General features: G+C 62.9%; 45 protein-coding genes, 1 tRNA gene and 1 other RNA gene (2 of these 47 only partly in view). 12 read left to right on the top strand and 35 right to left on the bottom strand.

Annotated features, from left to right (window positions below):
• Positions 1 to 722, top strand: the final stretch of a protein-coding gene (locus CK501_RS05305) for a LuxR C-terminal-related transcriptional regulator (RefSeq protein WP_095616709.1). 1,987 nt of this gene lie to the left of the window's left edge; the window shows 722 of its 2,709 coding nt (coding positions 1,988-2,709); its start codon lies beyond the left edge, outside the window; its stop codon occupies positions 720 to 722.
• 300 nt (positions 723 to 1,022) lie between these two features.
• A complete protein-coding gene (locus CK501_RS05300; protein ID WP_095616708.1) occupies positions 1,023 to 2,612 on the top strand; it encodes a BCCT family transporter in 1,590 nt (529 codons plus the stop codon).
• Positions 2,613 to 2,619: 7 nt separating this feature from the next.
• Here CK501_RS05300 and dinG read toward each other — a convergent pair whose 3' ends face one another.
• The 3 genes from dinG to CK501_RS05285 form a co-directional block, all read right to left on the bottom strand.
• A complete protein-coding gene (gene dinG, locus CK501_RS05295; RefSeq protein WP_095616707.1) occupies positions 2,620 to 4,776 on the bottom strand; it encodes an ATP-dependent DNA helicase DinG in 2,157 nt (718 codons plus the stop codon).
• A gap of 67 nt (positions 4,777 to 4,843) precedes the next feature.
• On the bottom strand, positions 4,844 to 6,307 hold the full coding sequence (locus CK501_RS05290) for a DUF3336 domain-containing protein (RefSeq protein WP_233128849.1): 1,464 nt from the start codon (positions 6,305 to 6,307) through the stop codon (positions 4,844 to 4,846).
• A 53-nt stretch (positions 6,308 to 6,360) separates the two neighbouring features.
• Positions 6,361 to 7,152 carry an MlaA family lipoprotein gene (locus CK501_RS05285; RefSeq protein WP_095616705.1) on the bottom strand — a complete coding sequence of 264 codons (792 nt, stop codon included), beginning with the start codon at positions 7,150 to 7,152 and terminating at the stop codon, positions 6,361 to 6,363.
• Between the two features lie 83 nt (positions 7,153 to 7,235).
• Here CK501_RS05285 and CK501_RS05280 point away from each other — a divergent pair, with 83 nt between their 5' ends.
• Positions 7,236 to 7,661 carry an acyl-CoA thioesterase gene (locus CK501_RS05280; protein ID WP_095616704.1) on the top strand — a complete coding sequence of 142 codons (426 nt, stop codon included), beginning with the start codon at positions 7,236 to 7,238 and terminating at the stop codon, positions 7,659 to 7,661.
• Positions 7,662 to 7,669: 8 nt separating this feature from the next.
• On the opposite strand, the gene CK501_RS05275 is transcribed toward CK501_RS05280, so the two are convergent.
• The 13 genes from CK501_RS05275 to ffs all read right to left on the bottom strand — a co-directional run bounded on the left by CK501_RS05275 (position 7,670) and on the right by ffs (position 24,235).
• Positions 7,670 to 8,791, bottom strand: a complete 1,122-nt coding sequence (locus tag CK501_RS05275) for a beta-ketoacyl-ACP synthase III (RefSeq protein ID WP_095616703.1) — start codon at positions 8,789 to 8,791, stop codon at positions 7,670 to 7,672.
• Positions 8,792 to 8,886: 95 nt separating this feature from the next.
• On the bottom strand, positions 8,887 to 12,780 hold the full coding sequence (hrpA, locus tag CK501_RS05270) for an ATP-dependent RNA helicase HrpA (protein WP_198949408.1): 3,894 nt from the start codon (positions 12,778 to 12,780) through the stop codon (positions 8,887 to 8,889).
• Between the two features lie 249 nt (positions 12,781 to 13,029).
• The gene (locus tag CK501_RS05265; RefSeq protein WP_198949407.1) at positions 13,030 to 14,688 is read right to left on the bottom strand and encodes an AMP-binding protein; all 1,659 of its coding nucleotides are present in this window, start codon (positions 14,686 to 14,688) and stop codon (positions 13,030 to 13,032) included.
• A 102-nt stretch (positions 14,689 to 14,790) separates the two neighbouring features.
• On the bottom strand, positions 14,791 to 15,969 hold the full coding sequence (locus CK501_RS05260) for a vWA domain-containing protein (RefSeq protein ID WP_095616701.1): 1,179 nt from the start codon (positions 15,967 to 15,969) through the stop codon (positions 14,791 to 14,793).
• 41 nt (positions 15,970 to 16,010) lie between these two features.
• On the bottom strand, positions 16,011 to 16,853 hold the full coding sequence (locus CK501_RS05255) for an AAA family ATPase (RefSeq protein WP_077531241.1): 843 nt from the start codon (positions 16,851 to 16,853) through the stop codon (positions 16,011 to 16,013).
• A gap of 159 nt (positions 16,854 to 17,012) precedes the next feature.
• On the bottom strand, positions 17,013 to 19,502 hold the full coding sequence (locus CK501_RS05250) for a VWA domain-containing protein (protein ID WP_143421387.1): 2,490 nt from the start codon (positions 19,500 to 19,502) through the stop codon (positions 17,013 to 17,015).
• A gap of 79 nt (positions 19,503 to 19,581) precedes the next feature.
• Positions 19,582 to 19,920, bottom strand: coding sequence for a hypothetical protein (locus CK501_RS05245; protein WP_143421386.1), 339 nt, complete (start codon positions 19,918 to 19,920; stop codon positions 19,582 to 19,584).
• Positions 19,921 to 19,930: 10 nt separating this feature from the next.
• The gene (locus tag CK501_RS05240; protein ID WP_095616698.1) at positions 19,931 to 20,191 is read right to left on the bottom strand and encodes a YcgL domain-containing protein; all 261 of its coding nucleotides are present in this window, start codon (positions 20,189 to 20,191) and stop codon (positions 19,931 to 19,933) included.
• A complete protein-coding gene (locus CK501_RS05235) occupies positions 20,184 to 21,320 on the bottom strand; it encodes a ribonuclease D (RefSeq protein WP_095616697.1) in 1,137 nt (378 codons plus the stop codon). The genes CK501_RS05240 and CK501_RS05235 overlap by 8 nt, the downstream gene beginning before the upstream one ends.
• 11 nt (positions 21,321 to 21,331) lie before the next feature.
• Positions 21,332 to 21,934, bottom strand: a complete 603-nt coding sequence (gene recR / locus CK501_RS05230) for a recombination mediator RecR (protein WP_095616696.1) — start codon at positions 21,932 to 21,934, stop codon at positions 21,332 to 21,334.
• A 12-nt stretch (positions 21,935 to 21,946) separates the two neighbouring features.
• Positions 21,947 to 22,270 carry a YbaB/EbfC family nucleoid-associated protein gene (locus tag CK501_RS05225; RefSeq protein ID WP_095616695.1) on the bottom strand — a complete coding sequence of 108 codons (324 nt, stop codon included), beginning with the start codon at positions 22,268 to 22,270 and terminating at the stop codon, positions 21,947 to 21,949.
• Positions 22,267 to 24,030 carry a DNA polymerase III subunit gamma/tau gene (gene dnaX, locus CK501_RS05220; RefSeq protein ID WP_095616694.1) on the bottom strand — a complete coding sequence of 588 codons (1,764 nt, stop codon included), beginning with the start codon at positions 24,028 to 24,030 and terminating at the stop codon, positions 22,267 to 22,269. The genes CK501_RS05225 and dnaX overlap by 4 nt, the downstream gene beginning before the upstream one ends.
• A 108-nt stretch (positions 24,031 to 24,138) precedes the next feature.
• Positions 24,139 to 24,235: signal recognition particle sRNA small type (ffs, locus tag CK501_RS05215), an RNA gene on the bottom strand.
• Between the two features lie 163 nt (positions 24,236 to 24,398).
• Here ffs and CK501_RS05210 point away from each other — a divergent pair.
• Genes CK501_RS05210 through CK501_RS05200 form a run of 3 tightly spaced genes read left to right on the top strand, consistent with a single transcriptional unit; the run spans position 24,399 to position 27,687 of the window.
• Positions 24,399 to 25,214 carry an ATP-dependent zinc protease family protein gene (locus CK501_RS05210; RefSeq protein WP_158223050.1) on the top strand — a complete coding sequence of 272 codons (816 nt, stop codon included), beginning with the start codon at positions 24,399 to 24,401 and terminating at the stop codon, positions 25,212 to 25,214.
• Complete coding sequence (locus CK501_RS05205; RefSeq protein WP_095616692.1) at positions 25,211 to 26,734, top strand: inactive transglutaminase family protein; 1,524 nt, start codon at positions 25,211 to 25,213, stop codon at positions 26,732 to 26,734. The genes CK501_RS05210 and CK501_RS05205 overlap by 4 nt, the downstream gene beginning before the upstream one ends.
• Positions 26,734 to 27,687, top strand: coding sequence for an alpha-L-glutamate ligase-like protein (locus tag CK501_RS05200; protein WP_095616691.1), 954 nt, complete (start codon positions 26,734 to 26,736; stop codon positions 27,685 to 27,687). Before CK501_RS05205 ends, CK501_RS05200 begins: the two co-directional genes overlap by 1 nt.
• 29 nt (positions 27,688 to 27,716) lie before the next feature.
• On the opposite strand, the gene CK501_RS05195 is transcribed toward CK501_RS05200, so the two are convergent.
• The 3 genes from CK501_RS05195 to CK501_RS05185 form a co-directional block, all read right to left on the bottom strand.
• Positions 27,717 to 27,805, bottom strand: a tRNA-Ser gene (locus CK501_RS05195).
• 82 nt (positions 27,806 to 27,887) lie between these two features.
• The gene (locus CK501_RS05190; protein WP_095616690.1) at positions 27,888 to 28,718 is read right to left on the bottom strand and encodes a CheR family methyltransferase; all 831 of its coding nucleotides are present in this window, start codon (positions 28,716 to 28,718) and stop codon (positions 27,888 to 27,890) included.
• Positions 28,719 to 28,735: 17 nt separating this feature from the next.
• Positions 28,736 to 29,677 (bottom strand): chemotaxis protein CheV, encoded by a 942-nt coding sequence (locus tag CK501_RS05185; protein WP_095616689.1) that lies wholly within the window; start codon positions 29,675 to 29,677, stop codon positions 28,736 to 28,738.
• Positions 29,678 to 29,842: 165 nt separating this feature from the next.
• Here CK501_RS05185 and flgA point away from each other — a divergent pair, with 165 nt between their 5' ends.
• The 3 genes from flgA (at position 29,843) to CK501_RS05170 (ending at position 31,532) form a co-directional block, all read left to right on the top strand.
• Positions 29,843 to 30,574 carry a flagellar basal body P-ring formation chaperone FlgA gene (gene flgA, locus CK501_RS05180; protein WP_233128862.1) on the top strand — a complete coding sequence of 244 codons (732 nt, stop codon included), beginning with the start codon at positions 29,843 to 29,845 and terminating at the stop codon, positions 30,572 to 30,574.
• Positions 30,575 to 30,710: 136 nt separating this feature from the next.
• Positions 30,711 to 31,034: a flagellar biosynthesis anti-sigma factor FlgM gene (flgM, locus tag CK501_RS05175; RefSeq protein ID WP_095617149.1), complete on the top strand. Its 324-nt coding sequence runs from the start codon at positions 30,711 to 30,713 to the stop codon at positions 31,032 to 31,034.
• Positions 31,035 to 31,040: 6 nt separating this feature from the next.
• Positions 31,041 to 31,532 carry a flagella synthesis protein FlgN gene (locus CK501_RS05170; protein ID WP_095616687.1) on the top strand — a complete coding sequence of 164 codons (492 nt, stop codon included), beginning with the start codon at positions 31,041 to 31,043 and terminating at the stop codon, positions 31,530 to 31,532.
• 13 nt (positions 31,533 to 31,545) lie between these two features.
• On the opposite strand, the gene CK501_RS05165 is transcribed toward CK501_RS05170, so the two are convergent.
• Positions 31,546 to 32,286 (bottom strand): pilus assembly protein PilB, encoded by a 741-nt coding sequence (locus tag CK501_RS05165; RefSeq protein ID WP_095616686.1) that lies wholly within the window; start codon positions 32,284 to 32,286, stop codon positions 31,546 to 31,548.
• 105 nt (positions 32,287 to 32,391) lie between these two features.
• Between CK501_RS05165 and mnmC the strand changes: the two genes are divergently transcribed.
• Together mnmC and CK501_RS05155 are read left to right on the top strand one after the other, a co-directional pair.
• Positions 32,392 to 33,507, top strand: coding sequence for an FAD-dependent 5-carboxymethylaminomethyl-2-thiouridine(34) oxidoreductase MnmC (gene mnmC / locus CK501_RS05160; protein WP_095616685.1), 1,116 nt, complete (start codon positions 32,392 to 32,394; stop codon positions 33,505 to 33,507).
• Between the two features lie 69 nt (positions 33,508 to 33,576).
• Positions 33,577 to 34,203, top strand: a complete 627-nt coding sequence (locus tag CK501_RS05155; protein WP_095616684.1) for a CBS domain-containing protein — start codon at positions 33,577 to 33,579, stop codon at positions 34,201 to 34,203.
• Between the two features lie 12 nt (positions 34,204 to 34,215).
• Here the strand turns inward: CK501_RS05155 and CK501_RS05150 are convergent, their stop codons facing one another.
• From CK501_RS05150 to CK501_RS05130, 5 genes are all read right to left on the bottom strand, one after another.
• Positions 34,216 to 36,930 (bottom strand): hypothetical protein, encoded by a 2,715-nt coding sequence (locus CK501_RS05150; protein WP_143421385.1) that lies wholly within the window; start codon positions 36,928 to 36,930, stop codon positions 34,216 to 34,218.
• Between the two features lie 126 nt (positions 36,931 to 37,056).
• Positions 37,057 to 39,078, bottom strand: coding sequence for an NAD-dependent DNA ligase LigA (gene ligA, locus CK501_RS05145; protein ID WP_095616682.1), 2,022 nt, complete (start codon positions 39,076 to 39,078; stop codon positions 37,057 to 37,059).
• Positions 39,079 to 39,092: 14 nt separating this feature from the next.
• Entirely contained in the window at positions 39,093 to 40,181 is a 1,089-nt protein-coding gene (zipA, locus tag CK501_RS05140; RefSeq protein WP_095616681.1) for a cell division protein ZipA, read from the bottom strand.
• Between the two features lie 117 nt (positions 40,182 to 40,298).
• Positions 40,299 to 43,796: a chromosome segregation protein SMC gene (gene smc / locus CK501_RS05135; RefSeq protein ID WP_095616680.1), complete on the bottom strand. Its 3,498-nt coding sequence runs from the start codon at positions 43,794 to 43,796 to the stop codon at positions 40,299 to 40,301.
• Between the two features lie 11 nt (positions 43,797 to 43,807).
• The gene (locus CK501_RS05130; protein WP_095616679.1) at positions 43,808 to 44,497 is read right to left on the bottom strand and encodes a GntR family transcriptional regulator; all 690 of its coding nucleotides are present in this window, start codon (positions 44,495 to 44,497) and stop codon (positions 43,808 to 43,810) included.
• A gap of 226 nt (positions 44,498 to 44,723) precedes the next feature.
• On the opposite strand from CK501_RS05130, the gene CK501_RS05125 reads away from it, so the two are divergent.
• On the top strand, positions 44,724 to 45,683 hold the full coding sequence (locus tag CK501_RS05125; protein WP_095616678.1) for a GGDEF domain-containing protein: 960 nt from the start codon (positions 44,724 to 44,726) through the stop codon (positions 45,681 to 45,683).
• On the opposite strand, the gene rluB is transcribed toward CK501_RS05125, so the two are convergent.
• The 10 genes from rluB to CK501_RS05075 form a co-directional block, all read right to left on the bottom strand.
• On the bottom strand, positions 45,673 to 46,602 hold the full coding sequence (rluB, locus tag CK501_RS05120; protein WP_095616677.1) for a 23S rRNA pseudouridine(2605) synthase RluB: 930 nt from the start codon (positions 46,600 to 46,602) through the stop codon (positions 45,673 to 45,675). The two genes, CK501_RS05125 and rluB, sit on opposite strands and share 11 nt — an antisense overlap.
• Entirely contained in the window at positions 46,599 to 47,231 is a 633-nt protein-coding gene (gene scpB, locus CK501_RS05115) for an SMC-Scp complex subunit ScpB (protein ID WP_095616676.1), read from the bottom strand. Before scpB ends, rluB begins: the two co-directional genes overlap by 4 nt.
• Positions 47,231 to 48,058: a segregation and condensation protein A gene (locus tag CK501_RS05110; protein ID WP_095616675.1), complete on the bottom strand. Its 828-nt coding sequence runs from the start codon at positions 48,056 to 48,058 to the stop codon at positions 47,231 to 47,233. The genes scpB and CK501_RS05110 overlap by 1 nt, the downstream gene beginning before the upstream one ends.
• Entirely contained in the window at positions 48,055 to 49,272 is a 1,218-nt protein-coding gene (locus CK501_RS05105; RefSeq protein WP_095616674.1) for a tryptophan--tRNA ligase, read from the bottom strand. The genes CK501_RS05110 and CK501_RS05105 overlap by 4 nt, the downstream gene beginning before the upstream one ends.
• A 119-nt stretch (positions 49,273 to 49,391) precedes the next feature.
• Positions 49,392 to 50,264: a succinate--CoA ligase subunit alpha gene (sucD, locus tag CK501_RS05100; RefSeq protein WP_095616673.1), complete on the bottom strand. Its 873-nt coding sequence runs from the start codon at positions 50,262 to 50,264 to the stop codon at positions 49,392 to 49,394.
• Entirely contained in the window at positions 50,261 to 51,430 is a 1,170-nt protein-coding gene (sucC, locus tag CK501_RS05095; RefSeq protein WP_095616672.1) for an ADP-forming succinate--CoA ligase subunit beta, read from the bottom strand. The genes sucD and sucC overlap by 4 nt, the downstream gene beginning before the upstream one ends.
• A 34-nt stretch (positions 51,431 to 51,464) precedes the next feature.
• Positions 51,465 to 52,907 carry a dihydrolipoyl dehydrogenase gene (gene lpdA, locus CK501_RS05090; RefSeq protein WP_095616671.1) on the bottom strand — a complete coding sequence of 481 codons (1,443 nt, stop codon included), beginning with the start codon at positions 52,905 to 52,907 and terminating at the stop codon, positions 51,465 to 51,467.
• A 29-nt stretch (positions 52,908 to 52,936) separates the two neighbouring features.
• Entirely contained in the window at positions 52,937 to 54,229 is a 1,293-nt protein-coding gene (gene odhB / locus CK501_RS05085; protein WP_095616670.1) for a 2-oxoglutarate dehydrogenase complex dihydrolipoyllysine-residue succinyltransferase, read from the bottom strand.
• A 26-nt stretch (positions 54,230 to 54,255) separates the two neighbouring features.
• Positions 54,256 to 57,093 (bottom strand): 2-oxoglutarate dehydrogenase E1 component, encoded by a 2,838-nt coding sequence (locus tag CK501_RS05080; RefSeq protein WP_095616669.1) that lies wholly within the window; start codon positions 57,091 to 57,093, stop codon positions 54,256 to 54,258.
• Between the two features lie 167 nt (positions 57,094 to 57,260).
• Positions 57,261 to 57,671: the 3' portion of a succinate dehydrogenase iron-sulfur subunit gene (locus tag CK501_RS05075; protein WP_095616668.1), read on the bottom strand. 294 nt of this gene lie beyond the right edge of the window; the window shows 411 of its 705 coding nt (coding positions 295-705); the start codon falls outside the window, past its right edge — the gene reads right to left on this strand; it ends in the stop codon at positions 57,261 to 57,263.

Here is a 57,671-nt window from a genome sequence, read left to right as displayed (position 1 = left end):
TCGAGCCCCCGTGCCTGGAAGCACTGCATGTGCGCTGCCACCTGGCGCTGGGCGACCGCACCGGCGCACAGGCCTGGCGGGAGCGGCTTGAGAATCACAACTACCGCAACCCCATCAACCGGGAGCAGGCCCGCATCGGGCTGGCGCGGTTGCTGCTCGCGGACGGTCAGGCCGAGGAGGCGATCAACATCCTGGCGCCACTGCGGCTGTCCACAGAGAAAGGGCGCCACATCAAGCACCTGATTGAACTGCTCGCGGTATACGCGGTCTGCCTGGATCACCTCGACCGCGGGGAACAGGCCGCCGTCATGCTGCACCGCGCACTGGAGCTGGCCTCCCGGGAACGTTTCCTGCGACTCTTTGTCGAGGAAGGACCGGCGCTGGCCGCGCTGTACCGGCGTATGCCCCACCATGGCCTGCCGCTGGCTTTCCTGCGCGAACTGGACCCACTGCTGGAAGCGGAATCCGCGCCCGCCCGGACAGAATCAGAACCAGCACCGGCCACGGGAAGCACCGACGCACTCCTGGAGCCCCTGAGCCAACGCGAGATCGAGGTCCTGACACTGATCCATGCCGGTCATGCCAACAAGGAGATCGCCCAGCGCATGTCCGTGGCGCAGACCACGGTCAAGGCCCATATCCGCAATCTGTACGGCAAACTGGGGGCAAGCAGCCGGACCGGGGCACTGGCCCGTGCCCGGGAACTTGGGCTGGTCGATTAGCCAGGCCCCCAAAAATGTGATTCAATTCACACTTTGAGCGCCTTACGCCCTTTTTCCTCCCCTTTTACGCCCTTTGGACGATCCCTCTACGCCCCCTTACGCCCTACATTGGGCACCGTGAGAAGAGTCAACAGGAATTCGATTTCAGGCCTTTCGGATTTCTCCTCACGTAACTCCTTGTTCAGCCACCAGCGGTTTTCCCTGGTGGCTTTTTTCTGCCCATCCAGACAGTCAACCATTGATTTCCTGTAACAAGCTGTCATCATCGCGCGCTTCACTTTTTATGGCCGTGAGGCTCCCATGACTCCATCCGAACAGACTCCGGGCACATCGCCCAGCGATCACCGACGGCTTGGTGATCCCGTGGTTCTCGGCCTCAGCGCCGGGTTCATTGTTCTCTTCATCCTTTTCTCCCTGTACGACATCGGGCTCGTCTCCGACAGCATCGGTGAATGGTTCACCGCGACAGCGGCGGGCCTGGGCTCGTACTTCCAGCTGCTGCTGCTGGCAACCTTCTTCATTGCCCTGGGTGTGGCCATTTCGCCCGCCGCCGGCGCCCTTGTGGGGAACCGTACCACCCCGGAAATCAGCACCTTCCGCTGGCTTTCCATGATCATGTGCACCCTGCTGGCCGGCGGCGGCGTGTTCTTTGCCGCCGGTGAACCGGTCTATCACTTCGTGGTCACCCCTCCCGCGTTCAACACCGAGGCAGGCACCCCCGAAGCCGTCGCCGGCGCCCTGGCCCAATCCTTCATGCACTGGGGCTTTCTGGCCTGGGCCATCCTCGGCTCACTGACCGCGATCATCCTGGCGCACAACCACTATGATCTCGGGCACCCGCTGCGGCCCCGCACCCTGCTCTATCCGGTCTTCGGCCAGCGCCTGATGAGCGGCTGGATCGGCGGCGTGGTGGACGCCTGCTGCGTGGTGGCCGTGGTCGCCGGCACCGTGGGCCCCATCGGCTTCCTTGCCACCCAGGTCAGCTATGGCTTCGAAGTGCTTTTCGGCATTCAGGACCGCTATTCCACCCAGCTGATGATCGTCATCGCGCTGGGCGCGGTCTATGTGACCTCGGCGGTCACCGGCATCCACAAGGGCATCCAGCTGCTGAGCCGGTTCAATGTGATGCTGGCGCTGGCCATCGCGGCGGTCATCTTCATCTTTGGCCCCACGCTTTTCCTCACCAACGCCTACACACAGGGCTTCGGTGAATACATCTCCTCGTTCTTCCGCATGGGTACCATGACCTCGGAAACCGCCCCCGCGTGGTGGATGAAATGGTGGACGGTGTTCTTCTTTGCCTGGTTCATCGGCTATGGGCCGCTGATGGCGATCTTCGTGGCCCGCATCTCCCGTGGCCGCACCATCCGCGAGATGATCCTGGCAGTCGCCGTTATGGCGCCGGTCGCCACCACCGTCTGGTTTACCCTGCTGGGCGGCTCCGGCATCTTCTACCAGATGCAGGAGGTGATCGACCTGGCCGAGCCGCTTCAGAACTTCCAGTTCGATGTGGCCACCCTGACCGTTGCCCAGGCGCTGCCGGGCGGCATGCTGATGGCACTGGCGATCCTGCTGCTGACCACCATCTTTGTGGCGACCACCGGGGATTCCATGAGCTACGCGATCTCCGTGGTGGGCACCGGCCATGACGAGCCGAACCGTGCGGTACGTGTCTTCTGGGGCGTGGCCATGGCACTGATGGCGGCAATCCTGCTGTACATGGGCGAGGGCCAGATCAGTGCGCTGCAACAGTTCATCGTGATCACCGCGATTCCGGTATCACTCATCCTGTTGCCATCACTCTGGACGGGTCCCAAGGCGGCCTACGCCATGGCCCGCCAGCAGGGCCTGATCAGCCACGAGCCGCACCCCGCCCGCCAGAAGGACTGAGGGCGGCTCAGGCGGCAATCACACGGCGGAACGGCGGCAGCGCATCCAACAGCATGCTGCCGTAACGCCGGGAGACGATGCGACGGTCCAGGATCGTCACACGACCGGTGTCGGACTCACTGCGCAGCAGCCGCCCGGCGGCCTGCACCAGCCTTATCGAGGCGTCCGGCACGCTGATCTCCATGAAGGGGTTGCCGCCCCTTTCCTCAATCCATTCAGCCAGACTGGCCTCAATCGGATCATCCGGCACCGAGAACGGCAGTCGCGTGATGACCACGTGCTCCAGATAGGTTCCCGGCAGATCAATCCCTTCCGCGAAACTCGCAACCCCGAAGAGGATTGAGGTCTGGCCGTTGTCCACACGCTGGCGATGGCGGTCCAGGACCTCCGCCCGGGTGTGGTCATCCTGTGTGATGACGCAGTCCCGCCAGGTCTCCGGCAGCATGTCACGCACCCTCTGCATGTCCCGACGCGCGGTGAACAGGACCAGCGCCGCCGTGTCCCCTTCAAGCACCCCGGGCAGACGATCAACCAGCCGCTCCGCGTAGCTGGCCGGATCGCCGGGTTCCATGCTTGAGGCCGGCACCTCGACGGTGGCGTTCTCCTGATAACGGAAGTTCGAGGGAATCACCAGGCAGCGGCTGTCCGCCGGCAAGCCGGCACGCATGCTGAGGCGGTCGAAGCGGCCAAGCGCCGTGAGAGTGGCGGAGGTCAGGATGGCACCGAAACACCGGCTCCAGAGCCGGCTGAACAGGACATTATCCGCCAGCACCGGGCTGCTGTAGAGCGTGATGTCGCCATTCTCGCCACCTCGACGGTTGAGCCACCGCGCCGGCGCGGGCGTACGCGTGCTGTCCTCGCCCTCCTCGGCTTCCGGCACCGCCTCGGACCAAGCCTGCCACAGCCGCAACTGATCCTCTGCCCGGGCATGGAACTGGCCGACCACGGGGTACCAGGCTTCGGCGGTCTCGCGGTCAATATCGCCTTCCCGGCGTTCATCCATACCTTCGTCCAGAAAGTCGGCCAGCTGGTCCAGACGCCGCGTCAGCTGAACCTGTTGCTGCTGCAGTGCGGTCACCCGGGTGCTCAACTCGTCCGGCAGCCGTGCCCCCGGGAAACGGTACTGGCTGTTGCCACCGTCTTCGCCCCCTTCCCAGGGCGTGTTTTCTTCCAGCCATTCATGGACGTCCGCCAGCATCGGGTCAATTTCCCGCGCCAGATCCGTCAGCTTCTGGACCGTCCTGGCGGCCTCGGCGTCCGCTGGCAGGTGCGGCAGCAGCTGGGCCAGGGCCTGGCTCAGACTGCGCAGCCACTGGCGAGTCCCCTCCAGCCCCAGGGAGGCGGCAAAGTGGTTCAGGGCCTTATCCGGCAGGTGGTGGGCTTCGTCCATCACGTAGATGGTGTCCTCTGGCTTCGGCAGTATGGCACCGCCGCCCAGGGCCAGATCCGCCAGCACCAGGTCGTGGTTGGCCACGATCACGTCCGCATGTTCCAGCTCCGCACGCGCTGAGAAAAAGGGACAGCTGTCGAAGTAGCTGCAGCGGCGGTTGGTGCACTGGCGGTGGTCCGTGGTCACGCCCTGCCAGATGTCATCCGGAATGTGGTCCGGCCAGTGGTCACGGTCGCCGTCCCACTCGCGGGCCGCGTAGCTGGAGAAAAGCTTTTCGTGGAAGGCGCGGGTCTCCGCCGGTTCACCCGGTTCCTCCTGGAGCATGAACAGCGGAATGGTGTCGCTGTCCTGGTTACCGTGGCCATGCAGGCGCTGCTCCACCTTGGACAGGCACAGATAGCGGCCACGCCCCTTCGCCAGGGACCAGCTCACATCCAGCCCTGAATGGGCCTTCAGATCCGGCAGGTCCTTGTTCACGATCTGATCCTGGAGTGCTACCGTGGCAGTGGAGACCACCAGCTGCTTGCCCAGCTGCCGCGCCACCGGGATGGCCGCCAGCAGATAGGCGAGGGTCTTGCCTGTGCCGGTCCCGGCTTCCAGAACACAGGCCTTGTGGGCAGACGTTCGCTGGCCGTCGTTTTCCGTGATCTCACCGAGGTAGCGGGCGATTTCGGCGATCATCAGCCGCTGGCCGTAGCGCGCCCGCAGGTCCTTGCCGGCCAGCACGGCCCGATAGGCTGCCTGGATCTCAGCCTTGGTGTCCTCGTTGAGCATGCGCTCCTGTCCAAAGGTCGGTTAAGAGACCGCTCATGATAGCGGGCGGCTCCCGGAGCGTACAGGCTCAGCTCGCGATCACGTGCAGCTCAGCGCCCTTGCGGTTGTGCTGGCGCAGCCGGCGGATGCAACCCTCCAGCGTGCGTGAGATCTTGGCATGGGTACGGATCTGGGAGATCAGCGGCCAGGTGGCCCGCTCGCCCTCCAGCATCATCTCGCGCACGAATTCCGGCGACGGATTCGACATCATGCGCCGGAAGTGCCGCATCCGGTAGCGCGGTGCCAGGGTCACGTCCCCCTGGTACTGCTGGGCCATGATGGTATAGATCTGGCCGCAGGCCTGGCGGGCAAGCTCCGGCCGCATGCGCCGCCTCAGCACATCGAACAGCCCCTTGCCATGGAACTGCATCTCCGCCTTCAGCAGCGACAGGGGCAGACTCGCGAGGCTCTCCCGGGACTGTCCATGATCCCGACGCAGAAACGGCACCACATGCGGGTTGGTCTGGCTGACCAGGGTGAAGTTCACATCGTACAGGTGCATCAGGCGTTCGCGCGGCAGGTCACTCACCACCGACCCGTCCACGAAGCGCAGGCGCGGCATGTAGGGCACCGTGCCCCCCTGGTGATCCTTCTTCTGCAACTGCACGGGCGGAAAGACCCCGGGCACCGCGGAGGAGGCCAGAGCAGCGCTCCATACCAGCATATAGGGGGAGGTATAGCCACTGAGCAGCCGCGCCCCGTACTGGCCCTGGTCCGAGGAAACGCTGATGTTGGTGGAGCGGCCCGTGTGCTGGAACGCTTCCTCGAAGGTGTACTCCCCGATATTCTCACGCAGGCACTGTTCCAGCACGCTCTGGTCCATGAACCCCGCCCCGCGCAGGCCATTGATCACCCCCTTCCAGCGCCAGGCCTTGAGGTTGTGGCGTTCCGGCTCCAGAAGCTGGTCCAGCTCATCGTCCGGTGTGGTTCCGACCATGGCCGCCATCACAGCGCCGGCGCTGGACCCAGAGATGACCTGTGGGAGCAGGTCCCGTTCCCAGAGGGTGCGGATCACCCCCAGGTGGAACAGGCCAAGCGTGGCACCGCCGCTGAGCAGCAATGCCGGGCGGCCATAGCTCAGCAGGGTATCCTTGAAGAAGCCCAGCTTTTCGCTTTCGGGCAGCTCCTGCATGGGGGTGTCACACAGAAGGTTGATGGACTCACACACCTGGTTCACGTATTCCTCGATCAGGTGCTTGGTGCCCACATAGCTGTTGTGGTAGAGCGCGGGGTTCGCGATGTTGCCGAGATCGTGATGGAGCCCTTCCCGGATCGCGCGCTTGAGCCGGGCATAGTCGCCGGTCTGGTGGTAGTGGCGCAGCTCCCTCAGGCGGTCATGGATGAGGTTGTAGTTGTAGAACTCGGAGGCGAACGCCTCCTTCCATTCCACATTGCCTTCCAGATAATCCAGCTCCAGTGCCGCCGCCTTCCACTGTTCATAGGTGCGGGCCTGGGCGAGCAGTTTGCGGTAGTGCGCGATCCTGCGGTTCATAATGGACTCCATGGCCACTACCCGGGTAAACCTGACCTGAGTATAGCCCCCGATCAGAAATCCTCGAGCATCATGTCCTCATCATCATTGGCAAAGGGGTCATTTTCCACCCTGCCATCATTGACCTGGTACTCCCGACGCTGCAGATAGGCATTGCGTATGAACGTGTAACGGTCGCCCGTGATCTGCTCCTCATAGCTCAGAAGCGAGGCCCTGAGATCCACTCCGTAGAGCGCATAAAGGTAATAGACTTCGGGGGAATCCACCTCGTCCATGAGATCCGGAATAGCGTAATCCACCCCCCTGCCCGTGGCATCCCGGACCGTTGAGGGCCCCAGGAACGGCAGCATCAGGAAAGGTCCGGAGTCAGCCCCCCAGTAGCCAAAGGTCTGGCCGAAGTCCTCTTCCTTTTCCGGCAATTCCATGTAGCTGGCCACATCCACCAGCCCAAGCAACCCGAAGGTGGTGTTGAAGATGAAGCGGCCGGTGCTGATGAGCGCATCCTCGCCCTTGCCCTGGAGCAGGCTGTTGAGGATGTTGCCCGGCTCACTCAGGTTGCTGAAGAAATTGCTGACCCCGTCATTCACGGGCTCCGGCGTGACACGGTTATAGCCGCGCGCCACGGGCTTGAGCAGGTTGCGGTCCACCACCTCGTTGAAGGTGAAGATGCTGCGGTTGAACGACTCCCAGGGATCACGGTCGTCAAAGGCGGATGTATCCGCCACCTTCTGAGGATCCGCATCGCCGGGCAGTGCACTGGCGGCGCTGTCTTCCGGCTGCTGTGCAGTGGCACCGGTAGCCAGGGCCAGGGAGAGACTGAGCGCGAGCAGGGTTCGTTGCATCATCAACCTGTAAACCTGTCTGCAGGGGGATTGAAATCATCTGTTCCGGCCCTAGAATCAGCGCCATCCATAGAACAGGAGTCATCATGTCCGAGAACCAACCCGAGGGCCGACTGGTCCATGAGGAAACCTTCCCTGTCCGCTGGGGCGACCAGGATGCCTACGGCCATGTGAACAATACGGTGTATTTCAGGTTTTTTGAAGAGGCACGGATCCGTTGGTTCGACAGTCTCACACTGACAGCGGACGGCCAGGGCGAGGGCCCGGTGATCGTAACCACGAGCGCAACCTTCCACCAGGAACTGGTCTATCCCACCAGGATCAGGGTTGAAGTGCGCACCGGCAGGGCCGGCAACAGCAGCCTGGAGAACTTCTATAGGGTTCTGGGCGCTGATGACGATGCTCTCTATGCATCAGGCAGCGCCAAGGTGGTGTGGATCAATCATGACACTGGCCGCCCCACCCCCCTGCCCGACCACTTGCGATCACTGAGCGCGGAGAGCGGCCAGTAAGGGCCGCTTCAGCGCTTGCGGACCACGACGTTACCGATGGAGTAGCCAGCCCCGAAGGAACAGATGATGCCGTAATCGCCACTGTTCAGGTCGGCCTGGTACTGGTCAAAGGCGATGATGGAGCCTGCGGAGCTGGTATTGGCGTACTCATCCAGTATCACCGGCGCCTCGCCGGCTTCGGCATCACGCCCAAGGACCCGTTTGGCGATCAGCTCGTTCATGTTGAGGTTCGCCTGGTGCAGCCACATGCGCCGCAACTGATCGGTACCGAGACCAAGCGCACCCAGGTGCTCACCAATCAGCTCAGCCACCAGAGGAGAGACCTCCTTGAACACCTTGCGGCCCTCCTGAACGAACAGCTTGTCCGCCTGCCCGATGCCGGACTCGTCCGCGCGGTTCAGGAACCCGAAGTTGTTCCGGATGTTGTTGGAAAAGCGGGTCTTGAGCCGGGTGCCCAACACCTCGAAACCACGCCCAGCCGGCACATCATCCGGATGCTGGACGATGATGGCGGTGCAGGCGTCGCCGAAAATGAAGTGGCTGTCCCGGTCGCAGAAATTCAGGTGGGCACTGCAGATCTCCGGATTCACAACCAGCACCGTCCGGGCGTGCCCGTTATTGATGGCATCAACGGCGTTCTGGATGCCGAAGGTCGCGGAACTGCAGGCCACGTTCATGTCGTAGGCAAAGCCTTCCACGCCGAGCGCATCCTGGACTTCAACCGCTACCGCCGGATAGGGGCGCTCCAGGTTCGAACAGGCAACAATCACCGCATCCAGATCCTCCGCCCTGATCCCGGCCCGTTCCAGTGCCTGATTCGTGGCCTTGACCGACATCTCACACTGGATGCCATAGTCCGAGTTCGGGCGCTGCGGAATAGAGGGCTTCATGCGCTCGGGGTCCAGGATGCCTTCCTTGTCCATCACATGCCGGCGCTTGATGCCTGAGGCCTTCTCGATGAACGCCGAGGATGAAGGCTGCAGCGCTTCCACATCGCCACGCTCAATCGCGTCCGCGTTGCGTTCGTTGTGGCGTTCGACGTAGGCGTTGAAGGCTTCCACCAGTTCGTCGTTGTCGATGACGCTGGGCGGCGAGAAAAGACCGGTGGCGCTGATGACTGCTGAGGACACGGGATAGACTCCGGTTGTTGTTGAATGGAGAACCTGTGAAATAGTTCCTGACTCAGGATATTAACACATCGGCACCGGGTGTCAGGTGGCGCGCGTCAGCGGCGGACCTCCTGCCACTGGCGCTCAAGGCGCTGGGGGGAAACCGTTACAGCGGTTCCCAGCTGCTGTGCGAAATACGACACACGGTATTCCTCCAGCATCCACCGGTAGGTGATCAGGGCCTCGTCCTCGATCCCCTGCACGGCCAGTGCCTCGCGCCTCTCAACGTAGCGTTCCCAGAAGGGCTGGAACTCCGAGAGAAAGGCCCGCTCACGACCTGCTTCCCGGGGCATCTTGTCCAGACGGATCAACGCCGCGTCCATATAGCGCGGAAAATGCTTCAGCCACTCCGGTGGTGTTGCCGCCATGAACCCCGGGTAAATCAGCTGGCTCATCTGGAACTTGAGGTCCGCCATGCTCTGGGCAACGTTCAGCGGGATCTTGCCCTTCAGCCCCTTCATCACCTGGTGATGGCGCTCCATGATCTGGAGCAGGAGCCGGCTGTTGGCTTCCAGCGCGGGCACGAAGCCGCTGCGGCCGCTCTCAAGACAGCTCTCCAGATCCCGCTCGCTGCGTGGCAGCGCCTGATCCGCCAGGAAGTGGGACTGGGCCGTTGCAATGAGCAGGTCGTCCAGCAGCTCTGTCTTGCGCCCGACCGGGGCGAACAGCAGCGAGGCTTCGTGGAAACCGGGCAGTCGTCGATCCAGATCCCGCAGCGTATTGCCGAGCCGGTTCACCAGGATGCGCGCAATCCCCCGGCGATTCAGGTACCAGGCCCGGACCGGATCCAGCACCTGGGTCTGGCGAACCCCCTGCCCCTCATCCTCCAGCACCGGATAGACACGAACCTGCATGCCGCCCTGCTCGGTCTCGACACTCTCCGGCAGCTCGCCCCCCGGCCAGTCGGAGACAACCCTCTCGACTTCGGATTCCTCAGGGGCCTCCTGCATGGCACTTTCCAGCGCCTGGTGGGCCTCGTCCTCGTGGCGGGCGATCAGCCCTTCCACATCCCGCCCCTGATCCAGGATGTTGCCCTTGTCATCAATCACCTGCACGTTCATGCGCAGATGGTCCGGCAGGTGATCCGGATCCCACGCATCCTCGGGTATCCGCACGCCGGTCATCCGCTGGAGCTGCTCACCGAGCCTGCGGGTCAGTGGTTCATTGCAGGGGGTGAGATTAGCGAGGGCGGCGTCCACGAAGTCGGGCACCGGCACAAAGTTGCGGCGCAGTGACTTGGGCAGGCTCTTCACCAGCGCGATGGCGCGATCGCGCAGCAGCCCCGGCACCAGCCATCCCAGCCGCTCCACCGGCAGCTGCTTGAGCGCCATGATCGGCACCCGGATGCTCACGCCGTCTTCCGCCGTACCCGGTTCGAAGTGATAGCGCAGTTCAAACGTGAGGCCATGCCACTGCAGCGTATCGGGATACAGGCTCTGCGTGTCCGTCCCGGGCTCTTTCTGGAAGACATCGGACTCGGTCAGGTAGAAGCGACTGAGTTGCTCGTCATTAAGCTGCTTCCACCAGCGCTCAAAACCCTTGCCACTGACAATGTCGGCGGGCAGGCGCTCATGGTAGAACTGGAACAGGGTCTCCTCATCCACCAGCAGATCCCGCCGGCGAACCTTGTCCTCCAGCGAAGTGACCTCTTCGATCAACTCCTGATTGGCCAGCACGAAGGGGGCCCTGGTCCTGTACTCGCCTTCAACCAGGGCCCGACGGATGAAGATCTCCCGCGACAGTTCCGGATCGATCCGGGCATACCCCACCCGGCGATTCGAGACGATGGTCAGGCCATAGAGTGTGACCGACTCCATGGCCATGACCTGGGCCCGCTTCTTCTCCCAGTGCGGCTCAGCGTGGTTGCGCCGGACCACGTGTTCGGCGAGTGGTTCGATCCACTCCACCTCGATCCCCGCCACCATGCGCGCGAACACCTGGCTGGTCTCCACAATCTCGGCGGCCATGATCCACTTCGGTGGCTTCTTCGCCAGCGCGGAGCCCGGAAAGATCCGGAATTTGCGGTTACGCGTCCCGTGGAACCAGCCCTTCTCCTCCTTCAGCGCCACGTTGCCCAGGAGGCCGGCCAGAAGCGCCCGGTGCACGGAACCATAGTCCGCCGGCCGCTGGTTCACCCGCATGCCCTGCTCCTTTGCCAGAAGCAGGATCTGGCGGTGAATGTCGCGCCACTCCCGCATGCGCAGGAAGGCCACGAAATGCTTTCGGCACCATTTCTGGAGCTGATTGCCGGACAGCGTCTGGCGCTGCTCCTCCCAGCTGTTCCAGAGATTGAGCAGACTGTTGAAGTCCGAATGGTTGTCGCGGAACAGCGCATGCGCCTGGTCCGCCTGGGTCTGCTTGTCGCCCGGGCGTTCACGGGGGTCCTGGATACTCAGCCCAGCCGCGATCACGGCTACCTCGGCCAGGCTGCCCTCCCGCTCGGCCGCCAGCAGCATGCGCGCCAGCCTCGGGTCCACCGGCAGCCGCGCCATGCGCTGCCCAGCCTTGGTTACTTTTCGCCCCCGATCCACGGCCCCCAGCTCTTCCAGCAGCTTGTAGCCGTCGTTGACCAGGCGCTTATCCGGTGGGTCGATGAAGGGGAAGCGCTTGACGTCGCCCAGGCCCATGTTCGTCATCTGCAGAATCACGGACGCCAGGTTGGTCCGGCGGATCTCCGGGTCCGTGAACTCGGGCCGGTTCAGGAAATCCGACTCGTCATAGAGTCGAAAACAGATCCCGGGGGCCACACGCCCACAGCGCCCCTTGCGCTGCTCCGCGCTGGCCTGGGCGATGGGCTCAACCGGCAGGCGCTGCATCTTCGAGCGCACGCTGTAACGGCTCAGCCGCGCCAGACCCGTATCGATCACGTAATGGATGCCCGGCACTGTCAGCGAGGTCTCGGCCACATTGGTGGCCAGCACGATCCGCCGCCCGCCATGGGGCTGGAACACCCGGTTCTGCTCGCGGTTCGACAGCCGCGCGTACAGCGGCAGCACCTCGGTGTGCTGAAGATCCGCATGGCGCAGCTCCTTGCTCACCTGCCGGATGTCCCGCTCCCCCGGCAGGAACACCAGGATATCCCCGGGCCCCTTGCCCTGATCCTTCTCGTAATCCTCGATCTCGTGAACAATGGATTCAATCGCCCCCGGCCAGCCCGACTCCGGATCCTCGGAGTCCGCCAGCGGCCGATACCGCACCTCCACCGGATGCGTCCGCCCCGAAACCTCCAGTACCGGCGCATCGTCAAAATAGGCACTGAACCGGTCCAGCTCGATGGTCGCCGAGGTAATGATCACCTTCAGGTCAGGCCGTTTCGGAAGAATCCGTTTGAGCGCCCCCAACAGGAAATCGATGTTCAGACTGCGCTCATGGGCCTCATCCACAATGATGGTGTCGTAGCGGTCCAGGAAGCGGTCATGGGTCAGCTCATTCAGCAGGATGCCGTCCGTCATCACCTTGACCAGCGAATCCTCACTGGTCTGGTCACTGAAGCGCACCTGGTAACCCACCGTCTCACCGACCCGGGTCTCCATTTCCTCCGCCAGACGCTGCGCCACCGTGCGCGCCGCAATCCGCCGCGGCTGGGTATGCCCCACCAGCCCACGCCGGCCACGCCCGGCCTCGAGCGCCATCTTGGGCAGCTGCGTCGTCTTACCCGAGCCGGTCTCACCGGCAACAATCACCACCTGGTGCTGCTCCAGAAGCGAACGGATATCCTCCGCCCGTTCCGAAACCGGCAGCGACTCGGGGTACGAAATGGACGGCACCAGCAAGCGCCGCCGCGCCAGCGCTTCCTGCCCCTCTTTCAGAAGTGCCTCAATCCGCTCCTGGGTTTTGGAATCCGGCTCGCCCTTGCCCATCAGCCGCAGAATGCGCGCAGTCTCCCACTGCCGGCAGTCAGCCAGGGATTGCTTGATCTGTGTTCGCCAATCAGTACTTTGCTCAGTCAATGACAGATGCGCTCCGGAATGCAGGGATCTCAAAGGTGGAGTGAGGAGGGGACTGTTGATCGGGAAGCTCTGGAGCCATGGATGGCGGAAGAGCAGCGTACAGGGACGTATTTACAGCGTTTCCCGATCAACAGTCCCCTCCTCACTCCGCCCGGCAGCCCCTCGTCAGGCTTGTATCTTGAGCATCCATAGACCAAAAAACCCCGCCTGAACCAGACGGGGTTTCCAAGTAACGGCAACTGAACCCAATCAGCTGTCCCGAAGCTCCTTCCGCAGAATCTTGCCGACGTTACTCTTGGGCAGCTCATCCCGGAATTCAACATGCTTCGGCACCTTATAGGCCGTCAGGTTCTCACGGCAGTACTTGATGATCTCCTCTTTGGTCACATCCTGCTCCTTCGCGACCACAAAGATCTTCACCGCCTCACCGCTCTTGTCATCCTGAACGCCCACGGCGGCACACTCCAGAACCTTCGGATTCCCCATCACAACGTCCTCGATCTCATTCGGATAGACGTTGAAACCGGATACCAGAATCATGTCCTTCTTGCGGTCCACGATCCGTACAAAACCATCCTCCTGGATCATGGCCACGTCACCAGTGCGGAACCAGCCTTCTGAGTCAATGGACTTGCTGGTCTCCTCAGGGCGCTGCCAGTACCCCTTCATCACCTGTGGCCCCTGGACGCAGAGCTCGCCGGCCTCACCGACCTGCTGATCATTACCCTCGTCGTCAACGGTCTTGATCAGAGTTCCCGGAATCGGGATACCAATAGTGCCGACCTGCGCGTTTCCAAGCGGGTTCAGGCTCACTACCGGCGAGGTTTCCGTCAGGCCATAGCCCTCAGTGATCTCGCAGCCGGTGACCTGCTGCCACTGATCCGCCGTTGGCTTGGTCAGTGCCATGCCCCCGGCAACCGTGATCTTCAGGTTACTGAAATCCAGGTTGCGGAAATCCTCGTTGTTTGCCAGCGCCACGAACAGCGTGTTCAGACCCATGAACACCGTGAACTGCCATTTCTTCAGCTCCTTGACGAAGCCCGGGATATCACGCGGGTTCGGAATCAGGATACTGTGACTGCCACTTTCCAGCATGACACCGCAGTTCATGGTGAACGAATAGATGTGGTACAGCGGCAGCGGCGCGACCACCACTTCCCTGCCCTCATCCATCTGCTTCTCAACCATCGGCTTGACCTGGAGCAGGTTCGAAACCAGGTTGGAATGGGTCAGCATGGCACCCTTGGCCACGCCCGTGGTGCCACCGGTGTACTGCAGCACCGCAATGTCCTCGCGCTGGATGCTGACGGGCCTGTAGGTAAGGCCGGCGCCGGTCCTGAGCACTTTCGGGAAGGCGTGCGCCTTCGGCAGATTGTAGGCCGGCACCATCTTCTTCACGTGTTTGACCACGCTGTTCATAAGCTTGCGCTTGAGCGGCTTGTGCAGATCCGCAAGCTCGGTGACGATGACGTGCTCAAGGCCCGTGTTCGGCAGCACCTTCTCAACATTGCTCGCCATGTTCGCCAGGACGATCAGGGCCCGGGCACCGGAATCGTTGAACTGGTGCTCCATCTCGCGGGTGGTGTAGAGCGGGTTGGTGTTCACCACCACCAGACCGGCCCGCATGGCACCAAAGATAGCGATCGGGTACTGGGGAATATTGGGCATCTGGATCGCGATGCGATCGCCCTGCTGGAGATCCGTCTCGTTCTGGAGCCAGGCTGCGAACGCGCGGCTGTAGTGGTCCAGATCCCGGTACGTCAGTGTCACGCCCACACCACTGAACGCGGGCCGGTCCGCAAACCGCGCCACGGATTTCTCGAACACATCCAGCATGGTGCTGTACTGGTTCGTGTCCACCTCCCGGGAGAGATCTGACGGGTACTTCTCTTTGAAAAACTGCTCCATATCCATGACGGATCTCCTGAGTAACCTGTCGTTTGATTAGTGTTTTTGTGGCTTCGGATCTTAAAGCCTTTTTACGGTCACGTCATCCGTGTGCGATGTGGCTCAGCGGCTGAGATAGCGCATCGCCGACTCCAGCCCCTCCAGGGTCATCGGGTACATCTGGAAGCCCACCAGCTTCTGGATCATCCCCAGGGAACCACCCTGCCCCCAGTAATCCTCGGGCAGCGGGTTGAGCCAGACCACCTTGCTGAAGTGGTCCGTAAGGCGCTGGAACCAGGTCGAGCCCGCCTCCTCGTTCCAGTGCTCGATCGAACCGCCTGGATGGCTGACCTCATAGGGCGCCATGGTGGCGTCGCCCACAAAGACCACCTTGTAATCCGAGGGATAGGTGTTGATCACCTCCCAGGTGGGCGTGATCTCCGTGGTACGGCGGCTGCTGTCCTTCCAGACACCCTCGTAGACGAAGTTGTGGAAGTAATAGTACTCCAGGTGCTTGAACTCCTCCCGGCAGGCCGAAAACAGCTCCTCGCAGACTTTCACGTGCGGGTCCATGGAGCCACCCACATCAAAGAACAGCAGCACCTTCACCGCGTTGTGGCGTTCCGGGACCATTTTCAGATCCAGGTATCCCCCATTGCGGGCGGTGTTGCGGATGGTGTCGTCCATATCCAGGTGCTCGGGCGCACCCTCCCGGGCGAACTTGCGCAGGCGCTTGAGCGCCACCTTGATGTTGCGCGAGCTGATGGTGACGTTGTCATCCAGATCCCGGTATTCGCGCTTCTCCCAGACCTTGACCGCGCGCCCGTGCCGGCCTTTCTCCTGGCCGATGCGATAGCCTTCCGGGTTATAGCCATTGGCGCCGAAAGGCGACGTACCACCGGTCCCGATCCACTTGTTGCCACCCTCGTGGCGGTCGGTCTGCTCGTCCATGCGCTTCTTGAAGGTCTCGATCAGCTCCTCGAGGCCTCCAAGGGAGTCGATCTGCGCCTTTTCCTCTTCGGAAAGGTGTTTCTCGAACTCGGAGCGCAGCCAGTCATCGGGAATCAGCGCCTCAAGCAGTTCATCCAGGTTCTCGATGCCCTTGAAATAGGCATCGAATGCCCGGTCGAACTTGTCGTAATGGCGCTCGTCCTTCACCAGGCACAGGCGGCTCAGGAAGTAGAAATCCTCCAGATCGGCAAATGCCAGGCGCTTCTGGAGCGCCTCGGTCAGGTCCAGGAATTCCCGCAGGCTGGCCGGCACTCCGGCACGGCGCACTTCCAGGAAAAAGTCGATGAGCATAGGGCCCCCGCTGTCAGTGGATCCGCGCTTCAGTCAGCGTATCAGCGACGCCGGCGCGCCATGAATGCCAGTTTCTGAAGCAGGTGCACATCCTGTTCGTTCTTGACCAGCGCACCGTAGAGCGGCGGCAGCGCATTGGAGGTGTCCTTGTCCTGGATCACCTTCTGGGCCAGATCATCCGCCATCAGCAGCTTGAGCCAGTCAATCAGCTCGGAGGTGGAGGGCTTCTTCTTGAGGCCGGGAACACGGCGCACATCGAAGAAGATCTCCAGCGCATCCTGCACCAGCTGCTGCTGGATGCCCGGGAAGTGAACGTCCACGATCTCCTTCATGGTGTCGTGGTCGGGGAAATCGATGTAGTGGAAGAAGCACCGGCGGAGGAAAGCATCCGGAAGCTCCTTCTCGTTGTTACTGGTGATGACCACGATGGGGCGCTGCTTGGCCACCACCTGCTGCTGCGTCTCGTACACATAGAACTCCATGCGGTCGAGTTCCTGCAGCAGGTCGTTGGGAAATTCGATATCCGCCTTGTCGATCTCGTCGATCAGGAGCACAGCCCGCTGGTCTGCCTCGAACGCTTCCCAGAGCTTGCCCTTGACGATGTAGTTACCGATGTCGTGAACCTTGTCGGAACCCAGCTGGGAGTCACGCAGGCGCGAAACCGCGTCGTACTCATAGAGCCCCTGCTGCGCCTTGGTGGTGGACTTGATGTGCCAGGTAATCAGCTCGGCGCCGACGCCCCGCGCCATCTCCTCGGCCAGCATGGTCTTGCCGGTACCGGGTTCGCCCTTGATCAGGAGCGGGCGCTCCAGCGTGATGGCCGCGTTGACCGCCATCTGGAGCTCATCCGTGGCAACGTAATTCTCGGTACCCTCAAATTTCATGTCAGCAACACCTCAGTCAGGAAACCTGCGGCCATGGAGCCCTGCTCAATCAGGGTCCGGCCTTCTGCGAGGTGCGAAGTATATAGGCAGGGCGTCGGGGCCAACAAGTAAGCGGTTGGCCCCAAAAGCGGAAACACGTCCACTCATGGTCAGTGACCGTCAGCGATCACGGTTTCCGTCGTCCTCTTCTCCGGAATCCGCCCCGTCCTCCTGGTCCGGAAGGTCATCGAATTCGGAAATGTCGAAGTCCTCAAGCGAGAACTCATCCTCATCCGCGTTCTGCTGGTTCTCTTCCAGGATCTGGTCGGCCAGTGCCTCCGGCTCCTCGGGGGGCTCGTCATCGCCAAGGGTCGGAATACCCTCATCCTGCTCGCCGGTCTCCTCCTGCGCCCCGGAATCCGACGCTTCTTCCGTTTCCGGTTCCTGTTGCTCTGGCTCAGTGTCCATTCCTGAAGCCGGATCCGGTTCACCGGATCCGACAGTGGTGTCCATGTCGTCCACTGTGGGGATGGCTTCGTCGGCCGGGCTGCTCTCGTCGGTGTCCGCAGCCTCCGACTCGGAGGCTGTTTCATCACCGGGATCCGTCTGCTGCGCCTGGTACGCAGCCGCCGCCTCGGCAAGCGAGGTTCCCTCGTCCTGTTCAGGCTCGCCCTCCTGCATCTCCGGCTCCGGCTCCGGCTCCAGATCCACTTCCAGGGCCGGCTCTTCCTGATCAGCGACCGCATCCGAGGGTTCCGTTTCAGGTTCGACGGGAGACTCCGGCGACCCTGTCTCCTGTTCACCGCCGTTGCCACGCCGACGCAGCCACCACCAGAGTCCACCCGCGATGGCGGCCAGCCCGATCAGGCCGCCGCCGGCACTGCCCCAGAGCAGCCAGTTGATGCCGGCCTCCGGTTCAGACGGCTCTTCCGGCACTTCAACCGGCTCGGGATCAAACAGTGGCTCTTTCTGTTCAGGTTCGGACGGGGTCTCGGGCTCGGGCTCGGGCGCAGGCTCCGGCTCGGGTGCCGGTTCAGGCTGCCGGGGTTCGGGCTCGAGCGTCCGGTAGTCCGCCGTATCCGCCTTTCGCGGGAATTGCGCCGCGAAAGCGGGAGTATCCAGCGACACTTCCCGTCCGTCCTGGGTTTCCGCCTGCATACGGAGACGTACCTGATAGGTGCCCTCACCCCGCTCGCCATGGAGGGTCAGTATGCGTTCGCTGCTGCCTGAGACCGGCTCCAGTGCCTGCTTCCTTATTTCACCATCCGGGCCTGTCACTGAAGCCTCGACCTGGATACTGTCCGCCTCCAACCCTGGATCCCGCGGCATTACCCGGAACGTCCACCGGCTGTCGTCGCCGGTTCCAAGGCCCTGGATCTCCGTGTCAAAAGGTGGGGCCAGTGTTACCTTCTGGCGCTGGCTGCGCTGGAAGGTTTCGCCTTCACCGATAAGCCGGACCTCGTATTGCCCGGGTTCGGTCAGGGTCCGGATTTCGCCATTGAAAATGCCATTGGAGGGAACGCGGTCGCCGGAAAGCCGGACGGTTCCCTGACGGTCACCTTCCGCATTCCGGATCTCCGCCCGGACATCCATGACGCCAAGGAAATCCTCATCCGTCAGCCTGTCACCGTCCTCATAGAAGGCCACTTCCAGATCCAGAATGTCCGACGCGAAGAAGCGTGTGGGCAGATCACCCGCGGCCATGCGCAGCTCACTCACCACCTTGATGCGGCTGTCCGGCCCCACCATGGCATCCACCTCCCAGCGCCCGGTCGCGGGATCCGGAATGGTCACCAGATCATAGGTCTCCGCACGGTGCCAGCGGGCCTTTTCCGGCAGGCTGTTGCGCGTCACCCGATTGCCCGAGGGATCAACGAGTTCCGCGGACTCACTGCCCTGATCCCGGAAGATCAGCGCGGTGAATTCATCCACGCTGTCATCGATGGAGAAGCCGTTGTTCTCAAGCGGCACTTCTTCCGTTGGAGAAGCTGCCCCAAAGGCTGAGAGGAAGGCGCTGATCAGCTCCGAATCGGAGCGGGCAATGGCGTGATGGCCCCCGGTCTCGGCGGCGAGCTGCTCCAGCAGCGGCCGATCGGCTTCATCGGAAAGCGCGATGGTATGCAGACGCGCGCCGTGCTCGCGGAAGTGACCGAGCACGTCATCAAGGATGCGCTGGCGCTCTTCCCGGCTGGCTTCCTCCCCTTCCGGGACATCCACCATGCCGTCGGTCAGCAGAACCACATGGGTGTTGTCGTAGCCCCCACCAGGCCAGAAATCCTCGGTGGCGGTCTCCAGCGCACGGCCTATATGGGTGTACTGGCCGGGGGAACCGATGCGGGAACGGGCATCCCGCATCTCTTGGCGCCACTGGTCATCAACCTCTTCCAGAGGTACCAGCATGTTGACGTAACGCGCAAAGGTCCACAGGCCACTACGGGCCCCTTCAGGCATGAGTTCCGCCAGCATGGGCACTGCCTGTCCCCGCAGATTGTCGGGGTCGGTGCGTTTCATGCTCCCGGAAACATCCACCACAAACCGCACGTCGATGTTGTCGGGCAGCTCCGGTGCCTCGGAGGCCTGTTCCTGCGCCTGGGCGCTCACCAGCCACGTCACCGTGAGCAGCAGAATGGTCAGGAGTGCGTGGAACGATCTGAACGCTGACTTTCCCATGGTGGCCTTATTAAAGCGGTTGATTACATTCAACCTATAGCAGGAATCCCGCGGAATGAAAGCGCTGGTCAAGCGGGTGTCAGCTTTTCCGGCGCCGGTAGCGAACCCAGCCGGAATCCAGGGCCAGCGCGAGCAGCATGACAATGGCGGCGAGTGCGTAGACAAACAGGGTGCGCCCCATCACGTCCGGCTGTTCAAGCACCACGGCATAGAAGAAATTCAGCCACGCGGGCACCAGCCATTCCGCGGCCCGCTCCGAGGCCACCGGGGTCAGCAGAACCACCGCGAACAGGCCCTTGAGGAACTGGCGGAGGATGCGCAGTGGCAACCACCACACGATCACAGCCCAGAAGCGGTAGACGACCAGGAAGCCAAGCAGATAGACCGCCCAGGCAATATTGTATTCAGTCAGCAGCATGTCCATGGACCTAACCGGTAACCTCCGTCTCCTTAGGGGGCATCTGGAGATAGAAGCCCTGGTCCCCGATCGCCGCAATCACATCACTGGCACTGGCCCGTGCCAGCTTCCGGTCCGGGGTCAGTACCAGATCCATGGCATGAATCGGATGGCCAAAATAGGTCATCAGTGATGACGGAAGCGTGGCCGGATCTGTCTCCCTTGGCACGAACACGTACATGCCTTCACGCTTGCTGCTGCGGTAGATGCTGATCAGATGCTTGTCACTCATGGAAACAGGCTTCCAGTTCCTCTCTGCGGGGTGCCAGTGCCCGGCCGCGCCAACCCTGCGTCAGAAGCTCGGGCAGCCGGCCCTCACGCAGACCGGTGCGGACGGCTGGCTCAAGATAACGCCTAGAAGCGATGAGTTCCAGCGGCAGACCCAGGCTTTCCGCCTGCTCGGCCAGAATCCGCTTTACGTTCCGGTAATGATTCTTCTCACTGCGGGTTAACGGCGCCGGTATGGGCTCGAGGGACTGCTCCGGACCCTCAACCACCTCTGAAATCACCGCCAGAAGCGCATCACCCTCGCGCCGCACGACCCCGCTCGGCATATCCTCGATGGCCGCAAGCGCCTTACGGCTGCGCGGTACCGCTTCGGCCAGACGGATCAGAAACCGGTCCTCAATGACCCGGCCACGCGGGCGATCCAGTTCCCGGCACCGATGCTCACGCCAGGCGCACAGTGCCCGCAGTACGGCCTGGTTGCCCGGGCGCAGCCGCCAGGCCCCGGTAAGTCTCAGGTAGTAGGATTCAGGAGCATCAGCCACGCTCTGGCGTTCGCACCAGGTCCGGCTCTCCTCGGCCAGAGCCTCCTGGAACCCCCTGGCCGTAACCTGCTCCATAAGCTGCTCATGGAGCGGGCGCAGGTAATGCACATCGGCCACGGCGTAGTAGAGCTGGGCATCGGACAGCGGGCGTGCCAGCCAGTCCGACCGGGTTTCGCCCTTGCCGAGGGCCACTCCGAGACAGGATTCGACCAGCCTGGCATAGCCCACGGACATACCATGGCCGGCAAAAGCCGCCGCCAGCTGAAGGTCCAGGGCGCCGCGCACACGGACACCAAGCCAGTCGCGGAACAGCTCGATGTCCTCACTCATGGCGTAAAGGTGTTTCGGCCGTTCCGGGTCCTCCAGCAGCCTGCGCAGCGCTCCGGAACCCTCGGCCGCCCGGGGTTCCACCAGCGCGGTGCCCCCTGCTGCGGCCAGCTGCACCAGCCCCGGGATCGCATGGAAGGTGGTCACCCGTTCGAATTCGGAGTCCATGCCGACGGGATACTCCGGCGGCAGAGCAGCCAGCCAGTCATCCAGCTGTTGCGGGGTGTCCAGCCAGGCGGCCTGATCCGGGTTGGGTTGCTCCATGGGTGACTCCACTACCCGGCAAAAGGCCGGCGGCCCCGCAGGGCATGACTGAGCGTACCGCCATCGACACCGCCCAGTTCGCCCCCCACGGGAAGCCCCTGGGCAGGCCGGGTGATCGTGACCGTTTCCGGATCCACACGGTCCGCGATGTAATGGGCGGTGGCATCGCCCTCCACGGTGGCATTGGTGGCCATGATGAGCTCGGTCACACCCCGCTCATGGATCTGGGCCAGCAGCTGATCCACCCCGATATCCTCAGGGCCGATGCCATCAATGGGAGACAGATGGCCAAGAAGTACAAAGTAGTAGCCCCGGTAATCCCCTGATTGCTCGATGGCGGCGAGGTCGGCGGGCGATTCCACCACACACATCAAGGAACCGTCCCGCCTGTCATCGGCACAGACCGGGCACAGGGCGTCCTCGGCAAAGGTCTGACAGCGCTCACAGCGACCGATATTGGCCAGGGCATCGTCAAGCTGGCGTGCCAGTGCGCCAGCCCCCGAGCGATCGCGCTCCAGGAGCTGGAAGGCCATGCGCTGGGCGGACTTGCGCCCCACACCGGGCAGGCACTGCAATGCATCAATCAACGCCTCAAGGCGCGGACTCAGACTCATGGGCCCTCCGGCTCAGAACGGCATATTGAAACCGGGGGGCATGCCCATGCCCTGGGTCATGTTGCCCATCTTCTCCTTCTGGTATTCCTCGACACGGCGCACTGCATCGTTCACCGCCGCCGCCATCAGGTCCTCCAGGACTTCGCGACTCTCATCCATCAGGGACGGATCAATGTCCACGTTGCGCACATCGTGGCGCCCGTTCATGGTCACCTTGACCATGCCCGCCCCGGATTCCCCGGTAACCTCGGCCTTGGCAATTTCTTCCTGCGCCTTCTGCAGGTCTTCCTGCATCTTCTGCGCCTGCTTCATGATGTCGTTCATGCCACCTTTCATCGTGCCACCTCTCTACTGTCTGGTGCCGCCGCTGGTGAAGCCTGCGGAGGCTTTATACTGTCTTCAATCACCTGGCCGCCGAAACGCTCCACAATCTGCTGCACCACGGGATCCCCGTGGATGGCGCTGACAGCGTTCGCCTGCGCCTCTTCCATCTGCGCCTGCCGGTGGGCTGCGGGGGTTCCCCCGCCCGGCTCACCCTCGCGGAAGACCAGGGTAATGCTGCTGCCCGCCACAGCTCCCACAGCCTCACGGATACGTTGCTGGTGGCGCTCATGCAGCAGCTGGTAATGCCCGGCGGCCAGCGTCAGAACCCAGGCCCCTTCCTCCTCATGGCAGGCCGCGTTGGCGGCCAGCGTCGCCGGCATGCCCTGAAGGGGCAGCTGATCGAAATCACGGCACCAGTCAAAACCGGGGCTTACCGCGGGCTTCTCGGCAGAAGCCGGCTCCTGGGGCTCCTCCGTCGCTGGCGATGCGTCTCCGGCATTCCGGTCCGCCTCATCCTCGGGAATGGGCGGCTCTGGCTCGGGCACCGGTTCCGGCGCTGGTTCGGGGTCGGGAGCGGGTTCAGGCTGAGGCTCTGACTCGGGCTCCGGCGGGGATGCCGGCGGTTCCCCAGCGCCCGAGGCCTCCACCGCCGGCTCCGAGCGGCCACCCTGTGGTGGGGTCGCAACCGGCTCCGGCCGGAAGGCCAGCATGCGCAGCAGTGCCATCTCAAAGCCCATGCGCGCATCCGGCGTGATTGCCAGGTCCCGGCGGGCCGTCAACGCCGTCTGGTAGAACAGCTGGGCATCTTCCGCACTCAACTGCCCTGCCAGGGTCCGGACCTGTTCCCGGTCCCCCTGGCTGTTGTCATTGCTCCCGGGAATCGCCTGCTCCAGCGAGATTCGATGGAACACATCCAGCATGTCCGCCAGTACCGCGCTGTAATCCGGTGCGTACTCCGCGATCCGGTTTACCTCCCTGAGCAGCTTCTGGCCATCTCGCTGGACCAGGGCATCCAGCATACTGAAGATGTCCGCCCGATCGAGGGTGCCCAGCATCCGGCTGACGCTCTCGGATTCCAGGCGTCCACCGCTGAATGCCACCGCCTGGTCGGTCAGGCTCAGGGCATCGCGCATGCTGCCATCGGCGGCACGCCCCAGAAGCCAGAGGGCACTGTTCTCATACTCAATGCCTTCCTGGGCCAGGATGTGCTCCAGGTGGGACACGATCAGCTCCGGCCCCAGGCGCTTGAGATTGAACTGCAGGCAGCGCGACAGGATCGTGACCGGCAGTTTCTGAGGGTCAGTAGTGGCGAGCAGGAACTTAACGTGGTCCGGCGGCTCCTCCAGTGTCTTCAACAGCGCGTTGAAGCTGTGGCTGGAGAGCATGTGGACCTCGTCAATGAGGTATATGCGGAAACGACCGCGGGTTGGCGCGTACTGGACATTGTCCAGCAGCTCACGCATGTCCTCCACGCGGGTCTGGGAGGCGGCGTCGATCTCGATCAGGTCAACGAACCGGCCATCCTGGATTTCGCGGCAACTGTCGCATTCGCCACAGGGATTGGAGCTGACCCCCTTCTCACAGCTCAGGCACCGCGCCAGGATCCGGCCGATCGTTGTCTTGCCCACGCCCCGGGTACCGGTGAACAGAAACGCCTGATGCAGCCGGTCCTGATCCAGCCCGTGCACAAGCGCCTTCAGCACATGCTCCTGACCAACAAGATCCTGAAACCGGGAGGGGCGCCATTTGCGCGCGAGTACCTGATACGTCATGCCGGACCATCCATTATCTGATGGGATACCTTATCACGGCCTTATCTTGGGCTGGCAAGCAGAGGGCTGATCGGGGAGCAAAGCTCGGGAAGGGAAAAACTGGGGGTGGCCTGCCAGCGACACTCCGGCACACGAATCCACCGCTACGGCTGCTCCCTTCCGGGCCTGACCGGGTTCACGGTTTATCGTTGCGAAGGCACCAGCAGGACCACCATCGCGCTCAGTCCGGCGGCTGATCCCGCCTGCGCTGAGACCGCGGAGTCTATCACCGCCGTAACCCGCGCTTCAAGCGGTAACCATCGTCAAACGGAGGTGCAGCCTCTATACTCCCCATGTCTGACGGACACCACCACGGTAAAGAGGACCCCATGCCAGCTGCGCCACGCATCCTGATTTTACTGGCGGCGCTGATGATCGCCGGCTGTACCCATTTGATCTCCCCCTCCCCCGCGGAAAAGGATTTCAGGGTGCTCAAGACGCAGCTGGCACAGCAACAGGATCAGCTGGCCTCCCAGCAGGTACTGCTCAACGCCCTGCTGGGGGATAACAGGAATGTTGCGGAACAGCAGCAACAGGGATTCGCCAACCTCCAGGATCAGATGGAGCGGCTGCGCAGTGTCACCAACCGTCACCTGGCATCACGTAGCACCACCACTGAGGGCGACACCTGCCCGATCATGACCAGCGGCCTGTCCAACGGCGATGAGCAGTGCTCCGGACTCACAACGATCGGGTCGATTGAGGGCATCCGCCTGCTGCCACCCGATCACCTTTTTGAAGCCCGTATCGATACCGGTGCCAACACCTCATCCCTGGATGCACGGGATATCGAGTTCTTTGAGCGCGACGGTGATGACTACGTTCGCTTCACTCTGGCCGGAGAGCATTTCGCCGAGCGCGAGGCCATGGAGCTGGAACGCCCCGTGTCGCGGTTCGTGGAGATCATCCAGGCCTCCAGCAAGGATAATGAAAGGCGCGCGGTGATTGAGCTCCAGTACCGCATCGGCTCGATCGAGCGGGTTGCGGAGTTCACACTGGCCAACCGGGAACGCCTGACCTACCCTGCGCTGATCGGACGCAACATCCTCAGGGACCTTTTCAGCGTGGATGTATCACGACAGTTCATACTCAGTGACCCGGACGAACTGGAAGAGGCCGCCGGCAGCATCGAGGGTGAGGGATGAGGCACCAGCCGCTTTTCTTCCTCGCTGTATCCGCGCTGATCATCATTGGTGTCTCAATGATGTGGCTGCGGCATGACCGCCTGGGGATTCCCCTGCTGCCGGAGAACAATACGCCGGTCTGGCTGGTGGAGGCGCGCATCGATTTCGTGGCCCTTGGGGACGAGACACTGGCGAGCCTGAGCCTTCCGGATGACCCTCCAGGCTACCGGATCATTTCCGAACAGGCCGCCTCTCCGGGGTACGGGTTCTCACGGGTCACCGAATCCACGGGGCATCGTGGCGAATGGTCCAAGCGGGAAGCAACGGGCCCCCAGACCCTCTACTACAAGGTCCAGTTCGCTCCGGGCAGAAACGGCGCGCCCCGTGCCAGCGGCAACACCGAGGCTCCCTCCGAACCCCAGCGGATCATCTGGGAGGAGCCCCAGGCCACAGCCGCCGCGGACCTGCTGGAAACGGCCCAGCGGCGTTCCAGTACTCCGGCGAGCCTGACCCGGGAACTGATCAAGGCGGTTCAGAGCCCCAATGACCAGAACGCGGCACTGCTGCTGGACCAGCACTCACCCCAGCAGCTGGTGGTCCGCCTGCTCAACCAGTCCGGGGTTCCGGCCCGTCTCGCCATGGGCCTGAAGCTGGAGGATGCCCGCCGGAACCAGCGCCTCCAGCCGCTGGTGGACGTCTACTTTGAGGATTCCTGGCACCTCTATGACCTTGAGCGCGGTGGCCAGCAGGGCATCACGCCCAATACCCTGGTCTGGCACCGCACCAGCGGGCCCGTGCTGGATGTCATGGGCGGCCAGAATTCCCAGGTGCGCTTCTCGATGATGCGCCAGAGCATTCCCGCCCTGGACCTTGCCCAGAGCCAGACCTCGGCCGACCAACCCCTGGGTTACATCAGCCTGTACCAGCTGCCGATCGAGGAACAGGGCATGCTGAAGCTGCTCCTGCTTCTGCCCCTGGGGGCCCTGGTTGTGGCCTTCATGCGGATCGTGATCGGTATCCGCACATCCGGTACCTTCATGCCGGTTCTGATTGCCCTGGCCTTCATCCAGACAACGCTGCTGCCAGGTCTCACCGCCTTCCTGACGATTGTCGGGCTGGGACTGCTCCTGAGAGGGTATCTGTCACGCCTCAACCTCCTGCTGGTGGCCCGGATCGCCGCCATGATCGTACTGGTGGTGCTGCTGACAGGCCTGTTGAGTGTCTTCGGGCATGAAATGGGGATCAACCTGGGGATGACCATCACCTTCTTCCCGATGATCATCATCGCCTGGACCATCGAGCGGATGTCCGTGATCTGGGAGGAACAGGGCGCCCGGGAAGTGGCCATACAGGGCGGCGGCAGCCTGATCGTGGCCATTGCCGCCTATGGACTCATGCAGCTGGCGACGGTACGGCACCTCACCTTCAACTTCCCGGAGGTCCACCTGATCATTCTCGCCCTGATCCTGCTCGTCGGTCAGTACACGGGGTACAAGCTCTCCGAGCTTTACCGGTTCCGGTCGATGGTGGAGCGGGACTGATGCTGGCCTCTCCCGCAGCCCTGCGGAGCCATGGCCTGCTGGGCATGAACCGCCGGAATGTCGCCTATATATCCAGGTACAACGAGCGCCGCCTGTATCCACTGGTGGACGACAAGAAGCTCACCAAGGAGCGGGCCATGCTTCACGGGGTGGCCACCCCCACCCTGCGCGATGTCATCGATACCCAGCATGGCGTCCGCGATCTGGGCGAGTGCCTCGGGGACCTCGAGCGTTTCGCCATCAAACCCTCCCGCGGGGCCGGCGGCAAAGGCATCATGGTCATCCAGGAGCGCGACGGCGAGCAGTTCCTCAAGGCCTCCGGGCAGGCCCTCACGCTGGGCAGCCTGCAGCGCCACTGCTCCAACATCCTGGCAGGTCTGCACTCCCTTGCCGGCGCCCCCGACTCGGTCATCATCGAGGACCTGATCGAGGCGGACCCATACTTCGAGTCCCTGTCCGTCGAGGGCGTCCCGGACATCCGCGTCATCATTTTCCGCGGGATACCCGTCATGGCCATGCTCCGGCTCTCAACCCATGCCAGTGACGGCAAAGCCAACCTGCACCAGGGGGCGATCGGCGTCGGGCTGGACCTGGCCAGTGGCCGCTGCATACACGCAGTACAGCACTCCAGGCGCGTGCACAGCCATCCGGACACCGGCGTTGACCTCAACCGTATCGCCATCCCGGACTGGCAGAACCTCCTCACCCTCGCCGCGCGCTGCCATGACCTGACCGGACTCGGGTATCTGGGCGCCGACATCGTGGTCGACCGCAACCGGGGGCCGCTGATGCTGGAGCTCAACGCCCGGCCCGGCCTGGCCATCCAGATTGCCAATGGCAAGGGACTTCTGCCGCGACTTCAGTGGATCGAGGCTCAGGAGGACATTCCGGACAGCGCTGAGGCGCGGGCGGGAATGGCGATGGCTGAGTTCGGGGAAAAGATCCGGACATAAAAAACCCGGCACAAGGCCGGGCTCTGTATTGGCGGAGAGGGAGGGATTCGAACCCTCGGTACGCAGTACGTACACGCGCTTTCCAGGCGCGCTCCTTCGACCACTCGGACACCTCTCCTTTGATCGGCACGCGTGGGGCTTCGGGGCCGCCGCGTTTGATGGGCGCAGACTGTACGCAAAACGTGGCCCGAACGCAACACTCACTTGGCGCGGTAGATGATTCCCGGCCGGCACTGGACCATTTCATAGTACTGGTTCAGCCCGTTGAGCGACTCGGAAGCCCCCAGGATCAGGTAGCCACCCCGTTTCAGTATGCCGTGGGTGCGTACCAGGATGTCGTGCTTGAGATCGCTGGAGAAATAGATCAGCACGTTCCGGCAGAAGACGATGTCGAACCTGCTCGAACTGAAACGCTCCAGCAGGTTGTGCTCGCGGAAGGTCACCATGTCACGGATTTCTTTCCGGACCTGCCAGCTCCCGGAAGGGAGCTGGGTGAAGTACTGCTTCTGGCGATCCGCGGACAGACCCCGCCCGAGAGCCAGCAGTTCATAGATACCGTCCTTTGCCGCGTCCACCACGGGTTTCGACACGTCCGTCGCAATGATCTCAACCGGGCGGCGCAGGCGGCCTGGGTTACGGCGCCGGTACTCGTCAATCACCATGGCGATGGAGTACGGCTCCTGCCCGGTCGAGCAGGCCGCCGACCAGATCCGAAGGGGCTGGCTGGTGTTCTCCGCCGCCATCTCCCCCAGAAGCCGTTCCTCGAGAATGCGGAACGGGTGGGTATCCCGGAACCAGAGCGTCTCGTTGGTGGTCATGGCATCAATCACGGTCTCGCGCAGTTCGCTGCGCGGCTGCTTACGCAGGCGCTGAACCAGCTCGCCGAGACTGTTGAACCGGTTTTCCGCCATGATCCGCCGCAGACGGCTTTTCACCAGGTACTGCTTGTTGTCCCCCAATAGAATGCCGGAGGCATCCTGCAGGAACTCCTTGAAGGCGCGATAGTCCTCCTGGCTGATCTCGGAACTCATCGGTATCGGCGTCTCCGTCAGGACGGCATGTGCTGTTGCTTGTCCATGACTGCCATAACCCGCTCCGCAAGCTCGTTGGGATTGAACTTGGCCATGAATTCATCAGCACCGACCCTCTGGACCATGGCCTGATTGAAGACACCGCTGAGCGACGAATGCAGCATGATGTACAGGGGGGCCAGCACCGGATTGTCCTTACAGTGTGTCACCAGCGTATAGCCATCCATTTCCGGCATCTCCACATCGGAAATCATCATTGCCAGATGATCGTGGATCGGGCTGCCATCCGCAACCAGTGACTCCAGGTAATCCAGCGCCTCCCGGCCATCATTGCAGATAACAACCTCAAGCCCGACCGCTTCCATGCAGCGCCTGATCTGGCCTCGCGCCACGGAGGAGTCGTCCACCACCAGCACGCGCATGGCCGCATCACCGCTGGTGTCCAGCGTCGACTGGAAGGATTCGCTCACGCTGTCATCAATGGGCGACACCTCCGCCAGGATCTTCTCCACATCCAGGATCTCCACGAGCTTGCCCTCAAGCTCGGTGACCGCCGTAAGGTACTCGGCGCGGGCGCGTTTGGGCGGCGGGTGCACATCCTCCCAGTTGAGATTGACGATCCGCTCCACCCGGCGCACGAGAAACCCCTGGGTCTTGCGGTTGTATTCCGAAACGATCACCAGCGACTCCGACAGTTCCTCATCCGGAATCGGCTGTCTGCCGATGGCCATGCCGGTATCAATGATCGGCACCGTCTCACCCCGCACGTAGGAGACCCCACGGACCACCGGGTGGCTGTGCGGGATTGCCGTCAACGCCGGACAGGGAAGCACTTCCCGGACCTTGAACACATTGATGCCATAGAACTGCTCCCCCCTGAGCTGGAACAGCAGCAGTTCGAGCCGGTTCTGCCCCACCATCTGGGTACGCTGGTTCACGTTGTCGAGTAGTCCCGCCATAGTCCTGCCCGTCCTGATGAGCCGGCATGGTTGTTGCACTATATTTCCGAAGAATGCGAACAACGCCCGGCTTGTGCCGGATTTCCGCCGGTTTGGGTTGTGCCGCCCCCGACACAGGTCGGAGGTGGCACCGATTACCCGCAAGGATAGGACATTTTGACCGCCATGCGCATCGCCAACGCCAATCCAATGCCGGTTTTCCGCTATCTCCTCCTGGCTGCCATGCTGATTCCGGGGGTGGCAACGGCTTCGGAACCGGAGCAGACCACCGCTGAACGCATCACGGAGGCGGCTGACGGTTTCCTGGAATCCTTTGCAAAGGAACAGGCTGCAAAGGGGCGCGAGGTTGAATACGACATTGGCAGCGTGGATAACCGACTCTCGCTCAACCGCTGTCCACAGGCGCTGGGGGTCGAATTCGCCGGTGACCCGGAACGCTCCACGCGCACCACGCTGCTGGTCAGCTGCCAGGGGGACCAACCGTGGCGGATCTTTCTCAGTGCGACAGTGCGCATCCAGGTGGACGGCTGGGTCGCGGACCGGCCCATTGGCCGTGGCGAGCGCCTCAGCCGGGACATGCTGCGCTCCAGCCCGGTGGTGCTCAACGAACAGCGTCGCAGCGGGTTCCGGAATCCCGACCACATGATCGGCATGCAGGCGAAGCGTACCATCCGCGCCGGGACCGCCATCACGCCGCATATGGTTGAGAAACCACTGGCGGTGGAGCGCGGGGACCGCGTGGTCATCTCCGCGGGAAGCGATGCATTCTCCATCACAACCCGGGGCAAGGCCGAGCGCAGTGGCCGGGTGGGGGAACAGATTCCGGTGGTCAACGAAAACTCAGGGCGCCGGATCCGCGGCCGGATCACCGAGCCCGGGCGGGTCGCGATCAACTGAGTGGAAGCGGCAGGATCATGCCGAACAGCGGCAGTTCCATGCCCAATGATGAAAAAATTGCCGCCCAAGGCTAAAGTCTGCGGCCACGCTGCCGTTACAATTCAAAGAGAATCCGGATCCGAACGGGGTGAAAGCCATGGCAATCGATTTCAATGGGGCCAACAACAACGCCCTCAACACCCAGAAACAGACCCTGCGCCAGCGCGACGACGCCCAGGGGCAGAAAGCACCACAGCAGCCCGCGGAAGGCGGCTCACAGGCGCGCGAAAGTACCCGCGTGGACCTCAGCCCGGACGCACGCAACATCAAGGCTGCAGAGCAGACGCTCCAGCAACAACCGGAGGTGGACGACGCCAAGGTGTCCCGCATCCGTGAAGCGCTTGAGGACGGTTCCTACTCAGTCGATGCCGAAAAACTGGCCCAGAAAATGCTAGATGTGGATGACAGCATTTTCGGGTAAAACGCCATGACTGATCGCAAGACAACGTTCGAGACGCTGGATCAACTGCTTAAAAAGGACGAAGCCAACCTCACCCGACTGGCCGAGGTGCTGGAGCAGGAACACCGTGCCCTGGCCGGCAACGATATGCAGCAGCTGGAACAGGCAACCAGTGAGAAGAACGAACTGCTCGATGCACTCAGGGAACGGGCGAAACAGAAAATCCGCCTACTGGCCCAGCTCGGGTACCGGCCGGACAGTGGCCAGGCCGTCAGCGACTACCTCCGTGACCAGGCAGGTGCCGATTCAAGCCTGATGAAGCGCTGGGAAGCGGCCCAGCAGCAGCTCAACGAATGCCAGCACCGCAATGCCGTCAATGGCCGCATCCTCGGTCACCTTCAGCGGCGCATATCCCGTATCTCGGACATCATCCGCGGCGCGGACCAGCAGCAGGCGCTCTATGGAAGCACCGGCGAATCCCGCAGCCTGACCCACAGCCAGGTATTCGCCAGCGCCTGATGCCGCCCCCGGCTCAGCGGGACCTGATGGTCAGGCTGGAGTCGCTGGAGAAGCGGATGTTCCTCATGGTGATATTCCCCATCGAATGGGAAGCGGGCGCACCATCCACCCGGATGCCTTCCATGCGGATCTCACGGATACGAGTCGGCATGGCCAGACTCACACCACCCTGTTCACCAACGGCGAATCCGGGACCTTCCGGCCCGAACTCCACGCCCGTCACCGTCACGTCCGCATCCAGGAAATTCATGGCAGGCAGGAAGGTGCGGGCCGTGAACTCAAGGGCATCCAGCGCCTGGTCTTCGGCTTCTGCATCGGAGGCCGGAATGGCGGACAGCTGAACCGCGCCGGCGGGGAAGGTATCGCGCCCCTGGGCCACAACGCCCCCCATTTCACTCTCACTCAGCGCCTGCATGCTGGCACTGTCAATGCGCACCTGCTGGCTGCTGGTCTGGGGCCCCTTGGCGGGCAGCGCCGGAGTGGGCGATGCCAGTGCAGCCACCGGCTGAAGCGGCGTGATCACCATGGCGGTCAATGCCGCCGCATAACGGTACCGGTTCTGGTGACGCAGCGTGCGCTGCAGCTCCCGCTCGGAAAGCCAGCCCGCCCGCACGAGAATCGCACCCAGCCTGTCGCCGGATTCGCGCTGTTCCTCCAGCGCCACCTGGAGCTGGTAGTCGGTGATGTAGCCCCGATTGACCAGGATCCGACCGAGACGGCTTTTCTCAAGCTGCTGGGAATTGGGCGTTGCCATGGATGCCACCCTCTTGTTGTGCAATCCGAAAATCCGGGATCATAGTGGCGCGGCCTGTGATCCGTGTACAGAAATTAAACTTTATGAAAGGTAACGGAACGTCAAATGGCCTCTTATGATGCATCGGATCCACAACCGGGCGTGATCATCGCCGGCGGCGGTGTAGCCGGAAGCCTTGCGGCACGCCGGCTTGCGGAGAGCGGTACGCCTGTGACCGTACTGGATCCCGCCCCGCCTTTCCCGCCCGACCCGGAACGCCGGGGAGCGCTCTACATGAAGCCGGCGGTGGACTACACCCCGGAAACCCGCTTCGCCCATCAGGCCTTTCTGGCCGCATCGGGATTCTACACCTACCTTCAGACGCAGCATCCGGAGATCGATTTCTGGTCGCCAACCGGGACACTGAGCCTGGCCTGGAACCAAAGGGAGCAGCAACGGCAACAGAAACTCCTGGCCCGCAACCAGTGGGATCCGGAATTCCTGGAACCGGTCGACAGTGACCGGGCCTCGCTGCTGAGCGGGCTTGAGCTCGAGGTACCCGGGCTCTGGTTCCCTGGCGGAGGGCATATACGCGTGGATGCGCTCCGGCAGGCCGCACTCAGCCATCCGATGATACGCACGATCACCGCAACCGCGGACGGGAACCGGATTCAGGCCAGCGCGGATTCCTGGCGGGTGGCCCTTCCGGAAGGAGAGACCCTTGAGGCGTCGACCCTGATTGTCGCCACGGGCGCCCAAACCACCGAGTGGGCGTCGGACCTGCCCCTGGGCCGCATCAGAGGGCAGCTCACCACCCTGCCCGCCCCCTCGTCCACTCCCCGTGTAGCGCTGGCCGGGGCAGGCTATGCGTTGCCTCCGTTCAGTGGCCGGCTGTGCGTGGGGGCCACCTTCGACCGGGATTCCGACCTGGAAACACCGGATGACCCCAGCGATCAGGCCAACATTGAGAATCTGAGCCACTGGCTCCCGACACTTGCGGATCAGCTGGAGGGAAGTCGGGAATCCGGACACTGGGTAGGCTTCCGGAGCACAACGCCGGACCATATGCCTGTGGCAGGCCAGCTCAATGGCCGGTTTGTACTTGCCGGCCTGGGCGGCAAGGGCCTGATGTACGCCCCCCTGCTCGCGGCGCATCTCGCGGCCCAGGTTTCAGGCACACCCTCCCCCCTTCCGGCGGACACGGCGCAACGTGTCAGCCCTCAACGATTCGCCAGGAGTTAGCGCTGGTTCCTTGAGTTTTCCGTGAACCGGCCGATAACCTTTGGAAACGGATCAATTGGGGGCGATTCAATGGCCATTCACATCGCAGAGCCCGGCCGCCCGGTCGGCACCCGTCTGCCTGAGGCGCTGCGTGCAAGGCGTGTCCAGGGAACGGACGAAACCGATGCCATCCGCCGGACGGCATCGAACACGGAGCAGCCCGAGGAGCCGGCCCGGTTCCAGGGAAAGCCCGAGGTCCGTCGCGCCCTGCAGGAATACCAGGAGGAGTCCAGCGGTGAGGGGGATGCGGAGTCTCCCTACCTCCCTTCAAGCCGGCTTGCGTCCCAGGCGCTCCACACCATCAGCGCAAAGGCGCCACTGCGAATGGCCCTGGATACCATGGCCCACCACCTGGTCCATCACCTGGTGGTGACCACGGACGCGGGAGAAGTCGCGGGCCTCATCGATGAAACCTGGATCCTGCGACAGATCCGTGAAGGCATGGATGAGACTACGCCCCTGTCCGGCTGCGAGCTTCCCTCCTTCATAACCGTCACCCCGGAGACCGATGCCCACCACCTGGCCCAACAGATGCTCAGCCATGAGCTCAGCGCCGCGCTGGTCATCAACCACAACAACCAGCCGGCGGGCATTGTCACGGGTACGGACTTCCTGCGCCTGTATGCAGACGGGCACCACCTGCATACCACCATCTGATCAGGTGGGAGCTTATTGCGTCAGCGGATTGCCGACCTGATCGTAGAGGCGGATGCGCTGTTCGTTGCCCACATCCATCACGAGATAAAGCTTGCGATCACGATAACTGTCCATATCCACGATCGCGTCCACGTCATCAATAGTCGCGCTCCAGCGCTGCTCAATTGATGGCTCATCCCCGGACTGGGAACCGGTATAGCGCAAGCCCATCAGGTAGACTCTTTCATCCTCGGTCTGCCCGGCTATGAAGGCGTTATCCCCGGAAACAGCAAGTGCCCGAATATTCCCAACCTGCCCTTTCTGATCCTCAAGGCTGCCGGGATGGATCGCCCCCTGCAGATCGCCATTACTGTTCACGGCAATCAGGAATGGTCCGCTGTCCCCCTCCGCGTCTTCCTCAAAGCCACCGGATCCATCCACTTCATAGGGACCGCCCTCATCACCGGCCAGCCAGAAGCGGCTCCCATCCGCCTCGGAAAGCCTGGCATTGTCATCCCCCTCCGTACCGAACTGGACCCGCTCATTCACGGCCCCACCATCCGCATTGCGGGAGAACAGATAGAAGTCCTCACCGCCGATGATGGTACCGGGATCAACCGCACCCCCGTCGCTGCCCAGGGCCACGATACCGGCTGTGCCGGTGGCAAAGAGCCCATTGAGTGAGGGGGCAGTGGCCTTCAGTGGTTCCGTCCAGGGCTGGTCGGCAACAGGCTCCCCGGTGTCACTGTCCTCACCGGTATCAATGCGCGTCACGCGCACAGAATCATCACCAAGAGCGCCCGCGTAAAGGTTTCCATCCTGGTTCACACTCAGAGCCTGCTGGTTCCATGTCCCGTCCGCAACGGGCGCTCTCTGCCACAGGAACTCTTCGCTTTTTTCAGAGCGAACCGCCTCATTGGTTCCATCATTGTCGGTGTCTTCCTGGGAGATAGTAGAACGGAAAAGCTTCACCATCCCCTCGTCAGAAGCCGTTGGATAAGCCAATCCAAGGTAGCGGGTGACCTGCGGGGAGCCGGTTGTGCCGGTATTCTCGCCCGCAAAGGCCAGCTGGATTGAGTCCGACGTCTGGGGCCAGTCACCACTATCCACGCCACTGTCTTGCCCAAGGGCCACGACATCATTCTGCGCATCCGCACCGGAATCTGGACTGCCAAGCCGGTTGATGCTCTGAAGACGGATCTTGTTGGAGCTGTCAACGCCCGCCACATAGACCTCTCCCAGGGTCCCGGCAACCAGGCTCTTAACAGGAAATCCAAGTTGGCTCTGGGTTACATCGTCTGTCCATTCGTTGATATACGTCTCAACGGTGCTGTCCGTTGTCGCTGCCGCGAATTCCCGGCCGTACTGGAAGCTCTGGTCAAACTGAAGCTCCCGCATACGTTCTTCCTGCAACGGCGCACCGGACTCACCACCGCTCTGGGCAATCACATCAAATGTAGTCTGGTCATCTCCGGCCCCAAATTCGATGACAAGGGATCCGTCTTCTGATGGAGTTACGCAGGTGGACGAATTGCACACTTCAACATCGCTGGCCAATTCATTCTCCTGGTTCAGAACCTCAACGGCCGCATACAGCGCTGCACCTGTATCATTCGAACGACTCAATGTAGCGGTCACCTGCCGGCTTCTGCCTTCACTGACAGTAATACTTTCCGCCTCGAAATCCGCCGTTGGCGTCTCATCCTCAACCGGAATGCTCCGGGTACGCACTGCGCCGTCCTGGTCCAGGGCGGCAATGCCCTCTGTGACTTCCTCCAGCTCTACGTCGAAGAATTCCGTGTTCTCGGCGAGGCTGTCATCATGCACCCAGACCGGGATGAAGCAGGTGGTCTGCCCGGCCTCAAAATGGAGCAGACCGGTCCCGCCTGTCTCGTCTTCATTGAGGTACTCGATGTAGTCAGGCGGCTCCGGGAACCCGGACCCGTAGCGGGTGTTACCGTCCAGGACCAGGTCCTCCCCGTAGAGGGCCCGCCCCTGATTGCCACCCTCATACTCACAGGGCAGCTCCTCCCCCGCATCCGCTGAGTCACACGCCTCCTGCCCCTGGATGCGGAACCGCACCGAAACCGGCTCGACCGAGGGCTGCCCCAGATCCACCCGGATCAGGGAACGATAGGTCTGGTAGTTCCTGGAACCACTGCCATAGTCGCCAGGTCCCGCTACCTCTTCATTTCCTGTAACAAGTTTCTGGTGATTGACCGTCACATCCGGGCTCACGCTCATGTCCGGAATCCCGCAGACCTCATCCGAATCCTTGCTGACGTCAGGTTCGTAGGGTTCCCCTTCGGTGACGGTGCCGGACACCACCTCCAGGGGATTGTGCCGGACCTCGACACTGAACTCGCTGTCGCCAATGAGGTTGCCGTCATTGGTGGCGATACGGATGCTGTCGTACTGCCCCAGGTCGTCCTCGCCTTCACGTCCGCCGGTAATGCCGGGCACGCCTCTCAGGACGATACCCTTGCGGGCCTTGTTGGTGGTCGCTTCCAGGGCCAGCCAGGAGGGGTTGTTGACCAGCGAATAGTTGAGGAGATTGTCGCCGCCCACGGCGCCGAAGTTGTAATTGTAGTCCACGCCCAGATAGGCCACCTGGGGCGGAAAGCCGAGAATCCGCGGATCCTCCGGGGAATTACTGGTATCCCCACAGCCCATCAGCAGCAGTGGCAGGGCCAGAAGCAGCGCCTTCATGGAACGGCACACTGGAACAGCGTTCGTGCTCAAACTCACGGATGACATTCTCCCGGGTCGGGGGCCGTCGGGTCTCGAAACGTCGTCCATGGTAGGGGATCCGCCATGGGGCGGATCCGTACTGGTTCTCAGATTCAGGGGGCGGCTGACGATTCTGTGACACAGTCACGCTTCGCCGAGCCACTCCAGGAAGGTTGCTTCATCAAGGATGGATACACCCTGCTGGCGGGCCTTGCTGAGCTTGGAGCCACCGCCCTCGCCCGCCACCAGGTAGTCGGTGTTGCTGGAAACGCTGCCGGCCACCTTCGCGCCACGGGCTTCCAGAGCGGCCCGCGCCTGATCCCGGGAATACCGCTCCAGTGTTCCGGTCACCACCACGGTTGTGCCCGAAAAGGGTGATTCCGAATCGTCCACCCGTTCCGGTGCCCGATAGCTCACGCCCGCCTCACGCAGCCGCTGGATGATCTCGCGGTTATGGGGCTCGGCAAAGAAACTGCGGATATGGCCCGCCACCACAGGCCCCACATCCTCGATCTCCTGGAGCTGTTCCTCATCGGCTTCCATGAGGGCATCCAGATCACCGAAATGCCGTGCCAGCCCCCGCGCGGTGGCTTCGCCGACTTCCCGGATGCCCAGGGCATAGATCAGCCTATCCAGATCGGGCTCACGGCTGTCGGCAATGGCATTCACCAGGTTGGAGGCGGATTTCTCGCCCATGCGTTCCAGCCGGGTCAGATCCTGGGTCTTCAGGTGATAGAGATCCGCCACCGTTTCAACCATGCCTTCGTCCACCAGCACGTTGACCCATTGTTCACCCAGCCCCTCGATGTCCAGGGCACGGCGGGAGGCGTAGTGCCGGATGGCCTCCTTGCGCTGGGCCGGACAGAACAGACCGCCCGTGCAGCGCGCCACAGCCTCATCCTCGGGCTGCTCAATAGCGGACCCGCATTCCGGGCAGGCCTCCGGCAGTTCAATCACTCGGGTGTCATCAGGCCGTTTCTCGGTAAGAACACGCACTACCTGGGGAATCACATCCCCGGCCCGGCGGATCATCACCCAGTCGCCCTCGCGCAGCCCCAGGCGCTCAATCTCATCCATGTTGTGGAGGGTGGTGTTGCTGACGGTCACACCTCCCACAAACACCGGGTCCAGCCGCGCCACCGGAGTGATGGCACCGGTACGCCCCACCTGGAAGGCGACTTCCCGCACCCGGGTCATGACCTCGTGGGCCGGGAACTTGGTGGCGATGGCCCAGCGTGGCGCCCGGGAGACAAATCCGAGCCGGTCCTGCAGCGCCAGATCGTTGACCTTGTAGACGATGCCGTCGATCTCGTAGTTCAGTGATTCGCGCTTCTCGAGCATCTCCCGGTAATAGGTGATGCAGTCCTCGATCCCAGTGACCCGACGGATCTCGGGATCGATCCGGAAGCCCCAGTCCCGCAGCTTGAGCAGCTGGTCATAATGGCGGGCCGGAAGACCGGCATCCTTCGGCACATCCACGCTGTAGCTGCAGAACGACAGCGGTCGCCTTGCGGGTACGCGCGGGTCCTTGTTGCGAAGGCTGCCCGCGGCCGCGTTGCGCGGGTTCACAAAGGTCTTCTCCCCGGCCTCCGCCAGCTGCTGGTTCAGGCGTTCGAACCCGTCAAGGGGCATGTAGGCCTCGCCCCGCACCTCGAAGGCATCCGGGTAGTCATCGCCATAAAGCTGCAGGGGGATGGCCCGGATGGTGCGGACATTGGCGGTGATGTCCTCGCCGGTGTAGCCGTCGCCCCGGGTGGCGGCACGGTGAAGCACACCGTTGCGGTACAGAAGGCTGATCGCCAGGCCATCGAGCTTGGGCTCGCAGGCGTAGTCGACCGGCTCATCCCGGCCCAGCCGTTCCCGGACCCTGCGGTCAAAATCCCGGAGCTCGTCCTCGTCAAAGGCATTGTCCAGGGACAGCATGGGCGTTTCATGGGGGGCTTCCGCGAACAGGGACTCCGGGGCCACGCCCACCCGCTGTGTCGGGGACTCGGCGGTTACCAGCTCGGGGTGCTGCGCCTCCAGCTCCTGCAGTTGCCGCAGGAGCCGGTCATAGTGCTCATCCGAGACCTCGGGGTCGTCGAGCGCGTAATAGCGGTAATTGTGATGATCGATTTCCCGACGCAGGGCGTCGATACGCTGTTCAGGGCTGTCTTCCCGGGTCACGGGCGGCAATCCTCTCAGGCTCTGGCCGGGGAACGGCGCTTGCGTTCGAACTCGCGGATGCGCTGGCGGCAGTGTTCAATGGTCTGGCTGGTCATGACACTGCGGTGCTCATCACGCAGCTCACCACCCAGGTTACGCACGACTGTGTTGGCGGTCTCCAGCATGAAATCAAACGCCTGTACCGGCTGGCTGGGGCCGGGCAGGCTCATGAAGAAGCTGAGCCCGGGGGTCTCGAGGGTCTCGATCTCCTCCGGTGTCAGGGTGCCGGGCGAGACCGCACTGGCCACGCTGAACTGGACCGGTGTGCGGGTATCCGACTCCTCGTGCCGGTGATAGATGCCGAGATCCCCGTACTCCATGCCGCAGGCTTCCAGGATACGCTTGATCGTCGCGCCGCTGTACTGCCCGTCATCGCGGCAGTGGGCATGGACCACGATCACCTCTTCGGCTTCCGGCCGATTGGCTCCGGCAACGGGCGGTTCCCCGGAGGCTTCGCCGGGCCCCGGCGCTTCCTGCTGCGAGGTCGCGTGGCCGGAATCCGTGTTCCCGCTTTCCGTCTCCTCCGGGGCCACACCATCACGGATGCGGCTCCAGATCTCCCGGGCCCCGGCACTGATGCGGTTGGCGGCTTCACCGGCAGCATCGGTCGCCTCCGCCGCGCGTTCACGGATCGCGGATTCACCCCGCACCCGGGCCGGGCCTACAATGCCGTCGTCATCCACGGCTGCCAGGGGCTCGTCTTCCCGCTCCGGGCCAGAGGGGTGCTCCGGCTCCTGGTGCGCTGCGGGTTCGGATTCCCATCCGGGCTCCGGTGTGGGCTCAGGCTCGGGGGCCGGTTCCGGCTCCGGCGTGGTGTCCGGTTCCAGCGCCGGGTCGGGCTCTGCGGCTTTCGGCTCAGCGCTTCTGACCGGCCTTGCGCCCCCGGTGGGGAGTTCCGGGTTGTACCCATCGTCAATCGGGGTCTGCCCGATACCGTCTCCGCCCATGCCGCGCTGGATCTCCAGCGAATCGCGGCGGGCACGGCGCATGCGCCGCAGTCCGTCAACGACCACGCCGATGATCAGCAGCGCCCCAATGATGATCAGCCATTCTCTGAGACTCATGATCCTCTATCTGTCCTCAAGGGTTGTGCCCCCGGCGCATCCCGGTGCGCCCGTTTTGACTGCCACTTTAGGCAATGACCCCGGTCAAGACAATGCCGGGGCATTGCGGCTTGTTCATCAGCTGTCAGCCAGGACCGCCGCTTCCTCAACATCCACGGAGACCAGCCGGGAAACCCCGGGTTCGTGCATGGTCACACCCATGAGCTGATTGGACAGCTCCATGGAGATCTTGTTGTGGGTGATGTAGATGAACTGAACGTGCTCGCTCATCTCCTTCACCATCTTCGCGTAGCGGCCGACGTTGGCATCGTCCAGCGGCGCATCCACCTCGTCGAGCATGCAGAAGGGAGCCGGGTTGAGCTGGAAGATGGAGAACACCAGCGCGATCGCGGTCAGTGCCTTCTCGCCGCCGGAAAGCAGATGGATGGTGGTGTTCTTCTTGCCCGGGGGCCGCGCCATGATCGCCACACCGGTTTCCAAAAGATCATCCCCGGTCATCTCCAGGTGCGCGCTGCCGCCGCCGAATACCCGCGGGAACAGGTTCTGCAGCCCCTGGTTGATGGCGTCAAAGGTCTCACGGAAGCGGGCGCGGGTCTCGCGGTCGATCCGTCGGATGGCGGATTCCAGTGATTCCAGGGCCTCCTGCAGGTCCTGATCCTGCTCATCCAGATAGGTCTTGCGCTCGCTGGCCACCCGGTATTCATCGATGGCGGCCAGGTTGATGGCGCCCAGGCGCTGGATGCGGTTGCCGATGCGGGTCAGCTCCTGCTGCCAGGCCTCGGCGGTGGCGTCCTCCGGAAGCCCCGCCCGCACATCCTCAAGACTGACCTCGAGCTCCTCCAGCTGCTCCAGGTACTGACCGGCCTGGAGCTCAATGGCCTGGGCGTCCATGCGCAGCTTCTCCAGCTTCTCACGGGCCTGCTGGACATCCTGCTCCACCTGGCCGCGGCGCTGCTCCCGGTCCCGGACCTGCTCATCAATGGCGTCGAGTGCTTCGCGCGCCTCGTTGAGCTTCTCTTCCTCCTGCACGCGCCGCTCAAGCAACCCTTCCAGTTCCATTTCCAGATCCTGGATCGGCGCCTCGGCATTCTCACGGGTCTCCCGCTGCACCTCGATGCGCTCGTCCAGCCGGCCCTGCTGGCTCTTCATGCGCTCCAGGGTCTGCTCCAGGGCTTCCTTGCGGTTCTTCAGGTCCTGCACCTGCAGCTGGAGCTGGTGATGGTGGTCCCGGGCATGACGGGCCTGCTGGCGCTCGTCATCAAGCTTCGTGCGCAGGTCATCACGTTCGCTGAGCAGCGATTCCTTCCAGTCCGCGTTTTCATTCATGCGGTCCATGGCTTCCTGCCAGCTGGCGCGGGCCTCTTCCAGCCGCTCATTCTCATCCGCTTCCTGGGCGTCCAGATCCGCCAGGTCCTCGCTGATCCGCCGTGCCCGCTCACGCACCTGCTCCATACGGGCCCGAAAGGCCTCGAGCCGGGATTCCGTGGCGGACAGGGATTCGCGCGCCTCGCTCAGGGCCGCACGGGCCTCCTCCAGCGCCGCCTCGGTCTCATCACGCGAGGCCCGCAACTGCTGCAGCCGTTCTTCCCCCTCGGTCACCGCTTCCTGCAGTGAGGCGGATTCCTCTTCGAGCGCCTCAATCCGCTTCTGGCGCTCGATGATACCGGTGTCATCGTCACCCTCATCCGGGAGGCGCAGCCATTCAGGGCCCACCCAGACCCCGCCTGGGGTGACCAGGGATTCACCTTCCGCCAGGGCGCCACGACGGGCCAGCGCATCATTGAGATCGTTTGCGCACCAGACGCGATCCAGCCAACCGGCAACACTCCCGCCACGGCCGACCTCCGCCAACAGCGTCCCCGGCCCGGCATCCGCGCCTGTGCCGGAAGCGTGCACAATGGTCAGTCCCGATGGGGCCTGCGTGAGCACAGTGTCGTCGTAATCATCCGGGTTCAGGACCAGCGCCTGCGCCAGTGGGCCAAGTACGGCCTCCACCGCTTTTTCCCAGCCTTCGCTCACCTCCAGTGTCTGGGCCAGCCGCCGGGCCTGGTCCCAGCCCTGCTGGCTGATCCACTCCCTGCGGCGTTCATCACTGTCGCCCAGCTGCCCTTCCAGAAGCGCCTGTTCGGAGGCCAGACGCCCGTTCAGTGCCTGCAGGCGGCCGCGCTTCTCGTTGAGTTCCGGCTCCAGCTGCTCAATCGCCTCGCGATCCCGCTCCAGCTGTTCGGTGTGGGTTTCCACCCGCTCCCGGGCCTCTTCAACCCGGGCCTGTTGTTCCTCACGTTCGTTCTCGAGCGTGGCTTCCTCGCCAGAGCGGTCGTCGTGATCCAGGGCCGCGCGCTCTTCCTCCAGCCGCTGGCGGCGCTCACGCAGTTTCAGCAGCGCGTCCTCGCTGGCCTTGATCCGGGACTGGCCCACTTCCGCCTGCTGGCGGTCGTCCGCGGAACGCTGGCTGAAGTCCTCCCAGCGCTGCTGCCAGTCCTGCATCCGGCTCTCCGCCTCGGCCAGCCGTTCACCGTACTCTTCGGCCTTCGCCTCGGCGTTTTCCAGCTCCGGCTCCACGTTCGACAGTTCCGTGGCCACCGAATCCAGCCGCTCCTGATCCTGCTCCAGTTCCCTGGCCACTTCCTTGCGGCTGGCCAGGGCCTGTTCCAGGTCATCAGCGGCCTGGCGGGCATTGCGTTTCTGGTTCTCCAGATTCTGCTCGACACGCGCGATCTCGGCACCGGCCTCGTAGTAACGGCCCTGGGCCTGGTTGAAGCGCTCGCTGCGGTCACTGTGTTCCTGGCGCAGGGACTCCAGTTCGGATTCCAGCGAGGTGCGTTCCGTTACCACCTTTTCCTGGGCGGTTTCAGCCTCGCTGATCGCCCTGCGATGCTCCTGCAGTGACGCATCCAGATCACGCCAGCGCAGCACCGCCAGCTCCGCCTGCTTTTCGCGCTCCTCCTGCTTCAGGGCCCGGTATTTCTCGGCGGCTTCCGCCTGCTTCTCAAGGTGCTGGAGCTGGCGGTCAAGCTCATCCCGCAGGTCGGTCAGGCGGTCGATATTCTCCTGGGTCCGGCGCATGCGGTTCTCGGTCTCGCGCCGGCGCTCCTTGTAACGCGAGATCCCGGCCGCTTCCTCAATGTAGTGGCGCAGTTCCTCGGGCTTGGCCTCGATCAGGCGCGAAATCATGCCCTGCTCAATGATGGCGTAGCTGCGCGGCCCAAGGCCGGTCCCCAGGAACAGGTCGGTAATGTCCCGGCGCCGACACTTGGCGCCGTTCATGAAATAGTCGGACTGGCCTTCGCGCGTGACCCGGCGCTTGACGGAGATCTCGTTGAAACGGCCGTATTCGCCGGGGGCGGTGCCATCGCTGTTGTCGAACACCAGCTCGATGGAGGCCTGGCCCACGGGCTTGCGGCTGGTTGAGCCGTTGAATATGACGTCGCTCATGGCCTCGCCACGGAGGTACTTGGCCGAGCTCTCGCCCATGACCCAGCGGACAGCGTCGATGATATTGGACTTGCCGCAGCCATTCGGCCCCACCACCGCCGTCATGTTCGAGGGGAAGGGAACCGTGGTGGGTTCAACAAAGGATTTGAAGCCGGCGAGCTTGATGGACTTCAGGCGCATGGTCGACCGGCTCAGCTGGCGGGTTCGACGGTGAGCGATTCATCCCGGGCCAGCGCCTGGAGAGCCACTTCACGCTGGTGCTCCCCGAAGGCCCGGATCACCTCGGTGACCCCCGCGTGATCATCCGCCTCGACGCGATCCGCAATGCGCTGGAAATAGGTTCTCGAAACCTGCATTTCCCCCGGATCATTCGCCAGCACCAGGTAATAGGTGCGGCTGATCGCGGGCCGGAAGTTCTCCAGTGTTTCTTCCAGATAGGGATTGGCCACCACGGGGTAGCAACGGCGCATCACTTCCAGTCCACCGTCGATCACCTCACCAACCTCCGCCGGGTCACCACTGAGGCGTCGGCACAGCTGACGAATGGCCTGGAGCAGCGGCTGCTCATCGCTTTCCGTGCGCTGGGCCATGAAACGGTCGGCAAGCATCTCGAGCAGATTCAGGTAGATGTCATAGAGGCTGTTCACCAGTTCCGGCGTCATGCCGGACACAACAGCTCCCTTGCGCGGGTAGATGCGGATGAGGTGCCGGCGCTCCAGAATCAGCAGTGCCTCGCGCACCGAACCGCGGCTGACGTCCAGCTCCCCGGCGACCTTGAGCTCCTGGATGCGTTCACCGGGGCGCAGAGCACCCGTGATGATCTGGCGCCCGATATGCTGGGCAATCTGTTCGGAGAGACTTTCCGGCGCCTGGAATTGCATAGTGGGCTACCTACCCCTTCCCTGTATGAGCGTGAGGATCATATCACAACAGCCCGACAATGGGACACGCGGCCACAACCTGCCGTCATTTTTTTGCCACAACGGCCAGTGTCAACGCCAGAAACTCCCCGGAAGCGCTCCAGATATCTGTTTTCAGGGCTTTATGGGATCCCGGCACGGATTTCGCTTATGACGGCCTGTCAGATATCAGGAACCGGAGTAAGGCATGAAGAAGGTAACCGGCAACGCCCGCCCCATTGACCTGAAGCAGGCCCGTGATGCCGCTGAGAACGTGCGGATCATCGATGAATGGCAGGATAACAGCAACCGGCTTACCGTCCTGTGCAGTCGCCTGCACCAGACGCTGGACCTCAATGCAATGCTGGATATATTCGCCGAAGAGCTCAACCAGGTGGTCCCCTTCGCCGCCCTGGCCTATCGGCGCTCGCGCAGCGGCGGGGATTTCGGTTACCTGCTGGGCTCAGGCGGCCCCCATCACTGCTGCTACAACCTGTCCCTGCGCGGCCAGGAGCTGGGCTCGCTCCGGCTGGACCGCCGGGAGCGCTTCCGCGATGACGAACTGATGTTCATTGAGCAGGCCATCGGCGTGCTTATCCAACCCCTGCGCAACGGCTGGCGCTACCAGGAAGCCCTGGAATCCGCCATGACCGACGGTCTCACCGGCATGGGCAACCGCCGCGCCCTGGATGAAACGCTGGACAACCACGTGGAGCAGGCCCGCCGCTACGACCAGCCACTGAGCCTGCTGCTGGTGGACCTGGATCATTTCAAGCAGATCAATGACACCCTCGGCCACGCGGCCGGCGATGAGATCCTCGGACTGGTCGGTGAACGGATCGAAGCCCAGATCCGCTCCTGCGACCAGGGATTCCGCTATGGTGGCGAGGAATTTGCCGTTGTACTGCCCCATACGGCCCAGGAAGCCGCCTATCTGGTGGCGGAACGGCTGCGCCGGGCGTTCCGGGAACAGCCCATGCATTACGCTGAGAGGGCCCTGTCCATCACCGCCTCCATCGGGATCGCCACACTGGATGAAAACGAGAGCGTGGACGACCTGCTGCAGGCTGCGGACAGGGCCCTGTACGCGGCCAAGAACAGCGGCCGCGACAGGGTCCGGATCGCCGGTGATGGCACCGACAGCGTGGAGAACGCCGTCAGCGTCTAGAGCCGCGCCCCTTTCCCTGGCGGCCTTTGGCGCCGCCACGCCCTTTCTCCGCGGGCTTTGCCGACTTCCGTTCGTCGGGTCTGGACGGGCGCTTGCGCTTGAGGCGGCGCAGCTGGTGCTTTTCCGTGGGTGTCGGAGATTTGACGGGCACCCGATCAAGCCCGACGGAATCACTGAGCGTATCCACATCCGCCTGCTCAAGCTCCTCCCAGCGCCCGGCACTCAGCCGGCTGGGCAGAAAGATCGGACCATGGCGAACGCGCTTGAGCCGTGACACCTGCACCCCCTGGGATTCCCAGAGACGCCGCACCTCACGGTTACGCCCCTCCATGATGGCCACGTAGTACCAGTGGTTGTGACCGGTCCCGCCCCAGTACACGAGATCCGTGAAGCGGGCCTCGCCATCCTCGAGCGTTACGCCGCTGACCAGACGTTCGGCCATATCATCGTCCACTTGGCCGAAAATACGCACAGCGTACTCACGGTCCACCTGCCAGGAGGGGTGCATCAGACGGTTGGCCAGTTCCCCGTCAGTGGTGAACAGCAGAAGCCCGCTGGTGGAAATGTCCAGACGTCCCACCGCGATCCAGCGTTCCCCGGTGAGCCGCGGCAGGCGATCGAAGACCGTGGGCCGTCCCTCCGGGTCATCCCGGGTGGTTACCTCGCCTTCGGGCTTGTTGTAAACGATGACCCGCCTGGTGGGTGAGGCCGCCGCGCCAAGGTCCACGCTGCGCCCGTCCACAAGAACCTCATCCTGGGCGGTAGCCCGGGCGCCCAGCTGGGCCACCTCGCCATTGATCTGCACGCGCCCCTGGCTGATCCAGCCCTCGATGGCCCGCCTTGACCCCAGGCCGGCACGCGCCAGCAGCTTCTGGAGACGCTCGCCGGTCTCGCTTGGGGTGTGACCGGAATCACTCATTCATTCGTCTCCGCATCCTCTTGGGAATTGCCGTTGGATTCGTCCAGTGCCAGCTCTTCCTGAAGCCGGTCTTCCACCTCGCGGCTGATGGTCTCGAGATCACGGACCTCCGCAAGGCTGGGCAGTTCGTCCAGTGACTGCAGGTTGAAGTAATCCAGGAACTGTTTCGTCGTAGCGTACATCGACGGGCGGCCCGGCACATCACGCTGACCCACCACCCGGATCCATTCCCGGTCCAGCAGGGTCCGGATGATGTTGGTATTCACCGTAACCCCGCGCACCTCCTCAATGTCGCCCCGGGTGACGGGCTGGCGATAGGCGATCAGCGCCAGCGTCTCCAGCAGGGCGCGCGAATAGCGCTGGGGCTTCTCCTCCCAGAGACGGCTCACCCAGGGCGAGAGCGATTCCCGCACCTGGAAGCGCCAGCCGGAAGCGACCTTCCTGAGCTCAAATCCCCGCCCCTCACAGGCATGCTCGATCAGTGAGAGCACGTGTTCCAGCACCGTGCGCGTGGGCTGCTCATGTTCGTCGAACAGGGCCTGCAACTGATCCACACTGAGCGGCTTGCCGGCCGCCATGAGCGCGCCTTCGACAATGCGCTGAACCTGGTCGATGCTCTCCTCGTCCATCAGGCACTCCCTCTTGCACGGATATGCAGTGGCGCCAGCGGCTCGGACTGAACCACCTCCACCAGCTGCTCACGCATCAGCTCCAGGGTGGCAATAAAGCTCACGACCACACCGAGCCTGCCCTCTTCCGGTGAAAACAGCGTCTCAAAGCGCACAAAGCTGTCGCCCGACAACTGATCCAGGATACTGGCCATCCGCTCCCGGGTGGACAGCTGCTCGCGTTCGACCTGGTGGTGTTCGTACAGATCCGCCCGCTCCAGCACCCCTCTCAGCGCCAGCAGCATCTCCCGCAGGCTCACATCCGGGTGGACCTGGCGCTCGGGCATGGCCGGCGGCTCCGCGCCCGCCAGGTGGAAGTCCCGATCCCGCCGTGGCAGCGCATCAATGTCCTCCGCCGCCATCTTGTAGCGTTCGTACTCCTGGAGGCGGCGGATGAGCTCGGCCCTCGGGTCGTGCTCCTCTTCCTCCTCCTCGGTCTGACGGGGCAGCAGCATCCGGGACTTGATCTCGGCCAGGGTGGCCGCCATCACCAGGTACTCCGCCGCCAGCTCAAACCGCATCGCCTCCATGAGCGCGATGTAATCGATGTACTGATCGGTGATCGCGCTGACATCCACGTCCAGGATGTCCATGTTCTGCCGCCGGATCAGATACAGCAGAAGGTCCAGAGGACCCTCGAAGGCGTCCAGGAAGACCTCCAGTGCATCCGGCGGGATGTAGAGATCCTGGGGCAGATCGTGGACCGGCTCGCCGGCCACCCGGGCCAGCGCCTCCCGATCGGGCGAGGCCTGCTCCCCCTCGGTGCCGGTTTCCGCTTCCGTGGTCATCGACGGTATTCCAGCCCCATAACGCGCCGCACTTCCTGCAGGGTATCCCGTGCGGCATCGCGCGCCTGCTCACGGCCCTCGTCCAGGATTGAGCGCACCAGGTCCGGGTTGTTCTCGTATTCACGGCCGCGTTCCCGGAAGCCTTTCTGCTCCTCGATCACCTTCTCTTCAAGCGGTTTCTTGCAATCGATACAGCCGATGCCCGCGTTGCGGCAGCCGTTCCAGACCCATTCACGGGTGCTGTCGTCGGAATAGATCTTGTGCAGGTCCCAGACCGGGCACTTTTCCGGGTCCCCGGGATCGCTGCGCCGCACCCGCGCCGGATCCGTCTGCATGGTCCGGATCTTCTGGCTGACCGAATCCGGCTCCTCGCGCATGAAGATGGTGTTGCCGTAGGACTTGGACATCTTCTGTCCATCCGTCCCCGGCAGACGTGCCTCGGGCGTCAGAAGCTCCTGGGGTTCCGGGAGGATCACCTTGCCGCCGCCCTCGATGTAGCCGTAGAGCCGCTCGCGATCCCCGATCGAAATGTTCTGCTGCTCCTTGAGCAGCGCCCGGGCCGTTTCCAGCGCCTCCTCATCGCCCTGCTCCAGGAAGCGACGGCGCAGGCTGCGGTAGAGCTTGGCGTTCTTCTTGCCCATCTTGGCGATGGCCGCCTCGGCCTGTTCCTCAAAGCCCGGATCACGCCCATACAGGTGGTTGAACCGCCGCGCCACTTCGCGCGTGATCTCCACGTGGGAAACCTGGTCGGCGCCCACGGGTACCTGCCCCGCCCGGTACATCAGGATGTCCGCGCTCTGCAGCAGCGGATACCCCAGAAACCCGTAGGTGGAGAGATCCTTCTCCTTCAGCTTTTCCTGCTGATCCTTGAAGGTCGGCACCCGTTCCAGCCAGCCAAGCGGCGTAATCATCGACAGCAGCAGGTGCAGCTCCGCGTGCTCCGGCACCTGTGACTGTATGAACAGTGTCGAGGAGCCCGGATTGACGCCCGCCGCCAGCCAGTCGATCACCATGTCCCAGATGTTCTCCTCAATGGAGAAGGGATCCTCGTACATGGTGGTCAGCGCATGCCAGTCCGCCACAAAGAAGAAGCACTCGTACTCATGCTGGAGCTGGGCCCAATTGGCCAGGACACCGTGATAGTGGCCCAGGTGCAGCCGGCCCGAAGGCCGCATGCCGGAAAGAATGCGTTGCTGGGGTTCAACGGAGGTCAAACCGGTCTCCTCATTGGTTCAGGGTCTAGCGCGATTATACGCACGAAACGGGTATGGGTTAATCAACGAAAAAAGCCGACCCGGAGGTCGGCTTTCCAGAGGCGTATGGATCAGGCGTTTTACCAGCCCGTCGCCTCCTTGATGGCCTTGCCGATGTCGGCGAGGCTGCGCACCGTGTGCACACCCGCATCATGCAGCGCGCTGAACTTCTCGTCCGCGGTGCCCTTGCCGCCGGCAATGATGGCGCCGGCATGGCCCATCCGCTTACCGGGAGGCGCGGTCACGCCTGCGATGTAGGAAACCACCGGCTTGCTCACGTTCTCCTTGATGTAGGCAGCCGCCTCTTCCTCAGCAGTACCGCCGATCTCACCGATCATGACGATGGCCTCGGTTTCCGGGTCCTTCTCGAACAGCTCAAGCATGTCGATGAAGTTGGAGCCGGGGATCGGGTCGCCGCCGATGCCCACACAGGTGGACTGACCGAAACCGTAGTCCGTGGTCTGCTTCACCGCCTCGTAGGTCAGGGTGCCGGAGCGGGAGATGATGCCGACCTTGCCGGGCTTGTGGATGTAGCCGGGCATGATGCCGATCTTGGACTGCTCCGGAGTGATGACACCGGGGCAGTTCGGGCCGATCATGCGCACGCCCTTGCGGTCCACGTATTCCTTCACATAGAGCATGTCCAGCGTCGGAATGCCCTCGGTGATGCACACCACCAGCTCAATGCCGGCGTCCGCCGCCTCAACCACCGCATCCTTGCAGAAGGCTGCGGGCACGTAGATCACAGTCGCGGTCGCGCCGGTCTTCTGGACCGCCTCACGCACGGTATTGAAAACGGGCAGCCCCAGGTGCTCGGTGCCGCCCTTGCCCGGGCTCACGCCGCCGACCAGATTGGTACCGTATTCCAGCGCCTGTTCGCTGTGAAAGGTCCCCTGGGCCCCGGTGAAGCCCTGGCAGATCACCTTTGTTTCCTTGTTCACCAGTACACTCATGCTTCACCTCCGGCTGCGGCAACGACTTTTTCGGCGGCTTGGGTCAGACTGCTTGCCGCGATGATGTTCAGGCCGCTGTCCGCCAGCTTCTGGCGTCCGTTCTCGGCGTTGTTGCCCTCAAGGCGGACCACCACGGGGACCGTAACGCCCACCTCTTCAACCGCACCCATGATGCCCTCGGCGATCATGTCGCACCGCACGATACCACCGAAGATGTTGACCAGAACGGCCTTCACGGTGTCATCGGAAAGGATGATCTTGAACGCCTCGGCCACGCGCTCCTTGGTGGCGCCACCGCCGACATCCAGGAAGTTGGCCGGCTGGCCACCGTGGTGCTTGATGATGTCCATGGTGCCCATGGCGAGACCGGCGCCGTTGACCATGCAGCCAATGTTGCCGTCGAGCGCCACATAGTTGAGGTCCCACTCGGCCGCATGCGCTTCGCGTTCGTCCTCCTGGGAGAGGTCGCGCATCTCGGCAAGCTGCTTCTGGCGGTACATGGCGTTGTCGTCCGCGCCCACCTTGGCGTCCAGGCAGTGCAGGTTGCCCTGGTCGGTGATCACCAGCGGGTTGATCTCGATCAGCGCCAGATCCTTGTCCTCGAACAGCTTCGCCAGCCCCAGGAAGATCTTCGTGAACTGCTTGATCTGGTCACCCTGAAGGCCCAGCCCGAAAGCCAGCTCACGCGCCTGATAGGGTTGCGCGCCCACCAGCGGGTCAACCGTTGCCTTGAGGATCTTTTCCGGGGTTTCCTCGGCGACCTTCTCGATCTCGACACCACCCTCGGTGGAGGCCATGAAGACGATCCGGCGGGAGCCGCGATCCACGACCGCGCCCAGATAGAGCTCCTGATTGATGTCGGTCAGGGACTCGACAAGGATCCGGTTGACCGGCTGGCCCTTCTCATCCGTCTGGAAGGTCACCAGGCGTTCACCCAGCCACTGGTCGGCAAAGGCGCGGATCTCGTCCTTCGACTTGGCCAGCTTCACCCCGCCGGCCTTGCCGCGGCCACCGGCGTGTACCTGGGCCTTGACCACCCAGCCGTCGCCGCCGATCTTATCGGCAGCCGCCACCGCTTCGTCAGCGTTGGAACAGGCCACGCCCTCGGAGACGGGCAGGCCGTACTCCCCAAAGAGCTGTTTGCTCTGATATTCGTGCAGATTCATAGATCACAACCTGTTGTGTTGGAGATTGCGCCGGTCATTTCTTCCGGCGCCGATTTGCCTTGTGAATCGCCATGCCGTCCACACCCAGTGCCGCCTCATGGACGGATTCGGACAGCGTCGGATGCGCAAAGCAGGTCAGGGCCAGGTCCTCGGCGCTGGAGCCGAACTCCATCGCGATCACGCCCTGGGCAATGATCTCGGAGGCCTGGGGTCCGACAACGTGCATACCCAGTATCCGGTCGGTCTCCTCGTGGGCGATGATCCGCACCTGGCCTTCGGTTGCGTTGGCAGCCATGGCCCGGCCGTTCGCCGCAAAGGGGAAGGCACCGACCTTATAGGGCTCACCCTCGGCCTTGAGCTCTTCCTCGGTCTTGCCGACCCAGGCCAGCTCCGGGTGGGTGTAGACCACGTTGGGAATGCAGTCATAGTTGACTTCGGTCGCATAGCCCGCGATCCGGTCAACCACCATCAAGCCCTCTTCCGAGGCCTTGTGAGCCAGCATCGGGCCGCGCACCACATCGCCAATCGCGTAGATGCCGGGCACATTGGTCTGGCACTCGTCGTCCACGGCCACGAAGCCGCGCTCGTCCAGATCCACGCCGGAGTCGGACGAGAACAGCTTTTCCGTGTTCGGGGTGCGGCCAACGGCAACGATGAGCTTGTCGCACTTGATCTGCTGCTCGTTGCCGTCACCGTCCTCATAGGTGACGTAGACCAGGTTGCGTTTCACCTCGGTCTTGGTCACCCGGCACTTGAGGCGGATGTCCAGGCCCTGCTTCTTGAAGCTCTTGTGGGCATCCTTGGCGATGGCCTGATCCACGCCCGCCAGGAAGGTATCCTGGGCTTCCAGCATGGTGACCTCGGACCCGAGACGGTTCCAGACGCTGCCGAGCTCGAGGCCGATGACACCGGCACCAATCACGCCCACACGCTTGGGCACCTCATCAAACTCCAGCGCGCCCTCGCTGTCGACGATCTTGCCTTCCTTCATCGGCGCCGGCGGAATCTCGATCGGCCGGGAACCGGTGGCGATGATGATGTTCTTCGCCCCGTAGGTGCTCTTGTTGCCCTTGAGGTCGGTTACTTCCACCTGCTTGCTGTTGAGCACACGGCCCCAGCCATGGATGGAGGTCACACCATTGGACTTGAACAACCCCGCGATACCGCCGGTAAGGTTACCGACGATCTCGTTCTTGTTCTTCATCATCTGCTCGATGTCGACATCGAGCTCCTTGATCTTCAGACCCTGCTTCTCGAAACCGTGCTTCGCCTCTTCGTACTTGTGCGAGGTCTCGAGCAGTGACTTGGACGGAATACAGCCCACGTTCAGGCAGGTGCCGCCCAGCACCTGGTCGCCCTTGTCGTCCTTCCAGCCTTCGACACAGGCAACGTTCATTCCCTGCTGCCCGGCGCGGATCGCTGCCACGTAGCCGCCGGGGCCGGAGCCGATAACGATGACGTCATAGTCTTGGGACATAGTGATTCCTGCTTTTCAGTGATTCGTTGTCAGACGTCCAGAAGAATCCGCGCCGGATCCTCGAGCAGCTCCTTGATCGTCACAAGAAACTGCACAGCTTCCTTACCGTCAATCATACGATGGTCGTAGGACAGTGCCAGATACATCATCGGCAGCACCTTGACCTCGCCGTTGACGGCCATGGGGCGCTCCTGGATCTTGTGCATGCCAAGGATCGCCGTCTGTGGCGGGTTCAGGATCGGCGTCGAAATCAGCGACCCGAAAATACCGCCATTGGTGATCGAGAAGGTACCACCGGTCATCTCCTCGATGGTGAGCTTGCCGTCCCGCGCCTTCTGGCCGAATGTGTTGATGCCCTGCTCCACGTCGGCGACCGAGAGCGCATCCGCATCGCGCAGCACCGGTACCACCAGGCCCCGGTCCGTGGAAACGGCGATGCCCACATCCTGATAGCCGTGATAGACCATTTCGTTGCCATCGATGGAGGCGTTGACCGCGGGGAAACGTTTGAGGGCTTCAGTCGCCGCCTTCACGAAAAAGCCCATAAAACCGAGTTTAACGCCATGGCGCTTCTCGAAGGACTCCTTGTACTGCTGACGGATGTCCATGATCGGCTGCATGTTCACCTCGTTGAAGGTGGTGAGCATGGCCGTGGTCTGCTGCACATCCACCAGGCGCTTGGCGATGCTGGCGCGCATGCGGGTCATGGGCACGCGCTTCTCGGGGCGCTCGCCCTGCGGCATGCTGCCGGCCGGTGCCTCGGGCGCGGCCGACTGGCTTCCACCGCCACTGCTTTTCGCGGCGGGCGCCGGTTCACTGCCTTTCTGGTCCGCAGCGCGCTGAACGTCTTCCTTCAGGACGCGGCCGCCCTTGCCAGTGGCCTCGACCTTCGACAGATCAACGCCCTTTTCTTCCGCCATCTTCTTCGCGGCCGGGCTGACCAACGGCTCCTCACCGCTTTCCTCGCCCTTGTCATCGGAGGCGGCCGGTTGTTCGGCTGCCGGCTCTTCCTTGGCAGCGGATTCGTCGCTGGCGCCGCCCTCTGACTCCGCCTTCGCTTCACCGCCACCGGCGGAACCGGACTCGCCTTCCGCGAACTTACCGATCACCTCGCCGCTCTCAACGGTATCGCCCTCGTCCTTGACGATCTCCTTGATGACGCCGTCGCCGGGCGCCACCACCTCGAGCACCACCTTGTCAGTCTCGATATCGACGATCAGCTCATCCCGCTCGCACTGTTCGCCGGGTTTCTTGTGCCAGGTAGCGATCGTGCCTTCCGCGACGGATTCGGGAAAAACGGGAGCTTGGATGTCTGTTGTCATTGCTCTTCCTTACTTGTCAGTACCCGTCAGACGGAAAATGCGTCTTCAACGAGTTGTTTCTGTTCCTGGGCGTGTACGCTGGGGTAGCCGGAGGCTGGCGCTGCTGACGCCTTACGCCCTGCGTACTGCAGTTTCGGCTTCTTCTTCGTGCGATCCAGCGCATGCCGCATGTGATGCTGGCTGGAATACCAGGCACCCTGGTTCATGGGCTCCTCCTGGCACCAGACGGCGGTCTGGATGCCGGTATAGGGCGCCAGGACCGCGTCCAGGTCATCGTGGGGGAATGGATACAGCTGCTCGATGCGTACGACCAGCGTATCTTCAATCCCCTCTGAACGCTGCTTCTCAAGCAGGTCGTAATAGACCTTGCCGCTGCACATGATCAGGCGATTCACCTTCTTCGGATCCGGCATCTCCTTGGGAGGCAGGACCGTGCGGAAGGTTCCCTCACACAGATCATCCAGGGAGGAGACCGCTTCCTTGTGGCGCAGCAGGCTCTTGGGCGTCAGCGCGATCAGCGGCTTACGCAGAGGCCGCTTCACCTGACGGCGGAGCATGTGGAACACCTGGGAAGGCGTGGTCGGCACGCAGACCTGGATGTTGTGTTCCGCCGAAAGCTGCAGGAATCGCTCCAGCCGCGCTGAAGAGTGCTCGGGGCCCTGCCCCTCATAGCCGTGGGGAAGCAGCAGGGTCAGCCCGCAGAGCCGGCCCCATTTGTGCTCACCACTGGTGATGAACTGGTCAACGACCACCTGCGCGCCATTGACGAAGTCACCGAACTGCGCCTCCCAGATGGTCAGCGTCGTGGGCGTGGTCGTGGCATAACCGTATTCAAAGCCCACTGCTGCCGCCTCGGAGAGCAGCGAGTCGTAGATCTCGAAGCGCGGCTGATCATCCCGGACGTGCTCAAGCGGCACGTATTCGCTGCCGTCCTTCTGGTTGTGCAGAACCGCATGGCGGTGCGAGAAGGTGCCCCGGCGTGAATCCTGGCCGGTGAAACGGATTGGATGCCCCTCGTTCAGCAGCGTGGCGTACGCCATGGTTTCCGCGTAACCCCAGTTCAGCGGCAACGCGCCCTGCGTCATCTTGCCGCGGTCCTCCATGATCTTCTTGACCTGACGTTGCACCGTGAATCCTTCCGGTACCGTCGAGATCCGGCGGCCCAACGCCTGGAGGGTCTTCATGGGCACGCTGGTCTTGCACCGCGCCGTCCATTCGTGGCCCAGATAGGGTGTCCAGTCCACGTAGAGATCGGTATTGGGTTCCTTGACCAGGGCATCCACCACATGGTCGCCGTTGTCCAGCTTATCGCGGTACTCCTCGAACAGCTTCTTGGCGTCCTGCTCCTGGATCACGCTGTCGCTCACAAGCTGTTTGACGTAGAGATCCCGGGTGGTCGGATGGTTGCGGATCTTCTCGTACATCCGCGGCTGCGTAGCGGAGGGTTCGTCCGCCTCGTTGTGGCCGCGCCGGCGGTAGCACACCAGGTCGATGACCACGTCCTGACCGAACTCGTTGCGGTAATCCATGGCAAGCTGGGTCACATAGAGCACAGCCTCCGGGTCATCGCCGTTCACATGCAGGATCGGCGCCTGGACCATCTTCGCCACATCCGTGCAGTACTCGGTCGAACGCGCGTCGAAGCGGTGGCTGGTGGTGAACCCGATCTGGTTGTTGACCACGATGTGGATGGTGCCGCCAATGCCGAAGCCCCGGGTGAGGGACATCTGGAGGCTCTCCATGACCACGCCCTGCCCCGCGAAGGCCGCATCACCGTGAATCGCGATCGGCAGCACCTGCTGCCCCGTCTCATCCTCGCGGCGTGCCTGGCGCGCACGGACCGAGCCGCTCACTACCGGTGTCACGATCTCCAGGTGCGACGGATTGAACGCCAGCGCCAGGTGAACCTCGCCACCCGGGGTCATCACATTGGAGGAGAAGCCCTGATGGTATTTCACATCCCCGGAGCCCTCGTCCATGGTCACCTTGCCATCAAACTCGTCAAACAGCTCCCTGGGGTTCTTGCCAAGGGTGTTGACGAGGATGTTCAGCCGCCCCCGGTGGGCCATACCAATGACAATCTCGCGCGCCCCGTAGGAGCCGGCCCGCTGGATGAGTTCGCTGACACAGGGGGTCAGCGACTCCGCGCCCTCTAGACCAAACCGCTTGGTCCCCGGGTACTTGGACCCCAGATACTTCTCCAGACCTTCGGAGGCGTTAAGCCGCTCCAGCAGGTTCAGCCGGGTTTTCGTCTCATAGTTCGGGTGCGACTTGACGCTTTCGAGCCGGTGCTGGAACCACCGCTTCACCGTGGTATCCACAATGTGCATGTACTCGGCACCCACGGTGCTGCAGTAGGTGCGCTCCAGCCCATCGATGATATCGCGCAGCTTCATCCGCTCGGAGCCGAAGAACAGCGACCCGGTCTGGTATTCCACCTCCAGGTCGTCATCATCCAGCTCGTGATAGCGGAAATCGAGATCCTTCACTTTGGGCCGGTTAAGCAGCCCCAGGGGATCCAGGTCCGCATTCTGATGGCCACGGAAGCGATAGGCATTGATCAGCTGGAGAACGCGGACCTGCTTTTCTTCGGCCTGGGAAATGGAAGAGGGAGCGCCCTGGGTGGGAGAGTAGCGGCGCTGATTCTGGGCAATGTATCGGAACTGATCTCGGATTTCTCGGTGTGGAACATCGGGTCTGTGGTCGCCTGGTATTCCTGGAAGCTGGTCAAAATAACGCCGCCATTCTTCCGGAACGCCGTTGGGATCCTTGAGGTAGGTTTCGAACAGATCCTCAACGTAAGCCAGATTCCCACCCTGCAGGTGGGACGTCCGCCACAGCTGCTCCATTATGCTTTCATGCATGGCACTCGCTCGCCTCTGACTGGACTTCGTGTCAGCAAACGCGGCCCTGGCCTTTTGAGCTCCGGCCGCGTGCCCCTGCGCGACACGGTGTTGCCGTGACGCGCATTAACCAAGGGCGGCCTGCGGGCCGCCCTGAGCGTCTTCTGGCGTGAACTGTGTCGCAATAATCAGGTTGTGCGCTGCATCAGCATAGTACGGATATGGCCGATTGCACGTGTCGGGTTCAGTCCTTTGGGGCAGACACTCACACAGTTCATGATTCCGCGGCAGCGGAACACGCTGAACGGGTCATCCAGATTATCGAGACGTTCCGCGGTCGCCGTGTCACGGCTATCCGCCAGAAAACGATACGCCTGCAGCAGCCCAGCAGGGCCAACGAACTTGTCCGGGTTCCACCAGAACGACGGGCAGGCCGTTGAGCAGCAGGCGCAGAGAATGCATTCATAGAGCCCGTCGAGTTTCTCCCGGTCCTCGGGGGACTGGAGGCGCTCGATGGCGGGCTCCGGATTATCATTGATCAGGTACGGCTGGATCCTCTCGTACTGCTGGTAGAAGATCGACATGTCCACCACCAGGTC

Source organism: Halovibrio salipaludis (assembly GCF_002286965.1).
Lineage (GTDB): Bacteria > Pseudomonadota > Gammaproteobacteria > Pseudomonadales > Oleiphilaceae > Halospina > Halospina salipaludis.
Note: the sequence above shows the minus strand (reverse complement) of the source record. Positions and strands in the feature narration are given on the sequence as shown.

What these genes read in the sequence shown, in the direction of transcription:
- CK501_RS05300 (WP_095616708.1), top strand. Translation starts at nt 1,023, where the DNA reads ATGACTCCATCCGAACAGACTCCGGGCACATCGCCCAGCGATCACCGA.
- dinG (WP_095616707.1), bottom strand. Translation starts at nt 4,776, where the DNA reads ATGCTCAACGAGGACACCAAGGCTGAGATCCAGGCAGCCTATCGGGCC.
- CK501_RS05290 (WP_233128849.1), bottom strand. Translation starts at nt 6,307, where the DNA reads ATGAACCGCAGGATCGCGCACTACCGCAAACTGCTCGCCCAGGCCCGC.
- CK501_RS05285 (WP_095616705.1), bottom strand. Translation starts at nt 7,152, where the DNA reads ATGATGCAACGAACCCTGCTCGCGCTCAGTCTCTCCCTGGCCCTGGCT.
- CK501_RS05280 (WP_095616704.1), top strand. Translation starts at nt 7,236, where the DNA reads ATGTCCGAGAACCAACCCGAGGGCCGACTGGTCCATGAGGAAACCTTC.
- CK501_RS05265 (WP_198949407.1), bottom strand. Translation starts at nt 14,688, where the DNA reads ATGGAGCAGTTTTTCAAAGAGAAGTACCCGTCAGATCTCTCCCGGGAG.
- CK501_RS05260 (WP_095616701.1), bottom strand. Translation starts at nt 15,969, where the DNA reads ATGCTCATCGACTTTTTCCTGGAAGTGCGCCGTGCCGGAGTGCCGGCC.
- CK501_RS05255 (WP_077531241.1), bottom strand. Translation starts at nt 16,853, where the DNA reads ATGAAATTTGAGGGTACCGAGAATTACGTTGCCACGGATGAGCTCCAG.
- CK501_RS05250 (WP_143421387.1), bottom strand. Translation starts at nt 19,502, where the DNA reads ATGGGAAAGTCAGCGTTCAGATCGTTCCACGCACTCCTGACCATTCTG.
- CK501_RS05245 (WP_143421386.1), bottom strand. Translation starts at nt 19,920, where the DNA reads ATGCTGCTGACTGAATACAATATTGCCTGGGCGGTCTATCTGCTTGGC.
- CK501_RS05240 (WP_095616698.1), bottom strand. Translation starts at nt 20,191, where the DNA reads ATGAGTGACAAGCATCTGATCAGCATCTACCGCAGCAGCAAGCGTGAA.
- CK501_RS05235 (WP_095616697.1), bottom strand. Translation starts at nt 21,320, where the DNA reads ATGGAGCAACCCAACCCGGATCAGGCCGCCTGGCTGGACACCCCGCAA.
- recR (WP_095616696.1), bottom strand. Translation starts at nt 21,934, where the DNA reads ATGAGTCTGAGTCCGCGCCTTGAGGCGTTGATTGATGCATTGCAGTGC.
- CK501_RS05225 (WP_095616695.1), bottom strand. Translation starts at nt 22,270, where the DNA reads ATGAAAGGTGGCATGAACGACATCATGAAGCAGGCGCAGAAGATGCAG.
- dnaX (WP_095616694.1), bottom strand. Translation starts at nt 24,030, where the DNA reads ATGACGTATCAGGTACTCGCGCGCAAATGGCGCCCCTCCCGGTTTCAG.
- CK501_RS05210 (WP_158223050.1), top strand. Translation starts at nt 24,399, where the DNA reads ATGCCAGCTGCGCCACGCATCCTGATTTTACTGGCGGCGCTGATGATC.
- CK501_RS05205 (WP_095616692.1), top strand. Translation starts at nt 25,211, where the DNA reads ATGAGGCACCAGCCGCTTTTCTTCCTCGCTGTATCCGCGCTGATCATC.
- CK501_RS05200 (WP_095616691.1), top strand. Translation starts at nt 26,734, where the DNA reads ATGCTGGCCTCTCCCGCAGCCCTGCGGAGCCATGGCCTGCTGGGCATG.
- CK501_RS05190 (WP_095616690.1), bottom strand. Translation starts at nt 28,718, where the DNA reads ATGAGTTCCGAGATCAGCCAGGAGGACTATCGCGCCTTCAAGGAGTTC.
- CK501_RS05185 (WP_095616689.1), bottom strand. Translation starts at nt 29,677, where the DNA reads ATGGCGGGACTACTCGACAACGTGAACCAGCGTACCCAGATGGTGGGG.
- flgA (WP_233128862.1), top strand. Translation starts at nt 29,843, where the DNA reads ATGCGCATCGCCAACGCCAATCCAATGCCGGTTTTCCGCTATCTCCTC.
- flgM (WP_095617149.1), top strand. Translation starts at nt 30,711, where the DNA reads ATGGCAATCGATTTCAATGGGGCCAACAACAACGCCCTCAACACCCAG.
- CK501_RS05170 (WP_095616687.1), top strand. Translation starts at nt 31,041, where the DNA reads ATGACTGATCGCAAGACAACGTTCGAGACGCTGGATCAACTGCTTAAA.
- CK501_RS05165 (WP_095616686.1), bottom strand. Translation starts at nt 32,286, where the DNA reads ATGGCAACGCCCAATTCCCAGCAGCTTGAGAAAAGCCGTCTCGGTCGG.
- mnmC (WP_095616685.1), top strand. Translation starts at nt 32,392, where the DNA reads ATGGCCTCTTATGATGCATCGGATCCACAACCGGGCGTGATCATCGCC.
- CK501_RS05155 (WP_095616684.1), top strand. Translation starts at nt 33,577, where the DNA reads ATGGCCATTCACATCGCAGAGCCCGGCCGCCCGGTCGGCACCCGTCTG.
- zipA (WP_095616681.1), bottom strand. Translation starts at nt 40,181, where the DNA reads ATGAGTCTCAGAGAATGGCTGATCATCATTGGGGCGCTGCTGATCATC.
- smc (WP_095616680.1), bottom strand. Translation starts at nt 43,796, where the DNA reads ATGCGCCTGAAGTCCATCAAGCTCGCCGGCTTCAAATCCTTTGTTGAA.
- CK501_RS05130 (WP_095616679.1), bottom strand. Translation starts at nt 44,497, where the DNA reads ATGCAATTCCAGGCGCCGGAAAGTCTCTCCGAACAGATTGCCCAGCAT.
- CK501_RS05125 (WP_095616678.1), top strand. Translation starts at nt 44,724, where the DNA reads ATGAAGAAGGTAACCGGCAACGCCCGCCCCATTGACCTGAAGCAGGCC.
- rluB (WP_095616677.1), bottom strand. Translation starts at nt 46,602, where the DNA reads ATGAGTGATTCCGGTCACACCCCAAGCGAGACCGGCGAGCGTCTCCAG.
- scpB (WP_095616676.1), bottom strand. Translation starts at nt 47,231, where the DNA reads ATGGACGAGGAGAGCATCGACCAGGTTCAGCGCATTGTCGAAGGCGCG.
- CK501_RS05110 (WP_095616675.1), bottom strand. Translation starts at nt 48,058, where the DNA reads ATGACCACGGAAGCGGAAACCGGCACCGAGGGGGAGCAGGCCTCGCCC.
- sucD (WP_095616673.1), bottom strand. Translation starts at nt 50,264, where the DNA reads ATGAGTGTACTGGTGAACAAGGAAACAAAGGTGATCTGCCAGGGCTTC.
- sucC (WP_095616672.1), bottom strand. Translation starts at nt 51,430, where the DNA reads ATGAATCTGCACGAATATCAGAGCAAACAGCTCTTTGGGGAGTACGGC.
- lpdA (WP_095616671.1), bottom strand. Translation starts at nt 52,907, where the DNA reads ATGTCCCAAGACTATGACGTCATCGTTATCGGCTCCGGCCCCGGCGGC.
- odhB (WP_095616670.1), bottom strand. Translation starts at nt 54,229, where the DNA reads ATGACAACAGACATCCAAGCTCCCGTTTTTCCCGAATCCGTCGCGGAA.
- CK501_RS05080 (WP_095616669.1), bottom strand. Translation starts at nt 57,093, where the DNA reads ATGCATGAAAGCATAATGGAGCAGCTGTGGCGGACGTCCCACCTGCAG.